General features: G+C 56.3%; 56 protein-coding genes and 1 tRNA gene (3 of these 57 only partly in view). 29 read left to right on the top strand and 28 right to left on the bottom strand.

Annotation, left to right across the window (positions count from 1 at the left end; translation table 11 throughout):
- A protein-coding gene (locus tag OSH04_RS01335; protein ID WP_035271826.1) for an AraC family transcriptional regulator crosses the window boundary here: on the top strand, positions 1 to 51 show its 3' end. The gene continues 777 nt to the left of window position 1, outside the view; 51 of the gene's 828 nt are visible here — the last part of the coding sequence; the start codon falls outside the window, past its left edge; the stop codon is at positions 49 to 51.
- Here OSH04_RS01335 and OSH04_RS01330 read toward each other — a convergent pair.
- Positions 1 to 752, bottom strand: partial view of a glutamine amidotransferase gene (locus OSH04_RS01330; protein WP_247966758.1) — the 5' portion only. 1 nt of this gene lie to the left of the window's left edge; 752 of the gene's 753 nt are visible here — the first part of the coding sequence; the start codon lies at positions 750 to 752; its stop codon straddles the left edge of the window (only 2 of its three bases are visible, at positions 1 to 2). The two genes, OSH04_RS01335 and OSH04_RS01330, sit on opposite strands and share 52 nt — an antisense overlap.
- Positions 749 to 1,135 (bottom strand): fluoride efflux transporter CrcB, encoded by a 387-nt coding sequence (crcB, locus tag OSH04_RS01325; protein WP_009462127.1) that lies wholly within the window; start codon positions 1,133 to 1,135, stop codon positions 749 to 751. The genes OSH04_RS01330 and crcB overlap by 4 nt, the downstream gene beginning before the upstream one ends.
- A 199-nt stretch (positions 1,136 to 1,334) precedes the next feature.
- Between crcB and OSH04_RS01320 the strand changes: the two genes are divergently transcribed.
- The 3 genes from OSH04_RS01320 (at position 1,335) to OSH04_RS01310 (ending at position 4,114) form a co-directional block, all read left to right on the top strand.
- Complete coding sequence (locus OSH04_RS01320) at positions 1,335 to 2,987, top strand: acyl-CoA synthetase (protein ID WP_009462125.1); 1,653 nt, start codon at positions 1,335 to 1,337, stop codon at positions 2,985 to 2,987.
- 74 nt (positions 2,988 to 3,061) lie between these two features.
- Positions 3,062 to 3,547, top strand: a complete 486-nt coding sequence (locus OSH04_RS01315) for a YajQ family cyclic di-GMP-binding protein (protein ID WP_026483353.1) — start codon at positions 3,062 to 3,064, stop codon at positions 3,545 to 3,547.
- Between the two features lie 48 nt (positions 3,548 to 3,595).
- Entirely contained in the window at positions 3,596 to 4,114 is a 519-nt protein-coding gene (locus OSH04_RS01310; RefSeq protein WP_371476764.1) for a GNAT family N-acetyltransferase, read from the top strand.
- 91 nt (positions 4,115 to 4,205) lie between these two features.
- Here the strand turns inward: OSH04_RS01310 and OSH04_RS01305 are convergent, their stop codons facing one another.
- Positions 4,206 to 4,967: an ABC transporter permease gene (locus OSH04_RS01305; protein WP_009462119.1), complete on the bottom strand. Its 762-nt coding sequence runs from the start codon at positions 4,965 to 4,967 to the stop codon at positions 4,206 to 4,208.
- Positions 4,964 to 5,908 carry an ABC transporter ATP-binding protein gene (locus OSH04_RS01300; RefSeq protein ID WP_009462116.1) on the bottom strand — a complete coding sequence of 315 codons (945 nt, stop codon included), beginning with the start codon at positions 5,906 to 5,908 and terminating at the stop codon, positions 4,964 to 4,966. Before OSH04_RS01300 ends, OSH04_RS01305 begins: the two co-directional genes overlap by 4 nt.
- 61 nt (positions 5,909 to 5,969) lie before the next feature.
- Here OSH04_RS01300 and tadA point away from each other — a divergent pair, with 61 nt between their 5' ends.
- The 6 genes from tadA to OSH04_RS01270 all read left to right on the top strand — a co-directional run bounded on the left by tadA (position 5,970) and on the right by OSH04_RS01270 (position 10,814).
- Positions 5,970 to 6,518, top strand: a complete 549-nt coding sequence (gene tadA / locus OSH04_RS01295; protein WP_051359103.1) for a tRNA adenosine(34) deaminase TadA — start codon at positions 5,970 to 5,972, stop codon at positions 6,516 to 6,518.
- Positions 6,519 to 6,557: 39 nt separating this feature from the next.
- Positions 6,558 to 7,520: an LD-carboxypeptidase gene (locus tag OSH04_RS01290; protein ID WP_266107798.1), complete on the top strand. Its 963-nt coding sequence runs from the start codon at positions 6,558 to 6,560 to the stop codon at positions 7,518 to 7,520.
- A 63-nt stretch (positions 7,521 to 7,583) separates the two neighbouring features.
- A complete protein-coding gene (locus OSH04_RS01285; RefSeq protein ID WP_203145785.1) occupies positions 7,584 to 9,182 on the top strand; it encodes an ABC-F family ATPase in 1,599 nt (532 codons plus the stop codon).
- Positions 9,183 to 9,190: 8 nt separating this feature from the next.
- Positions 9,191 to 9,787: an IMPACT family protein gene (locus OSH04_RS01280; protein WP_266107797.1), complete on the top strand. Its 597-nt coding sequence runs from the start codon at positions 9,191 to 9,193 to the stop codon at positions 9,785 to 9,787.
- Between the two features lie 208 nt (positions 9,788 to 9,995).
- The gene (locus OSH04_RS01275; protein WP_266107796.1) at positions 9,996 to 10,526 is read left to right on the top strand and encodes a peroxiredoxin family protein; all 531 of its coding nucleotides are present in this window, start codon (positions 9,996 to 9,998) and stop codon (positions 10,524 to 10,526) included.
- A gap of 24 nt (positions 10,527 to 10,550) precedes the next feature.
- Positions 10,551 to 10,814, top strand: coding sequence for a DUF2024 family protein (locus tag OSH04_RS01270; RefSeq protein WP_009462104.1), 264 nt, complete (start codon positions 10,551 to 10,553; stop codon positions 10,812 to 10,814).
- Positions 10,815 to 10,877: 63 nt separating this feature from the next.
- Here OSH04_RS01270 and trxA read toward each other — a convergent pair whose 3' ends face one another.
- Complete coding sequence (trxA, locus tag OSH04_RS01265; protein WP_009462103.1) at positions 10,878 to 11,258, bottom strand: thioredoxin; 381 nt, start codon at positions 11,256 to 11,258, stop codon at positions 10,878 to 10,880.
- Positions 11,259 to 11,378: 120 nt separating this feature from the next.
- Positions 11,379 to 12,671, bottom strand: a complete 1,293-nt coding sequence (locus tag OSH04_RS01260) for an NCS2 family permease (RefSeq protein ID WP_021446536.1) — start codon at positions 12,669 to 12,671, stop codon at positions 11,379 to 11,381.
- Between the two features lie 188 nt (positions 12,672 to 12,859).
- Between OSH04_RS01260 and tsaD the strand changes: the two genes are divergently transcribed.
- A complete protein-coding gene (gene tsaD / locus OSH04_RS01255; protein WP_266107795.1) occupies positions 12,860 to 13,918 on the top strand; it encodes a tRNA (adenosine(37)-N6)-threonylcarbamoyltransferase complex transferase subunit TsaD in 1,059 nt (352 codons plus the stop codon).
- Between the two features lie 3 nt (positions 13,919 to 13,921).
- Here tsaD and plsY read toward each other — a convergent pair whose 3' ends face one another.
- Positions 13,922 to 14,563: a glycerol-3-phosphate 1-O-acyltransferase PlsY gene (gene plsY / locus OSH04_RS01250; RefSeq protein ID WP_026483344.1), complete on the bottom strand. Its 642-nt coding sequence runs from the start codon at positions 14,561 to 14,563 to the stop codon at positions 13,922 to 13,924.
- 115 nt (positions 14,564 to 14,678) lie between these two features.
- On the opposite strand from plsY, the gene surE reads away from it, so the two are divergent.
- The 4 genes from surE to rlmD all read left to right on the top strand — a co-directional run bounded on the left by surE (position 14,679) and on the right by rlmD (position 18,696).
- A complete protein-coding gene (gene surE / locus OSH04_RS01245) occupies positions 14,679 to 15,419 on the top strand; it encodes a 5'/3'-nucleotidase SurE (protein WP_226349772.1) in 741 nt (246 codons plus the stop codon).
- Positions 15,416 to 16,240 (top strand): protein-L-isoaspartate(D-aspartate) O-methyltransferase, encoded by an 825-nt coding sequence (locus OSH04_RS01240; protein WP_088450134.1) that lies wholly within the window; start codon positions 15,416 to 15,418, stop codon positions 16,238 to 16,240. Before surE ends, OSH04_RS01240 begins: the two co-directional genes overlap by 4 nt.
- Before the next feature lie 23 nt (positions 16,241 to 16,263).
- The gene (locus OSH04_RS01235; RefSeq protein WP_009462088.1) at positions 16,264 to 17,088 is read left to right on the top strand and encodes a peptidoglycan DD-metalloendopeptidase family protein; all 825 of its coding nucleotides are present in this window, start codon (positions 16,264 to 16,266) and stop codon (positions 17,086 to 17,088) included.
- 297 nt (positions 17,089 to 17,385) lie between these two features.
- Positions 17,386 to 18,696, top strand: coding sequence for a 23S rRNA (uracil(1939)-C(5))-methyltransferase RlmD (gene rlmD, locus OSH04_RS01230; protein WP_230940538.1), 1,311 nt, complete (start codon positions 17,386 to 17,388; stop codon positions 18,694 to 18,696).
- 320 nt (positions 18,697 to 19,016) lie between these two features.
- On the opposite strand, the gene OSH04_RS01225 is transcribed toward rlmD, so the two are convergent.
- Positions 19,017 to 19,685, bottom strand: coding sequence for a TetR/AcrR family transcriptional regulator (locus tag OSH04_RS01225; protein ID WP_247966762.1), 669 nt, complete (start codon positions 19,683 to 19,685; stop codon positions 19,017 to 19,019).
- A gap of 218 nt (positions 19,686 to 19,903) precedes the next feature.
- Here OSH04_RS01225 and OSH04_RS01220 point away from each other — a divergent pair, with 218 nt between their 5' ends.
- Both OSH04_RS01220 and OSH04_RS01215 read left to right on the top strand, forming a co-directional pair.
- Positions 19,904 to 21,316: an NAD(P)/FAD-dependent oxidoreductase gene (locus tag OSH04_RS01220; RefSeq protein WP_247966763.1), complete on the top strand. Its 1,413-nt coding sequence runs from the start codon at positions 19,904 to 19,906 to the stop codon at positions 21,314 to 21,316.
- A gap of 154 nt (positions 21,317 to 21,470) precedes the next feature.
- Entirely contained in the window at positions 21,471 to 23,921 is a 2,451-nt protein-coding gene (locus OSH04_RS01215) for a penicillin G acylase (RefSeq protein WP_266107794.1), read from the top strand.
- Between the two features lie 543 nt (positions 23,922 to 24,464).
- Here OSH04_RS01215 and OSH04_RS01210 read toward each other — a convergent pair.
- The 4 genes from OSH04_RS01210 to argH all read right to left on the bottom strand — a co-directional run bounded on the left by OSH04_RS01210 (position 24,465) and on the right by argH (position 29,215).
- Positions 24,465 to 24,971 carry a GNAT family N-acetyltransferase gene (locus OSH04_RS01210; RefSeq protein ID WP_060185152.1) on the bottom strand — a complete coding sequence of 169 codons (507 nt, stop codon included), beginning with the start codon at positions 24,969 to 24,971 and terminating at the stop codon, positions 24,465 to 24,467.
- 133 nt (positions 24,972 to 25,104) lie between these two features.
- On the bottom strand, positions 25,105 to 25,965 hold the full coding sequence (locus tag OSH04_RS01205) for a class I SAM-dependent methyltransferase (protein ID WP_266107793.1): 861 nt from the start codon (positions 25,963 to 25,965) through the stop codon (positions 25,105 to 25,107).
- A 62-nt stretch (positions 25,966 to 26,027) separates the two neighbouring features.
- Positions 26,028 to 27,026, bottom strand: coding sequence for a MerR family transcriptional regulator (locus OSH04_RS01200; protein ID WP_266107792.1), 999 nt, complete (start codon positions 27,024 to 27,026; stop codon positions 26,028 to 26,030).
- Positions 27,027 to 27,793: 767 nt separating this feature from the next.
- A complete protein-coding gene (gene argH, locus OSH04_RS01195; RefSeq protein ID WP_026483337.1) occupies positions 27,794 to 29,215 on the bottom strand; it encodes an argininosuccinate lyase in 1,422 nt (473 codons plus the stop codon).
- A gap of 145 nt (positions 29,216 to 29,360) precedes the next feature.
- On the opposite strand from argH, the gene OSH04_RS01190 reads away from it, so the two are divergent.
- Genes OSH04_RS01190 through OSH04_RS01180 form a run of 3 tightly spaced genes read left to right on the top strand, consistent with a single transcriptional unit; the run spans position 29,361 to position 31,922 of the window.
- Positions 29,361 to 30,671 carry a mechanosensitive ion channel family protein gene (locus OSH04_RS01190; RefSeq protein ID WP_009462068.1) on the top strand — a complete coding sequence of 437 codons (1,311 nt, stop codon included), beginning with the start codon at positions 29,361 to 29,363 and terminating at the stop codon, positions 30,669 to 30,671.
- A gap of 19 nt (positions 30,672 to 30,690) precedes the next feature.
- Entirely contained in the window at positions 30,691 to 31,029 is a 339-nt protein-coding gene (locus tag OSH04_RS01185; protein ID WP_003799650.1) for a P-II family nitrogen regulator, read from the top strand.
- Positions 31,030 to 31,079: 50 nt separating this feature from the next.
- The gene (locus tag OSH04_RS01180) at positions 31,080 to 31,922 is read left to right on the top strand and encodes an aldo/keto reductase (RefSeq protein WP_266107791.1); all 843 of its coding nucleotides are present in this window, start codon (positions 31,080 to 31,082) and stop codon (positions 31,920 to 31,922) included.
- A gap of 89 nt (positions 31,923 to 32,011) precedes the next feature.
- Here the strand turns inward: OSH04_RS01180 and OSH04_RS01175 are convergent, their stop codons facing one another.
- On the bottom strand, positions 32,012 to 33,220 hold the full coding sequence (locus OSH04_RS01175) for an MFS transporter (RefSeq protein WP_266107790.1): 1,209 nt from the start codon (positions 33,218 to 33,220) through the stop codon (positions 32,012 to 32,014).
- Between the two features lie 50 nt (positions 33,221 to 33,270).
- On the bottom strand, positions 33,271 to 33,846 hold the full coding sequence (locus tag OSH04_RS01170) for a chorismate--pyruvate lyase family protein (protein ID WP_060185146.1): 576 nt from the start codon (positions 33,844 to 33,846) through the stop codon (positions 33,271 to 33,273).
- 36 nt (positions 33,847 to 33,882) lie between these two features.
- Here OSH04_RS01170 and OSH04_RS01165 point away from each other — a divergent pair, with 36 nt between their 5' ends.
- Positions 33,883 to 34,617 carry a pseudouridine synthase gene (locus tag OSH04_RS01165; RefSeq protein ID WP_009457119.1) on the top strand — a complete coding sequence of 245 codons (735 nt, stop codon included), beginning with the start codon at positions 33,883 to 33,885 and terminating at the stop codon, positions 34,615 to 34,617.
- 15 nt (positions 34,618 to 34,632) lie between these two features.
- Here OSH04_RS01165 and OSH04_RS01160 read toward each other — a convergent pair whose 3' ends face one another.
- Together OSH04_RS01160 and ugpQ are read right to left on the bottom strand one after the other, a co-directional pair.
- Positions 34,633 to 35,487 (bottom strand): 23S rRNA (adenine(2030)-N(6))-methyltransferase RlmJ, encoded by an 855-nt coding sequence (locus tag OSH04_RS01160; RefSeq protein WP_266107789.1) that lies wholly within the window; start codon positions 35,485 to 35,487, stop codon positions 34,633 to 34,635.
- Positions 35,488 to 35,512: 25 nt separating this feature from the next.
- Positions 35,513 to 36,259: a glycerophosphodiester phosphodiesterase gene (gene ugpQ, locus OSH04_RS01155; protein WP_266108047.1), complete on the bottom strand. Its 747-nt coding sequence runs from the start codon at positions 36,257 to 36,259 to the stop codon at positions 35,513 to 35,515.
- A 170-nt stretch (positions 36,260 to 36,429) separates the two neighbouring features.
- Between ugpQ and OSH04_RS01150 the strand changes: the two genes are divergently transcribed.
- The 4 genes from OSH04_RS01150 (at position 36,430) to OSH04_RS01135 (ending at position 40,390) form a co-directional block, all read left to right on the top strand.
- The gene (locus OSH04_RS01150) at positions 36,430 to 38,388 is read left to right on the top strand and encodes a SurA N-terminal domain-containing protein (protein ID WP_266107788.1); all 1,959 of its coding nucleotides are present in this window, start codon (positions 36,430 to 36,432) and stop codon (positions 38,386 to 38,388) included.
- A 70-nt stretch (positions 38,389 to 38,458) separates the two neighbouring features.
- A complete protein-coding gene (locus OSH04_RS01145; RefSeq protein WP_170978532.1) occupies positions 38,459 to 39,331 on the top strand; it encodes a M23 family metallopeptidase in 873 nt (290 codons plus the stop codon).
- 21 nt (positions 39,332 to 39,352) lie between these two features.
- Positions 39,353 to 40,036: an AzlC family ABC transporter permease gene (locus OSH04_RS01140; RefSeq protein WP_009457111.1), complete on the top strand. Its 684-nt coding sequence runs from the start codon at positions 39,353 to 39,355 to the stop codon at positions 40,034 to 40,036.
- Positions 40,037 to 40,045: 9 nt separating this feature from the next.
- Positions 40,046 to 40,390 (top strand): AzlD domain-containing protein, encoded by a 345-nt coding sequence (locus OSH04_RS01135; RefSeq protein ID WP_060185141.1) that lies wholly within the window; start codon positions 40,046 to 40,048, stop codon positions 40,388 to 40,390.
- A gap of 112 nt (positions 40,391 to 40,502) precedes the next feature.
- Here OSH04_RS01135 and OSH04_RS01130 read toward each other — a convergent pair whose 3' ends face one another.
- The 3 genes from OSH04_RS01130 to OSH04_RS01120 are packed head-to-tail and all read right to left on the bottom strand — an operon-like array spanning position 40,503 to position 42,789.
- A complete protein-coding gene (locus OSH04_RS01130; protein WP_060185140.1) occupies positions 40,503 to 41,483 on the bottom strand; it encodes a tripartite tricarboxylate transporter substrate-binding protein in 981 nt (326 codons plus the stop codon).
- A gap of 32 nt (positions 41,484 to 41,515) precedes the next feature.
- Positions 41,516 to 41,863, bottom strand: coding sequence for a RidA family protein (locus tag OSH04_RS01125; RefSeq protein ID WP_035271782.1), 348 nt, complete (start codon positions 41,861 to 41,863; stop codon positions 41,516 to 41,518).
- 29 nt (positions 41,864 to 41,892) lie between these two features.
- Positions 41,893 to 42,789: a fumarylacetoacetate hydrolase family protein gene (locus OSH04_RS01120; RefSeq protein ID WP_266107787.1), complete on the bottom strand. Its 897-nt coding sequence runs from the start codon at positions 42,787 to 42,789 to the stop codon at positions 41,893 to 41,895.
- Between the two features lie 39 nt (positions 42,790 to 42,828).
- Between OSH04_RS01120 and OSH04_RS01115 the strand changes: the two genes are divergently transcribed.
- Together OSH04_RS01115 and OSH04_RS01110 are read left to right on the top strand one after the other, a co-directional pair.
- Positions 42,829 to 43,836 (top strand): LysR family transcriptional regulator, encoded by a 1,008-nt coding sequence (locus tag OSH04_RS01115; RefSeq protein WP_266107786.1) that lies wholly within the window; start codon positions 42,829 to 42,831, stop codon positions 43,834 to 43,836.
- A 4-nt stretch (positions 43,837 to 43,840) separates the two neighbouring features.
- Positions 43,841 to 44,794, top strand: a complete 954-nt coding sequence (locus OSH04_RS01110) for a LysR substrate-binding domain-containing protein (RefSeq protein ID WP_251196946.1) — start codon at positions 43,841 to 43,843, stop codon at positions 44,792 to 44,794.
- 90 nt (positions 44,795 to 44,884) lie between these two features.
- Here the strand turns inward: OSH04_RS01110 and OSH04_RS01105 are convergent, their stop codons facing one another.
- The 6 genes from OSH04_RS01105 to OSH04_RS01080 all read right to left on the bottom strand — a co-directional run bounded on the left by OSH04_RS01105 (position 44,885) and on the right by OSH04_RS01080 (position 49,872).
- Complete coding sequence (locus tag OSH04_RS01105; protein ID WP_009457108.1) at positions 44,885 to 47,164, bottom strand: RelA/SpoT family protein; 2,280 nt, start codon at positions 47,162 to 47,164, stop codon at positions 44,885 to 44,887.
- Between the two features lie 21 nt (positions 47,165 to 47,185).
- Positions 47,186 to 47,389, bottom strand: coding sequence for a DNA-directed RNA polymerase subunit omega (gene rpoZ / locus OSH04_RS01100; RefSeq protein ID WP_003799665.1), 204 nt, complete (start codon positions 47,387 to 47,389; stop codon positions 47,186 to 47,188).
- Positions 47,390 to 47,424: 35 nt separating this feature from the next.
- Positions 47,425 to 48,069: a guanylate kinase gene (gmk, locus tag OSH04_RS01095; protein WP_021446541.1), complete on the bottom strand. Its 645-nt coding sequence runs from the start codon at positions 48,067 to 48,069 to the stop codon at positions 47,425 to 47,427.
- Positions 48,070 to 48,106: 37 nt separating this feature from the next.
- Positions 48,107 to 48,436, bottom strand: a complete 330-nt coding sequence (locus OSH04_RS01090) for a hotdog family protein (RefSeq protein ID WP_009457104.1) — start codon at positions 48,434 to 48,436, stop codon at positions 48,107 to 48,109.
- Between the two features lie 15 nt (positions 48,437 to 48,451).
- Positions 48,452 to 49,234: an exodeoxyribonuclease III gene (gene xth, locus OSH04_RS01085; RefSeq protein WP_083053460.1), complete on the bottom strand. Its 783-nt coding sequence runs from the start codon at positions 49,232 to 49,234 to the stop codon at positions 48,452 to 48,454.
- Positions 49,235 to 49,798: 564 nt separating this feature from the next.
- Positions 49,799 to 49,872 (bottom strand) — tRNA-Cys (locus OSH04_RS01080).
- A gap of 165 nt (positions 49,873 to 50,037) precedes the next feature.
- On the opposite strand from OSH04_RS01080, the gene OSH04_RS01075 reads away from it, so the two are divergent.
- A complete protein-coding gene (locus tag OSH04_RS01075; protein ID WP_266107785.1) occupies positions 50,038 to 52,305 on the top strand; it encodes an arginine/lysine/ornithine decarboxylase in 2,268 nt (755 codons plus the stop codon).
- A 192-nt stretch (positions 52,306 to 52,497) separates the two neighbouring features.
- Here OSH04_RS01075 and OSH04_RS01070 read toward each other — a convergent pair whose 3' ends face one another.
- The gene (locus OSH04_RS01070; RefSeq protein ID WP_266107784.1) at positions 52,498 to 53,391 is read right to left on the bottom strand and encodes a LysR family transcriptional regulator; all 894 of its coding nucleotides are present in this window, start codon (positions 53,389 to 53,391) and stop codon (positions 52,498 to 52,500) included.
- A gap of 286 nt (positions 53,392 to 53,677) precedes the next feature.
- Here OSH04_RS01070 and OSH04_RS01065 point away from each other — a divergent pair, with 286 nt between their 5' ends.
- On the top strand, positions 53,678 to 53,818 hold the full coding sequence (locus OSH04_RS01065) for a hypothetical protein (protein ID WP_021446543.1): 141 nt from the start codon (positions 53,678 to 53,680) through the stop codon (positions 53,816 to 53,818).
- Between the two features lie 69 nt (positions 53,819 to 53,887).
- Here the strand turns inward: OSH04_RS01065 and OSH04_RS01060 are convergent, their stop codons facing one another.
- Positions 53,888 to 54,673, bottom strand: a complete 786-nt coding sequence (locus tag OSH04_RS01060) for an isocitrate lyase/PEP mutase family protein (protein WP_266107783.1) — start codon at positions 54,671 to 54,673, stop codon at positions 53,888 to 53,890.
- 61 nt (positions 54,674 to 54,734) lie between these two features.
- On the bottom strand, positions 54,735 to 55,031 hold the 3' portion of the coding sequence (locus OSH04_RS01055; RefSeq protein WP_009457090.1) for a universal stress protein. The gene runs 165 nt beyond the window's last position; only the last 297 of its 462 coding nucleotides appear in the window; its start codon lies off the right edge, out of view; its stop codon occupies positions 54,735 to 54,737.

Raw genomic sequence — 55,031 nt, 5'->3', positions numbered from 1 at the left:
CAAACGCCCGGCGAGTTTTTCCGTCGGCCATTAGGGCCGCTGGACGAGTAAGCCTGTACAAAATTGCACAGCAGACGATGGGCGTCGGGCGTGTCCTGAATAGGGTCTGCCAGTGTTTGGGGATCTATGCCTTGGGCTCGCCAGGATTCGGCCTTGCGCAGCACGCAGTAACGTAGCAGGCCGGCAAAAAATTCAGGGTGAAACTGAATCGACCACTGCGCGGGGCCATAACGCAGTATTTGATGCGGATCATGCGCAGAGCTGCCCAGTATTTCCACATGCTCGGGCAAGCTCAATACGCTTTGTTGGTGCGTCAGCAGGGCAGGAAATTGCATGGGCAGATTGGCCAGCAGTTCATGCTCGTGGGCCTGCTCGGACAAGTGAATGGGCAGGTAGCCGACCTCGGCCCCTTTGGGGTGGTAATCCACGCACCCGCCCAAGGCGTGGGCCATTAACTGATGGCCATAGCAAATACCCAGCAAAGGCATGTGTGTCTGATAGCGTTCCCGAATCCAGGCGGCCAGGTTTTCGCTCCAGTCCAGCTTGTCGGTGACCATGCTCCAGGAACCGCTGATCACCACCGGGTCGGGGCAGTCCGGCGCAGGCAGGGCATCATCCTGATGGACTCGCCAGGTGTGGACATTGACATCCAGGGGCTGCAAAGCGCGTTTGAACCAGGCATTCTGGTTGCCAAAACGTTGCTCGACATCAGGAGGAGGGGAGCCGGCCTGAAGAAAATGGACGTCTATCATGCTTGCCCCCGAAACAGGCTCCACGTGGCCATGCCCAGACCCAGCATGAGCAGGGAACCGGCAACGTGGATGGCAATGCCGCCCATGGCCCACAGATAACGCTGCTGCATCATCAAGGTCATGATCTCGGCGGAAAAGGTGGAAAAAGTGGTCAGGCCACCCAGAAAGCCCGTCATGACGAACATGCGCCAGCCTTCGTGACCCAGGCCTAAGCCGCTGAAATAGGCCATTGCGATACCCATCAAATAGCCGCCAATCAAGTTAGCCAGCAAAGTACCGGGGGGCAGGGTGGGGAACAGGGCATTCAAAGCCTGACTCAAGAACCAACGCGCCAATGCGCCCAGGGCACCACCGGCGGCAATATACAGCATGGCTACGGGCATGAAGGGCCTTCAGGTAGGGGGCAAACTGTCAGCGAGCAGTCAGCCGGTCGCGATATATACCTAGGATAGCGTGTCATTATGCGCCTCTATGACTGAAAAGGCGACCTTGCCCAAAGGCGCGTAGCCAGCTAATGTAAGAGCGCAATTATCAGACGGACCGCCGTGAATTTCGGTTAGCCCGCCCTTTTTTGGAGACTTTGTGGTGAGTATTTACGATCAGGATTTGCCCCAGACAGACGCCAATTATCGTGTTTTGTCGCCGCTGGATTTCATCGAGCGCAGTGCTTTTGTCTACCCTGACTATCCGGCTCTGGTTTACGGGCCCGCCCAAAACGGCATCAAGATGAGCTGGTCTCAGCTGTATGCCCGTACTCGTCAGCTGGGCAGTGCGCTGTCCAAGGCTGGGGTTGGCAAAGGCGATACCGTGGCCGTGATGTTGCCCAATACTCCGCCCATGGTTCAGGCACACTTTGGTGTGCCCATGTGTGGTGCCGTACTGAATACCTTGAATACCCGTCTGGATGCCAGCACTATCGCTTATATGCTGGATCACGGCGAAGCGCGTGCGGTGCTGGTGGACAGCGAATTTGCCGCCGTCATGAAAGAAGCCTTGAGCCTGCGCGAAAGCAAAGAGCCCATTCTGGTCATCGACGTCGTGGACAATTATTTTGACACTGGCGCAGAGCGTATCGGCTCGCAAACTTACGAAGAGTTCGTGGACGGAGGCGACCCGGATTACGACTGGCAATTGCCCGCTAACGAGTGGGATGCGATTGCCCTGAACTACACCAGCGGTACCACCGGCAAGCCCAAAGGCGTGGTCTACCACCACCGTGGCGCGTATCTGGGGGCCTTGTCCAATGTCTTGGAATGGGACATGCCCAAGCACGCGGTCTATCTGTGGACCCTGCCCATGTTCCATTGCAATGGTTGGACTTTCCCCTGGGTGATTGCAGCCCGTGCTGGTGTGAACGTCTGTTTGCGCAAGGTGGAAGCCCAGGCTATGGTCGACAATATGGTCGATTACGGCGTCACCCACTATTGTGGTGCGCCGATTGTGCACTCCCTGCTGGTCAACTCCGACGAAGCGCTGAAGTCCCGCCTGCCCAAGGGCGTGTCGGCCATGGTGGCAGGCGCTGCACCTCCGGCCACCATGATTGAAGGGATGGAGCGCATGGGCTTTGCGCTGACCCACGTTTACGGCCTGACCGAAACTTATGGCCCCGCCTCGGTCTGTGCGCAGCATGCACCCTGGAGTGAACTGGATATCCAGGAGCGTGCGCAGCGCAATGCCCGTCAAGGTGTGCGTTATCACCTGCAAGGGGGCGTACAGGTTTTGAATCCGCAAACCATGGAGCCCGTTCCTGCCGATGGCGAGACTATGGGCGAGATCATGTTCCGCGGCAATATCACCATGAAGGGGTATTTGAAGAACGCGCAGGCCACCCAGGAATCCCTGGGCGGTGGCTGGTTCCATACCGGCGACCTGGCCGTGTGCGAGCCGGACGGCTACGTACGTATCAAGGACCGCAGCAAGGACATCATCATTTCCGGGGGCGAGAACATTTCTTCCATTGAGATTGAAGACGTCATGTATCGCCATCCAGCCGTGCAGGCGGCGGCCGTTGTAGCCCAGCCGGACGAGCGTTGGGGTGAAGCGCCTCACGTTTATGTGGAGCTGCGCCCCGGTGCGGAAGTGACGGTGGAAGAACTGCGCGCGCATTGCCGTCAGTACTTGGCTGGCTTTAAAATACCGCGACATTTCAGTTTTATGGAGTTGCCCAAAACGGCAACAGGTAAAATACAGAAATTCGCGCTGCGTCAGCAGGCCAAGCAAGCCGCTTCGGACTAAGACCAGCGTTTTCTAAAAAGCACACAGGTCGCTTCATGCGGCCTGTCTGCACTTAAGGAACAGGACGGTTAGGAATGCCATCTTTTGACGTTGTATCCGAGGTCAACACCCACGAACTGCGTAATGCAGTGGAACAAGCCAGCCGCGAACTGGCTACCCGTTTTGACTTCAAAGGTACGGATGCCAAATTTGAACTCGAAGACGAGAACACCATTTTGCAATCGGCTCCCAGCGTGTTTCAGCTCGAGCAAATGATGCAGATTCTGCGTGGCCGTATTGCTGCCCGCGGTATTGATGTGCGCTGCCTGGACACCGAGAAGGTTCTGGAAAACGTGGCCGGCGCGCGTCAGAAAGTGAAAGTGCGTCAAGGTCTGGACCAGCCTACGTCCAAGAAACTGATCGCTGCCATCAAGAACGCCAAGCTGAAAGTGGAGACGCAGATTCAAGGTGAAAAACTGCGTGTAACCGGCAAGAAACGGGACGACTTGCAAGCTGCCATCGCTCTGTTGAAACAGACCGATGTGGAATTGCCTTTGCAGTACGATAATTTCCGCGACTAAACCGAGTGAAACGGCACGGTGGTGACGTGACGCCGCCGTGTATCAGCTATGAATGTACGAATTGAATTAATGCGTGTGCACGATCTGAGCCAGGTGCTGGAAGTCCAGGCGGATGTGTACGACGCGGATATTCTGGAAGACCGCAGCTTCTATCAGAACCGTCTGGATCTGGCTCCGGATAGCTGCTGGGTGGCACGTGATACCGACAATCAACTGCAGGGTTATTTGGTGTCCTACCCTTGGGCGGGCCTTTTGCCGCCGTCCCTGGGCGACGCGTTGAATAGCCTGCCTTCGCCCGCAGACCAATGGTTTATTCACGACTGCGCCGTGATGCGTCGCGCGCAAGGCCGTGGGGTGGCCGGAGCTTTGTTGCAAGCCGGTCGCCGCTATGCCTGGCAGCGTGGCTTGCGTCGTTGCAGTCTGGTGTCTTTGGGACCGGCCGTGGGCTATTGGCAGCGTCTGGGCTACAAGCCGATTGAAGGGGTGCCTGCACCCGTGCTGGAAGCAAAGCTGCGTCAGTATGGAGAGCAAGCCAGTTTTATGGATTGCGCTGTGCATCCCGATTGAACTGTTCTGAGGAGACGTTCAGTATCTAGCGACTGCGTATCCTGTTCGAGTTGCCAAAAAAAGGCCGGGAAATATTCCCGGCCTTTTTTATTTACGGGCGCAATCGATAACCCGTTTTGAAAATCCAGCCCGCCACGGCAAGAAACACACTTAAAAACAGCAGTGTCATGCCCAGGCTCAGCCACACATTCACATCGGCCAGATCAAAGAAACTCCAGCGAAAGCCGCTGATCAGGTACAGCACCGGGTTCAGCAAGGTCAGTTTCTGCCAGAACTCGGGCAGCATGTCGATGGAATAGAAGGTGCCGCCCAAAAAGGTCAGTGGCGTCAGAATCAGCATGGGCACGAATTGCAGCTTTTCAAAGTTGTCGGCCCAGATACCGATAATGAAACCCAATAGACTGAAGGTCAGGGCGGTTAAGGCCAGAAAGCACAGCATCCAGATAGGGTGGGCAATCTCGTAAGGCACAAATAAGCGCGCCGTGATCAGGATGATGGCCGCCAGAAACAGTGACTTGGTGGCTGCTGCGCCAACAAAGGCCAAGGTCACCTCGAAGTGTGAAATGGGGGCAGAAAGAATCTCGTAGATATTGCGCGTAAAGCGCGGAAAGTAAATTCCGAAGGCGGCGTTGGAGACGCTATGGGTCAACACCGACAACATGGTCAGCCCAGGCACGATAAACGCGCCATAGGGCACGCCGCCGATTTCATTGATGCGATGGCCAATGGCAGCGCCAAACACCACAAAATACAAGGCGGTGGAAATCACGGGGGCTACGATGCTTTGCAGCAGGGTGCGTCGGGTGCGTGACATTTCGTAGCGATAAATGGCCAGGATGGCGTACCAGTTCATGACTGTGCCCCTACAAACTCAACGTAAATATCTTCCAGACTGCGCTCGCGGGTATGGATGTCGGTAATGGTCAGCCCCGCTTGCCCAACTGCCGCCAGCAAATTGCTCAGGTCATGACCTTGTTCGCGGTTGGTCAAGGGGTAAAGCAGGCTCATGCCGTCGGCAGTGCTTTGCAGTCCCAGCGTTTCCAGCGCAGCGGGCAGGGCGCTGATCGGCTCGGCCAGATTCAGGCTCAGGGTTTTACCGCCCAGGCGGCGCATCAGATTGTCTTTGGTTTCCACCAGCTGCAGTGAACCTTTATTGATGAAGCCGATGCGGTCGGCCATCTCCTGGGCTTCTTCGATGTAGTGGGTGGTCAGAATAATGGTGACCCCCTGGCTGCGCAGCCGTTTCACCAAGGCCCACATGCCTTGGCGCAAGGCCACGTCCACACCGGCGGTAGGTTCATCCAGAAACAGGATTTCCGGTTCATGGGAAAGCGCCTTGGCGATCAGGACGCGGCGTTTCATGCCGCCCGAGAGCGTGATCAAGGGGCTGTCTTTCTTGTCCCATAGCGACAAGTCCTTCAGAATCTGCTCGATCAGGGCCGGATTGGGTGCTTTGCCAAACAGGCCACGGCTGAAGCTGACGGTATTCCAGACTGTCTCGAAGGAATCGGCGCTTAGCTCTTGCGGCACCAGGCCAATTTTCTGGCGGGCGCGCTTGTAGTCGGCGACATTGTCTGCGCCATCTACTAGAACGGTGCCGCTGCTGCGATTGACCAGCCCGCAGATAATACTGATCAAGGTGGTTTTGCCTGCGCCGTTGGAGCCGAGCAGGGCAAAAATCTCGCCCCGCCAAATATCCAGGTCCAAAGCGTGCAGGGCTTGATGCCCGTTTGCGTATTGTTTGCTCAGGCCTCGAACACGCAAAATAGCGTGAGAATCAGGAGTGTTCTGCATAGACAGTAAAATGACCCTTTTGCTGTGCCGACAGGGTTTGAATAACGCAATGGATTTGACGATGCCAACTAGCTTACCACCGCCAACAGAGAGTGACGTTTTGAGTGATGCTCAGGCTATGGCTTTAGCCTTGGAGCAGGCTCAACTGGCGGCCAGCATCGGCGAGGTGCCCGTAGGTGCCGTACTATTGGATGCGGACGGCAGGCTGCTGTCTGTGGGCTCCAATCGCACGGTTTGTGATCACGATCCCACCCAGCATGCCGAGATCGTGGCCTTGCGCGCCGCGACGCGTAAAGTTGGCAATTACCGTTTGCCCGGAGCCAGTCTGTTTGTGACTCTTGAGCCTTGCATGATGTGCTTGGGGGCCTTGTTGCATGCGCGTCTGTCGCGGGTGGTGTGGGCCGCAGCCGATCCGAAGACCGGAGTGTGTGGCAGTGTGGAGTCCTTGCATTTGCATCCGACTCTGAATCACCACACCCGTGTCTCGGGTGGTTTGATGTCCGAAGAGGCGGCCCAGGCCTTGCGGGATTTTTTCCGCGAACGACGCGAACAAAAGAAGTTGCAAAAGCAGGCTCAAACAGTCCAATCGCCGCTGGATGGCGCCCAGTAGTCTCGCTAAAATGTCAGCACTTTATTTTCAAGGTTAATCATGAGCAGCCCCGAGCACGACCATCATCACCATCACCACGAACATGGCCAGTGCCATTGTGGGCAGCAGGACAGTTCGGGCATTTACCTGTTTTCGCCCTCTGGCCAGATCCTTGAACCCAAGCGCCTGGAGCTGGCAAGCCAGCGCCTGAACCAACTGGGCTTTGCCGTGGACATAGACGTGGATGCCCTGGCGGTGGATGAACGCTTTGCCGGCACGGACGCTCAGCGTCTGGCTGCGGTACAGCGTTCCTTGCAACAGCCTCAGCCCATTGTGATGGCGACACGCGGTGGCTACGGTTTAAGCCGCATTCTGGGCCAGATCGACTGGCGCGCGGTAGCCGACAGTGGCAAGCGTTTTGTCGGCATGTCGGATTTCACGGCCTTCAATCTGGCCTTGCTGGCGCAAACTGGTGCCATCAGCTACACCGGCCCCACCGCCATTGCGGACTTTGGTGGCGATGAAACCGATGAATTGACGACCGAACTGTTTGGCGAATTGATGCGTGGCGAGCTGGAGCTGTTCAGCTTTGAGTCCGAGGGTTCGGATGCCGTCGATGGTCACGGTGTTCTGTGGGGCGGCAATCTGGCCCTGGTTTGCTCCTTGCTGGGCACGCCGTACTTCCCCAATATCAACGGCGGTATCTTGTTCCTGGAAGACGTGGGTGAAGCACCGTACCGAGTCGAGCGCATGTTGACGCAGCTCTGGCATGCCGGCGTGCTCAATCGTCAGATGGCGGTGGTATTGGGCCGTTTTACGGCTTACAAGACAGGCGCTTCGGATAATGGCTTTGATATGGATTCGGTGGTGCGCTGGTTGCGTGAAACCGTCAAAGTCCCGGTCGTAACGGGCCTGCCTTATGGCCATGTGGACGTCAAGGTCAGCCTGCCTATTGGCAAGGAAGTGGGCCTGGCTACCGAGGACGGCATGGCTTATCTGGTTCTGGATGAGCACGAACACTAACGGATTTCGCGCCTGCTTGATACACTACTGGGTTGAACTCAACCTTTTTCAAAGTACGTTTACGTGATCTCCACCGCTAATTTAACGATCCAGTTTGGTGCCAAGCCTTTATTTGAAAACGTCAGTGTCAAACTGGGCGGAGGCAACCGTTATGGCCTGATTGGTGCCAACGGGTCGGGCAAGTCTACCTTCATGAAAATCATTGGCGGCGACCTGGAGCCAAGCGGGGGTAATGTATCGCTGGATCCGGGCGTGCGCCTGGGCAAGCTGCGTCAGGACCAGTTTGCCTACGAAGACAAACGTGTGCTGGACGTGGTGCTGATGGGCCACACAGAAATGTGGAGCACCATGCAAGAGCGTGATGCCATCTACGACAATCCAGAGGCCACCGAAGAAGACTATATGAAGGCCGCCGAACTGGAGGCCCGTTTTGCCGAGTACGACGGTTATACCGCCGAGAGCCGTGCCGGTGAATTGCTGATGGGTCTGGAAATTCCGGTCGAACAGCATCAGTTGCCCATGAGCGAAATTGCTCCGGGCTGGAAACTGCGTGTGCTGCTGGCACAGGCCCTGTTCTCCAACCCGGATGTTCTGCTGCTGGACGAGCCGACCAACAACCTGGATATCAACACGATTCGCTGGCTGGAAGATGTGCTCAACAGCTACCAGAGCACCATGATCATCATCAGTCACGATCGTCACTTCCTGAATCAGGTCTGCACTCACATGGCTGACCTGGATTACGGCGAGCTGCGTGTCTACCCCGGCAACTACGACGATTACATGCTGGCGTCGGTGCAGTCGCGCGAACGTGTGCTGGCGGCCAACTCCAAGGCCAAAGAGCGTATTGGCGAGCTGCAGGACTTTGTGCGCCGTTTTGCCGCCAACAAGTCCAAGTCCCGCCAGGCTACCTCGCGACTGAAACAGATTGGTCGCTTGAAGGCAGAGACCATCGAAGTGAAGCCTTCTTCGCGTCAGAACCCGTTTATTCGTTTTGAGCAGAAAAAAGTTCTGCATCGCCTGGCCGTGACGGTCGAGGGCTTGAGCAAGTCCTACGATCATCCCATCATCAAGAACTTCTCGGCCATGATTGAAGCGGGCGAGAAAATTGCGATTGTGGGTGCGAACGGTGTGGGTAAGACGACTTTGCTGCGTTTGCTGGCCGGTGATCTGACTCCCGACAGCGGCTCGGTGGTCTGGTCCGAGAACGCTGATATCGGCTATATGGCTCAGGACGTCTCGGACGAGTTCGATACCGAAGACAATGTGTTTGACTGGATCAGCCAGTTCCGTCAGGCCGGCGACGACGATCAGTCTTTGCGCTCGGTGCTGGGCCGCATGTTGTTCTCGGCCGATGACATCATCAAGCCCGTGAAAGTGCTGTCGGGTGGCGAGAAAAACCGCATGACTTTCTCGCGTCTGATGCTGGGTCGTCACAACGTCATGCTCCTGGACGAACCGACCAACCACCTGGATATGGAATCGATCGAGTCCTTGCAGATGGCCATGGAAAAGTTTGAAGGCACTCTGATCTTCGTGTCCCATGACCGCGAGTTCGTCTCCGGCGTGGCAACCCGCATTATCGAAGTGATGCCAGAAGGCCGTCTGGTGGATTACCGCGGTGGCTACGAAGACTATCTGGCCAGCCGCGAGCAGGACTGAGGCTAGGGGTGGCGGTCTTTACCCTGCGTGAGCCCACCAGCTTCGAGCAGGACATCAAAAAAAGCCGCTTTCTGGCACTGGCTGCGCCTGTAGACAGTGCCAGCCAGGCTTTGGCTTTTTTCCAGGCCAAGGGTGTGCCCGATGCCACGCATAATTGCTGGGCCTACAAAATCGGGTCGGAATACCGCTTTAACGATGATGGCGAACCCGGCGGCACGGCCGGGCGTCCCATTTTGCAAGCCATAGAAGGCCAGGATTGCGACCGTGTTGCGGTACTGGTGATACGTTGGTTTGGGGGCGTCAAGCTGGGTACGGGTGGCCTGGTGCGCGCCTATGGCGGCGTGGCCGCTCAATGTTTGCGTCTTGCTGACAAACAGGAACTGATTCCCATGGCGGCTTTGCGCTGCCGTTGCTCCTTTGCCGATCTGGCTTTGGTTCAATCCCGTTTCGACAGCTTTGGCGTTCAGGTTCAGGACGAGCAATTCGATGCTGAAGGCGTGCGGTGGCTGTTGAATCTGCCGCTCGAGCATAAAGCAGATTTTCAACAGTCCTTTATCAATATGACGCGTGGCCAGGGGGAATGTGAACTCCTGGAGCAAGCCTAAGTCACCGTCGGTTCTGCCCAAGGTCTGCAATGGACCTCTGGTCGCCATCTTCCTTGATGGAGTTTTCTGGACGAAAAGGTATCTTTTCCAGACGATTATCCCTCTGCACCGTCCAGGCAGTGGCCATACTAAATACTTCTGATTCCTTCTAAGTCTGTATCCAGCCTGCGGGTATGATCGGGTTTAGTCAGCATTGTGGGTGTAAGCCATGTCCTACGAGATCCATGCCAGCCAGTGGCTCAATACGACCGCTCCATTAAGCTTGGCGTCCTTGCGTGGCCGCGTGGTGGTGGTCACGGCCTTTCAGATGCTTTGCCCTGGTTGTGTCATCAACAGCCTGCCGCAAGCCAAGAAACTGGATACGCTGTTCTCGCGCGATGATCTGCGCATCATAGGCCTGCATAGCGTGTTCGAGCATCACGACGTGATGGGCCCTGCGGCTTTGCAGGCGTTTGCCCACGAGTACCGCTTGAATTTCCCCATTGCCATTGATCAGGCCTCAGACAGCGGCCCCTTGCCGCGCACCATGAAGGATTGGGGCCTGGGCGGGACACCATCTACCATTATTTTTGACCGTGATGGCAATCTGGCCTTGAAGGAATTGGGCCATCTGGACGATCTGCGTCTGGGTGCGTTTGTCGGCCAGCTGATTGCTCGCCGCCCGGCGCAAGCAGACAAGAAAGAGGGAGTGGCGGACAAGCAGGATTCTTCCTCTTGCGGGCCGACCTGTACCTACTAGGTTTTTTGCTGAAAAGGGTTTGTCATGAAGATTGCGGTGTTTGATACCTACGTTGTGCGTCCTGACGGGCGTCGTATGCACTTTGATATCTTGGTCAGTGACGATGCCAAGGATATGGACAAGGTCTTGAGTTATGGTCAGCGTTATCTGGCGGCCAAAGGGGTGAATGTTGAAAACTTCACCTCGCGCGAGTGCCGCTTCTGCCATACGGAAATGGCTTCTGCGCCGGTCGAAAATGAAATCAAACGCAGTGGCTTCGCGATTATCGAGCTGGAAAACTGCGACTAAATCGCATTCATGCAAAAAAAACGCCAGACAAATCGTCTGGCGTTTTTTCTGGGGCCGGGCAAATCAGGCCTGGTCAGGCTGCTGGTTTTGCTGGGCAGCAATTTCAGCATGGACTTTTTCCATGTCCACAGCCTGGACCTGTTCGATCAGATCGTCCAGCTGGGCAGCGGAGAGGGCACCGGCTTGCGAGAACAGCAAGACGTTCTCACGGAAGACCATCAGGGTAGGAATGGAGCGAATACGCAGGCCAGCGGCCAGTTCCTGCTCTTCTTCCGTGTTCACCTTGCCAAAGGTCACGCCGGGGTGCTTGGCCGCTGCTGCGTCAAAGACAGGGGCGAATTGGCGACATGGACCGCACCAAGGAGCCCAGAAGTCGATGATCAGGGGTTTGCCGTCTTCTACTGCAGCCTGGAATGTTTCTTCGTTCAGTTCGACGATGCTCATGGGGGAGCCTCCGCAATAAAAAAGCGGCTGATGGTGTTCAGCCGCTTCGTTAAACATGCAATCAGTGTACTCGTTTTCCAGGCAGCCCTAAAGCGCCAAACGAGTTTGCTAAAGGGTTTTTCATTCCGTAGCGATTGCGTACTTGATCACAAACAAGATGGCGACAATCAGTGTGGCCAGGTGGATACTGCGCCAGCGGCCGGTTGTCAGCTTCAGGATCACGTAGCTGATAAAACCAAAGGCCAGACCGTTGGCAATCGAGTAGGTGAAGGGCATGGTGAAGGCAGCCAGGGCAGCAGGCACGGCCTCGGTCATGTCGTCCCATTTCACTTCAGTGATTTCGCGCATCATCAAGCACGCCACATACAGCAAGGCGGGGGCGGTGGCGTAACCGGGAACGGTCGCGGCCAGTGGCGAGAAAAACAGGGCTAGCAGGAACAGGACACCAATGGTCAGCGCTGTCAGACCGGTACGGCCACCGGCTTGCACACCCGAGGCGCTTTCCACGTAGGCGGTGGTGCTGCTGGTACCCAGCATGGAACCGGCCACAATGGCGGTGCTGTCAGCCAGCAGGGCGCGGCCCAGGCGATTGGGCTTGCCTTCTTCAATCAGGCGGGCACGCTTGGCAACCCCGATCATGGTGCCGGTGGCATCAAACACTTCAACCAGCACCAGCACCAGAATCACGTGCACAAAGCCGGTGTGCAGGGCACCCATGATGTCCAGCTGCATGAAGGTGGGCATCAGCGAGGGTGGGGTGGAGACGACACCACCAAATTCGCTGTGACCGGTCAGCATGGACAGAATGGTCACGGCCAGAATGCCGATCAGGATTGCACCGCGCACCTTCAGCGCGTCCAGGGCGGCAATAATAAAGAAGCCCAGAATTGCGTACAGGGCTGCGGGCTGGGTCAGGTCACCCAGACCAATCTTGGTGGCAGGGTGGGCCACCACAATACCCGAGTTCATCAGGGCGATCAGGCCCAGGAACATGCCGATACCGGCGGCAATGGCGCTTTGCAGGGATTTGGGAATGCCCCGAATCAGCCAGGACCGGATGCCAGTCACCGTTAGAATCAGGAAGATCACGCCGGAAATAAAGACCGCGCCCAGTGCCTGTTGCCAGGTATAGCCCAGGGTGGCGACCACGGTGAAGGCAAAAAAGGCGTTCAGGCCCATGCCCGGTGCCATGCCGATAGGCCAGTTGGCCACAAAGGCCATGATGAACGTGCCCAGAGCAGCAGCCAGGCAGGTGGCTACAAAAATGGCATTGCGATCCATCCCTGTGGACGACAGGATGTCTGGATTCACAAAAATAATGTAGGACATGGTCAGGAAGGTAGTGATACCTGCCAGGACCTCGGTACGGACGTTGGTGCCATGCTCAGTGAGTTTGAAGAGACGTTCAAACATGGGCAGCCTCCTTGTGATTATTAGGCGATCGGAGCGTGAAATTATCGATGCGGGATTTTAACCACGAGTGTGCCACTGCGTCGCCCCCCTTTGTCGCGATGTATCGGCACAACCCAGACACTATCCGCTGATTGTCTTGAGGGGATAAATTCCTATTTTCCCCAATACAGCAGGCTAAAATAAGCGCCATGAATATTCTTGGATTTGAAAGTTCCTGCGATGAAACTGGCGTGGCGCTGGTCAGCACGGAACAGGGCCTGCTGGCCCATGCCTTGCACAGCCAGATCGCCATGCACCGTGAATATGGTGGGGTGGTGCCTGAACTGGCCTCTCGCGATCATATCCGTCGCGTCCTGCCTTTGACACGGCAGGTGTTGGCTTCTTGCCATATGCAGCTCGATCAGGTCGATGCCATTGCCTATACCGCCGGCCCCGGTCTGGCCGGTGCCTTGCTGGTGGGAGCCAGTGTGGCGCAGTCGATTGCCTGGTCGCTGAAAAAACCGACGATTGCTATCCATCACCTGGAAGGTCATTTGCTCTCGCCCTTATTGGCCGAGCCGCGTCCCGACTTTCCCTTTGTGGCCTTGCTGGTCTCGGGTGGCCACACTCAGCTGATGCGTGTAGATGGTGTGGGTCAGTATGAATTGCTGGGTGAAACGCTGGACGATGCAGCAGGCGAAGCCTTTGATAAAAGCGCCAAGCTGATGGGCCTGGGTTATCCCGGCGGCCCGGCCTTGTCGCGTCTGGCCGAACAGGGCGACCCCAGCGTGTACGAATTGCCGCGTCCCATGATGCACAGCAAGGATCTGGATTTCAGCTTCAGCGGTCTGAAAACCGCCGTGCTGACGCGTTTGCGCAAGCTGGAAGTGCAAGAGGGCGGCATTACGGAACAGCAACGCGCTGATCTGGCCGCCGCGACCGAGGCTGCCATTGTGGATGTGCTGGCTGCCAAAGCCGTCAAAGCCTTGAAGCAAACCGGCTTGAAACGTCTGGTAGTGGCCGGTGGTGTGGGTGCCAACCGTCACTTACGGGCTTATTTACAAAAAGCCGTCGCGCGTTTGAAGGGCGAGGTGTTTTTTCCGCCGCTGGAATTCTGTACCGATAATGGTGCCATGATTGCATTTGCGGCGGCCATGCGCGTCAAGCACGGTCTGGTGACTTTGGATGACAGCCAGCACGGCTTTGCCATTCGGCCCCGCTGGGATCTGGCCTGTGTGAATCAGGCTGTCTCCCAGCAAGAGCGCTAGCACTCATTTTTTCTTGGAACCGATCTTGCTTTCTTTGCCCGTCATCAGACGACGAATGTTTTCCTGGTGACGCCAGAGCAAGAAGGCACTGATCAGGACCAGGGCCGTGGCAATAGAGGCATTCATGGGCCAGACCACCTTGGCACCGAGCAGGTAAAACAAGGGGGCAAACACGGCACTGATGATGGCTGCCAGCGAGGAGTAACGGCTGACATAAGCGATAATCAGCCAGGTGGCCGCGGTAGCCAGAGCCAGCCAGGGCAGCAGGGCCAGGATGACACCCAGCGCGGTTGCCACGCCTTTACCGCCTTTAAAGCCCAGAAAGACCGGGTACAAGTGACCCAAAAAGGCAAAAAAGGCGCTGACACCCAGTAAAGTCGGTGCCCAGCCCCAGTTGCTGATGGCCTGTTGGGTCAGAAAGACAGCCAGCCAGCCTTTGAAGGCATCGCCCAACAAGGTCAGGACAGCTGCTTTTTTATTGCCGCTACGTAGTACATTAGTGGCTCCCGGATTTTTCGAACCAAAGGTGCGAGGGTCTTGCAAGCCCATGATCTTGCTGACGATTACGGCAAACGGCAAGGATCCCAGTAAATAGGACAAGAGGGCGACAAGCGGGGCGGCCACAGCAAAAGAAACGGCGTTCATGAGGATTGAGCTCCACAATTATTGTTGCGCGGATTCTACCGGCCTTGCAGCAAAATACCAAAGGCAGCGGGTACAATTTGCTGCCCCTGTTAGATTTTTAACGGAAAAGTAAAGCATGCGTATTCTGGTCTCCAACGATGATGGCTATACAGCAGCCGGTATCGAGGCTTTGTATGAAGCCTTGCAAGGACTGGGTGAGCTGACTGTCATTGCACCCGAGACCAATTGCAGCGGTGCCAGCAATTCCCTGACCTTGAATCGTCCCCTGTCGCTGCGCCAGGCCAGCAATGGTTTTTATTTTGTTAATGGTACACCGTCCGATTGTGTGCACGTGGCCCTGACAGGCTTGCTGGATTTCCGTCCCGATCTGATTGTGTCCGGCATTAATAACGGCGCCAATATGGGCGACGACACCTTGTATTCGGGCACGGTGGCGGCCGCGATGGAAGGTCATTTGTTTGGTATTCCCGCAATTGCGTTTTCCCTGATTGAACGCGGCTGGAAGAACCTGGACAGCGCAGCGCGCGTGGCACGAGATCTGGTACAGCGCTGTCAGAAGAAGCCGTTGGCGGCCAATACCTTGCTGAACGTGAATATTCCGTGTTTGCCTTACGAAGCCTTGAAGGGCACGCAAGTCACCCGCCTGGGCAAGCGTCATCCTTCGGAGCCGGTCGTAAAAAGCCAGACGCCTTATGGCGAACCCGTGTACTGGATTGGCCGTGTCGGTGGTGTGTCCGATAGCGAGAAGGGCACAGATTTCGGTGCCGTGGAACAAGGTGCAGTATCCATTACGCCCTTGCGCGCGGACCTGACTCACCACGAGCAACTGGCCGGATTGCGGGACTGGATGCAATGACAAGTAAACCAGGCAAGCGCTATCCTTTTGCAGACGGCACTCGGAACCGGTTCGGCAAGTCCAGCCTGGGCAGTGGCCTGTCTGCCAGCAATAGCAATACCCGTATTGTGCAACGGGGCCAGTTACAACCGACACCCTCGGCCATTTTGTCACCGCAAGTGTCAACAAGTGTCAACCTGGGTTTGAACTCGGAACGCTCGCGTGGCATGATGATCGAGCGCTTGCGCCGACAGGGAATTACCGACGAACGAGTGCTGGCGGCCATGCAGGCAGTACCGCGCCATCAGTTTGTTGATCAGGGTTTGGCCAGTCGGGCCTATGAAGATGATGCCTTGCCTATCGGCTTTGCGCAGACCATCTCCCAGCCTTGGGTTGTAGCCCATATGATCAGCCTGGTGTGTGACCAGAAAATACCGACCAAGGTGCTGGAAGTGGGGGCCGGATGTGGTTATCAGGCCGCTGTTTTGGCACAATTGGTCAAAGAAGTGTATGCGGTAGAACGTATCAAAGGCTTGTGCGATATGGCTCGCGATCACATGCGCCAATTAGGGCTGTCGCAACGGGCTCGAATAATGTTTGGTGACGGAATGCAAGGTTACCCTGCCGCGGCACCATATGATGCTATTGTTGTGGCGGCAGCCGGTCCGGTCATTCCCAGAAGCTTATTGGAACAATTAACATTGGGGGGGAGACTGATCGCCCCTGAAGGTACGACACAACAGCGCCTGGTTTTGGTGGAACGCACCGGACAGGCTACTTGGCGTCGTGAAGAACTTGATGCGGTTCGCTTCGTGCCGATGCGAGCCGGAACCCAGATTTAGTCAGATATTCTCAGGAGATTTATATGCAGCATGCAGTCAGGTTACCGTTAACCGCTGCTTCCACCGGTACACAGTGGTTCTTGACGCCCCGTCAGTGCCTGGTGGCGGCTGTGGTCACCAGTACCCTGCTGGCTGGTTGTGCAAGCCGTAATGAGCGCGCTCCAGTCACTGACCTGAGTTCCTCTTCGGCGGCAGGCAGCGTCAGCAGTGCCTCGGGTACCTATGTGGTACGCCCCGGCGATACGCTCTACAAGATTGCACAAGCGCACGGCATGGACGTGAATTCGCTGATCCAGTTGAACCAGATTACGGATCCTTCCATGTTGCGCGTGGGTCAAACCTTGCGTCTGGACGGCAATACCTCGATGGCGGCAGTGACGACTCGCCCAGCCGGTAGCGGTAGCACACAGACCTCGCCAGTCAGCCCGGCCACCCCGGTCAAGACTGAAACGCCCGTGTCTGCGCCTCGCGCCAGCGACGCGGCTCTGATCGCCTGGGGCTGGCCTGCCAGTGGCAAGATCATCCAGGGTTTCAATGCCTCGACCAAGGGTATTGATATCGAAGGTAAGGTGGGCGACCCCGTGGTTGCCGCAGCGGATGGCAAGATCATGTACGCCGGTAACGGTGTGCGCGGTTTAGGCTCCATGGTGCTGGTCGGTCACAGCAATGGCTTTATCACTGCTTACGCACATAACAGTGTCTTGCACGTTAAAACGGGTCAGCAGGTGAAGAAGGGGCAGCGTATTGCCGATCTGGGCCAGTCTGACACCACCTCGCCACGACTGCACTTTGAGATTCGTCGCTCCGGTACGCCGGTCAACCCGATCTCATACCTGCCTACGCGATAAGCTCGGTATCTGGACTGAAAAAAGCGGCTTCTGGCCGCTTTTTTTGTGCGCTCTGTTCGAGGGTGCTTAACGGAATGACTTTTTGAGTGCAGATTGCTCTTCCAACTTGAGGGCTATGCCTGTCGGACGGGCGGGGCATTCAGAATTTAGTAGCGTTGCGGAACCGCTAGTGCCGCGTTCTGCTTGTTTTTACCCGTTGTGCCGAATGCTCATTGTAAAATCAGCGATTCGCCATCGTTTGCAGCAATGCAACTGCGCCATTCTGCTTGGCAGGACGCTTATTTAGGTTTTTATCGAATGTCTGACGTATTGTTAATTGAATCGCTGGATCTGGAAGGACGCGGCGTCGCCCACAAAGAGGGCAAAGTGGTGTTTGTGGAAGGCGCCTTGCCCGGCGAGGAAGTACTGGCCGAGACGGTGCGCTCCAAGGACTCCTACGATAAAGCCCGCATGACGGCCTTGTTGAAAGCCTCGTCGCAGCGTGCCGAGCCTCCCTGTCCCAACTTCGGTGTCTGTGGCGGCTGTGCCATGCAGCACCTGGAGCCTTCGGCCCAGGTTGCCGTCAAGCAACGTGTGCTGGAAGATTCCCTGGGTCATATTGGCAAGGTAAAGCCAGGTCGCGTGCTGGCACCCTTGCACGGCCCTTATTGGGGGTACCGTTACCGCGCCCGTTTCTCCATGCGCTACGTGCCTAAAAAGGGTGGGGTGCTGGTCGGCTTTCGTGAAAAGAATGGTCGCTACGTGGTGGACATGACGGAATGTCGTGTCCTGCCCGCCAAAGTTTCTGCCTTGCTGGAGCCCTTGCGTTCCTGTTTGGCTGGTTTGTCCCGCCCGGATCGTTTGCCTCAGATCGAGCTGGCCATGGGCGACAAGATTACCACCTTGACCCTGCGTCACATGGAGCCGCTGACCAGCGAGGATATCCAGCGTTTGCAGAGCTTCGGTCAGGAGCACGACATCAGCTGGTGGCTGCAGCCCAAGGGTCCGGAAACGGCCCATCCTTTGCTGCGCGAAGATGCGGACAAGCTGGCCTACGCACTGCCCGAATTTGATTTGCGTATGCCGTATCGCCCGACGGACTTTACGCAGGTGAACCACGACATTAACCGCAGCCTGATCTCGCGTGCTTTGACCCTGCTGGACGTCAAGCCCGAGCATCGGGTGGCCGACTTGTTCTGTGGTCTGGGTAACTTCAGCCTGCCGCTGGCACGCCGTGCCGCCGAGGTGGTTGGCATTGAAGGCAGCAGCACCTTGACCGAACGTGCCGGTGAAGCAGCCTTGGCCCACAACTTGCAGGACAAGGCAACATTCACAACGCTGAATCTGTTTGAGGTGGACGTGCAATGGCTGCGTGACCTGGGTCATTTTGATCGCATGTTGATTGACCCGCCGCGTGATGGTGCTTTTGCGGTCGCCACTGCTTTGGCGCAGCTGGAAAAGCACGAACGCCCCGAGCGTCTGGTTTATGTGTCCTGTAGCCCAGGTACTCTGGCTCGTGACGCCGGTGTATTGGTTCACCAGGGTGGTTACACGCTGGAATCGGCCGGTGTGGTGAATATGTTCCCGCATACGGCACATGTGGAGTCGATTGCAGTCTTTACGCGCTAAGTACACCTAAGCAGGCTTGAACTAAAACGCCCTGCAAATTGGACAGAGTTCCAGTTTGCGGGGCATTTGTTTTTTCTTGGGGGCTTTGTCAGCTCGTTCGCCCAAGGTGCTGTTGCCGTCAATCCCGACCAGTTGGGTGGTATCGCGTTTTGAAGGCTGGCGGAAAGATCAGTCGCGTTCAGGTGCTTTTCTCGAGATGTGGGCATGAGCCAGCCCGTGTCCTTGCCAAGGTGGCCGGCAGCTATATATTTTTTATCACCACGTTTGAAGGCTAGGCTGGCTGATCGGTTTTGTGTGTTTGATTCGGTCCGTTGCTGGTTTTACTGCTTGGTGGCAGGTGTCGCCGCTTTACCAGCATGGGCAATCAAGCCATCGTGTATCAGCTCCATCATCATCTTGAATACCTGCTCGGATTGCAGATGCACAAAGCGCGGCAGAATCTGGCGCAGCATAGGCACATCCTCGGCGGGCCATTGTTCCAGTTCGTTTAGCTCTTCCTCAGTGACCGGGCGGATAAGTCCACCCAACTCGCCCTGAATCAATCCATATAAAGCGGCATACCAGCCCACACAGGCGGCGGGGATTTCGGCATCGCTCAAACCGCCATCGCGCAAGGCCCTGTATACCTGCTCAAGAACCAGATAGTCGGCCTTGCCGGTATTCAGAAAACGCTGCATTTGCTGAAAAGTCTGTGGGTGGCCCAAGGCCAGCTCACGGTACTGTCGGGCCAATTCATACAAACGCTCTGTCCACGACAGACCCGCATCCACAGCCTGAATGCGGCCTGTCAAATAATCTGCCATCGCACGCAGCAAGCCGTCCTTGGACTTGAAGTGATAGAGCACGGCCATTGGATCGCAACCGACTCGTTCCCCCAGTTTGCGTAAAGAAAAGCCGCTGTCGCCGGCTTCCTCCATCAAGGTGACGGCGGCGATGACCAGCTCGTCCTTATTCAGTTTGCGTGTGCGCGTGGCGGGTGCTTGGGCCAATAGAGTTCCTTTGATAGGGAAAGGGCAGATTTGCCAAGTTTAACTCTACAGAGTAGAATAAATTAATTCTACAGCGTAGAAGAAGATCGTTCCACCCTGTTTTTACAACGAGGTGTTGATAACGAGACAGAACGGAACGCCGCGTTGACGGGGCGTCACCGGAGCATTCCGCTCTGTGATCCAGGCGGCCAAAAGGCCGTAACAGACACAGGACATTTATGCTTATTTCCAAACCGACTCTTTTAAATGATGTTTCCAATGCAGAGAGCCTGCTGGTCAGTAATCCCCGATTGTGGAACTGGCGACAAGGCCATCTGAACGAAGCTGTCGCGCCCGCGACGTATTACGAAGCATCGCTAGCCCCCTGGACCCGCTTTGATCCTCTGCAAGCCGACACGCAATGTGATGTGCTGGTAGTGGGTGGTGGCTTGCTGGGGGCCTCTACCGCCTTGCACCTGGCCCGCTCCGGCCTGGACGTGGTGCTGGTAGAAAAAGACAGTATTGGCTCTGCCGCTTCAGGTCGAAACGGTGGTCAGCTGACTCCCGGTCTGGCCCGTTGGGAAGCCGCAGACATGATTGCCCATCTGCCTTTGGATGAGGCCCGTCGCTTGTGGCGCTTTGCCTCGCATGAAGCCATGGATCTGCTCGATCAGATTGCTCAGGATTACGAGCTGGATTTTGATCGTCGTCGTGGTCATTTAACGGCTGCCATTCACGCAGGCCATATGGGCGCATTGGTAGAGGGGGCGGATGCCCGACGCTATCTGGGCGATACCAGCGTGGAAGTTGTGGGTAGCTACGAACTGGAGCAGGAAATCCGCTCGCCCTTGTATCATGGTGCCGTGGTGGATACCTTGGGTGGTCAACTGCATCCCCTGGCGCTACTGCGCGGACTGGTTTACGGCCTGGTTCAACATGGCGGTCGAGTTTATGAAGGCAGTCCGGTCGAGGAAATCGAGCAGACGGAAAAGGGCGCTTTGGCTATCACCCCCGGTGGCACGATTCTGGCCCGTCAGGCCTTGGTGCTGGCCGTGCATGATACGACTTCGCAGTTCTTGCCGACGCAATCCAATACCACTGTCCCGTTCTATACCTATGTGGGTGTGACTGAACCTTTGGAGTGTCCAGTCAGCGAGTTGCTGCCAACAGACCGTGCGGTGTATGACACACAATTCCAGATCGACTATTACCGCGCCGTGCGTCAAAACCGCCTGTTGTTTGGCGGGCAGGGCACCGGCACCAGTTGGTCCCCCGAACGTATCAATGACTACCTGCTGGATCGTATTCAGACCGTTTTCCCGCAGCTGGAACAGGTACAGCTGGACTTTTCCTGGAGCGGGATCAGTGACTTTACTCTGAACGGGGCAACTGACTCGCGCAAGACCGAGGATGCGGTACCTGTGTACATGGTGCATGGCTGGAGTGGTCACGGCGTGGCGCAAACCGTGCGTATTGGTAAAGCCATTAGTGACGACGTCATGGGTCGCAACGAGGACTTTGCCATGCTGACGGATATTACCCATCGCAGCATTCCCCTGGGCCATCAGTTGTCCGGCCTGGCGATCCCAGTGGTCAAGGCCGCCATTGGCATGATGAGTGCGGTGAATCCCGGTCGTCTGGTGTCTTTCTAAATACGTTTTCAAGCCCTTGCTTAGCAGCGCTGACTAGGGCAAGCCCTTACTTGTTTTCGATCCTGATTGTTTTACATTGTGATTTCCTATTTGTATTGGCTTCAATATTTTAGGTTCATAAGAATTTTCAGTATCATAAAAACAAGGGACAGATATGCAGAAAGGGCTTGTTCGTACAGGGGTTGCGGCCGCTGGTTTGATCTTGGGTTTGGCGGGGGCACCGGCCCATGCGCAGGTGCAGTCGGTAGAGGTGATGCGTGACAGCTATGGTGTGCCGCACGTCTTTGCCGACAGCCACTATGGCTTGTATTACGGCTATGGTTATGCGGTCGCCCAAGACCGTCTGTTCCAGATGGATATGGCGCGCCGCTCCTTTGTAGGCACAACAGCCGCCGTTCTGGGCCCTGGCGAGCAGGATGTCTACGTCAAGTACGACATGCAGGTGCGACAGAACTTCACCCCTGCCTCTATTCAGCGGCAGATTGCAGCCTTGTCCAAAGATGAGCGCGATATTTTCCGTGGCTATGCCGATGGCTATAACGCTTATCTGGCGCAGGTGCGCCGTCGTCCAGAACTGCTGCCTAAAGAATATATAGACTTTGATTTCCAGCCCGAGCCACTGACGGACTTTGATGTGGTCATGATCTGGGTGGGCTCCATGGCCAATCGCTTTTCCGACACGAATCTGGAAGTGACGGCACTGGCCATGCGTCAGTCTCTGGAAAAACAGCACGGCCCGGAACGTGGCCGTGCCTTGTTTGATGAACTGCTGTGGATCAATGACACAACAGCCCCCACCACCGTTCCGGCACCCGCTGCCGAGCGCAAGCCACAGGCGCAAGCAGGGACGCAGAATCTGGCTCATGTTTCTTCACAAGTGCTGGCTGCCGAGCTGGAGCGTCAGGACCAGCGCTGGGGTGGCCGTGGTCCCGACTTCGCGCCCAAGGCCAGCAATCTGTGGAGCACTCGTCCCGAGCGCGTTCAGGATGGGTCTACGGTCTTGATCAATGGCCCGCAGTTTGGCTGGTACAACCCGGCCTACACCTACGGTATCGGCCTACATGGTGCAGGTTTTGATGTGGTGGGCAATACTCCCTTTGCGTATCCCATTGTGCTGTTCGGCACCAATAGCGAGATTGCCTGGGGGGCGACTGCTGGTCCCCAGGACGTGGTGGATATGTATCAGGAGAAACTCAACCCGGCGCGTGCCGATCAGTACTGGTTCAACAATGCCTGGCGCACGATGGAGCAGCGCAAGGAGCGTATCCAGGTACGCGGTCAGGCTGATCGTGAAATGACGATATGGCGCACCGTACACGGCCCCGTGATGCAGTTTGATTACGAACAGGGCACGGCTTACAGCAAGAAACGCAGCTGGGATGGTTATGAGGTGCAGTCCTTGCTGGCTTGGCTGAATGTAGCCAAGGCGCGCAACTGGACGGAGTTTCTGGATCAGGCCAGCAAGATGGCGATTTCCATTAACTGGTACTACGCCGACAAGCACGGCAATATCGGCTATGTCTCTCCTGCTTTCTTGCCCCAGCGTCCTGCCAATCAGGACATCCGCGTGCCAGCCAAAGGGGATGGCAGCATGGAGTGGCAGGGCATCAAGAGTTTTGACGCGATTCCCAAAGCCTACAATCCGCCCCAGGGCTATCTGGTCAACTGGAACAACAAGCCTGCGCCGAATAAGACCAATACGGATACTTACTACTGGACCTATGGCGACCGAATGAACGAGTTGACCAGCCAGTATCAGCAGAAAGATGTGTTCAGCGTGCAGGAGATCTGGGCGTTCAACAAGAAGGCGTCCTACAGCGATGTGAACTGGCGCTACTTCCGTCCGCATCTGGAAAAGCTGGCGCAAAGTCTGCCTGCCAATGATACTGGTCAGGCGGCGTTGACGACCTTGCTGGCCTGGGACGGCATGGAACACGATCAAGCTGGGCAAAATGCCGGACCGGCACGGGTGCTGTTCAAAACCTGGCTGGAAGAGATGTACCAGCAAGTCCTGATGCCGGTGGTGCCTGAATCGCATCGCGCCATGTATAGCCAGACGGGTTTTGCCACGCAGCAAGGTCCCAACCCTGGTTCGATCAACTTGAGCATGGGCACCAAGGTACTGTTGCGTGCTTTAGCGCTGGAAGCCCATCCTGATCCCAAGCGTGTGAATGTCTTTGGTGAGCGCTCTTCTCAGGAAACCATGCACACAGCTTTGCAAAATGCGCAGGCCCGCTTGAGCCAGGAGCAGGGTGCTCAGATGGAGCGCTGGACCATGCCGACCTCGGTGCATCGCTTCAGTGACAAGAACTTCACGGGAACGCCGCAAACGATGTTGGGCAACACCTTTGCTTTTACCGGCTATCAGAACCGTGGCACGGAAAACAACCGTGTGGTGTTTGATGCCCAGGGCGTGGAGTTTTGCGATGCCATGCCACCCGGGCAAAGCGGTTTCACCGACCGTAATGGTGTGCGCAGCCCGCATTACGAGGATCAGCTGAAGTTGTACGAGAACTTTGAGTGCAAGACCATGGATGTGACGCATACGGACATTCGTCGTAATGCGCAAACCAGCACGATGCTGTTGATTCAGCCGCAGCCTTAACGTCGAGTGCGGCACCTGCTCTTTGGGGCGGTGCCGTTTCTTTGATTGTTGCTGGGGGGGTTAGCAGGCCTGGAGATGCACCCCTCAGAGGGAATTCGCAAAGGTAGCTTGCCAGTATCAGCAGCGAAGCTGAGTACGAAGTCTAAGTTGCCAGTCCGGGCAGGCAGGATTGGAAGTAGGTCGAAGCGGTATAAATCTATTGACTCTGGTTGATCTAACAGAAGCTGGCAGATCTATCGGGCAGAAAACGACCCAAACCGGAAGTTCGTCTTGCACCAAAGCGGTCATTCAGCCCGTACCCGGCGCCCACAAAAAAGCACCAAGGACATGACTCCCTAGTGCTCTAAAAAGCCAGCGGCCATCAATTACCGCCAGCTATAGGCGCAGCTTTCGCTGCATTGCAATCGTCACGCCATCACTAGCGGCGCATGTACAGGCCGAGCGCTGCAAAGCCCAGCACCATCACCGACAACAGCAGCCGCTCCCACAGTTCGCCAAACAGCGGCACCGGTGTGGGAGTTGCAGGAACCTCCACAGCCGCTGTCACGTTAATGCTTTAAGTCTGTACCACTGTGGGCACTCATGGTGAACTAAGCCGCCTCCGGCATTCAGCGCATCTCGAAGATGCAGGACGGGGTTCATCACGGGTTTGAACCCGAATTTTGCATACGCCGGCGCACACCACGGAACATCTTTAAAAGTCGTCAGCGTCAGCGCAGCCAAGCCGGTCTCCACCGCATATTGGTAAGCGCTGCGAAGCAGTCCCGTGCCAACACCTTGTCGTTGCCAATCGCCATGAACAGAAAGCTCCCAAATGTGAAGCTCATGATTCAAAACTTCGGCATTCAAAAATCCGACCAGGTTGTCCTGCGATGTCTCAGCGACCCAAACGCTTCTCTTGAGAATGAGCCGCTCATGTTCAGCCCGCGCGATGACCTGGCCAGCTGCCAGCCAATCCAAATGGGGGATAGCTCGATAGAGCTCGCTGGCGGACTTTTCGATTCGCGGCAAATATGCCGCGTCCTCAAGGGTGGCAACACGAATGAACATGTGGGCGGAAATGACCGGTCAATTGGAAGGCTGCACCCGCGCCAGTGAACCAGGCACTTTAGTGAGGTGCAGTCCTCCACAACGATTGTGGGGTAGCATCTGCACGCAAACTGTACAGATGCTCTTGGTCAGTCTATAGCTTGACCGCACTCAGATAACGGAAGCCGCCGCCTGCAATCTGCAAGCCATCTCTGCGGCCCGCGAAATAGCGGGCGTTGAGTTCTGCCGGCCCCAAGTCTTCATCGACTTCAAAGCCCGCAAATGACAGCAGTTCACGCATGCGCTCCGGCGTGCAAGATGATTGCCACGGCTCGCCTCCCGCAGCCATCATGCTGGCCGTGAACTGCATCATGACTCGCTCCACAGGATGCAGTTGGGCCTCATCCAGGCGGTAGTCCAGCGTAACGGTGGAGCCTGGAGCAAGTTGCTGTAACGCAGCAATCTCGCGCTCAACCACATCGTTGCAAAGGTAGACGAGCACCCCCAGCACAGACAGGCTGACAGGCTTGGCAAGGTCTGCTCCACCTGCGAGAAGACCATCAACACTGGTCATCTCCCGCAAATCGGTGGCTACATAGCGCAGGCTTGCGGGCTGAGCCCATCCGTTGTCTGTATAAAGGTCTGTCTTCCATTTCTGCATTGAAGGCTGGTCCAGTTCAAACGTGGTGACGGCAGGAAGCGTGGACGCACTGCGCAGTGCCCATGTATCCAGACCTGCCCCGACTACGCCGTATTGCACAGTCCCGTTGGCAATGGCTTTCAGCAAATGGTCTTCCGCGAATCGTGAGCGGGCTACGATGCCCGCCCGCATGGAGCGTGACGGGACATCGTTTTGCACCATTGGTTCGCGCATCAGTGATGCAGCATTGGCGCTTCCCAAAGACGCTATGGCGAAGGGGTCCTTGAATACCAGGTCGCCTTCGAGAATCTGGTGCGCTGCTCGTGAAGTGGCGACACGCATGGCCGAGGGGCTTGGACAGCCAGTGAATTTCATTGGAATACTCCTGTTGTTAGTTCAACGAAAGGAGTACTTTCAGGCCTGACGTAACGTCAGGGTCAAGAGGCAGCAGCTTCGAGGTATGCCCTCAGCTGTGGACCAACAAAGTGACCGAGCGCCAATATGGGCTCCGAGGTATAGGCCTGCTTCAGCTTGACCGCAAGCGACATATCCTGCGCTACGGTTCTAAGCGAGAGTTCGCGATATCGCGCCACCAACTCGCGCGCAGCCTTTGTCTTTGGAGAGACTCCATTGGCGAGCAGCCTCTCTCCTTGAGCCGCAAATGTCTCCCACTCAGGCCCTGTAGAGCCATCCAGTCTGTTAAGTTCGTCTGGCGAGAGATGACGGCGCAATGCTTCCAGGCGCAACTCGATGGCTTGTTCAAGGTATTGCATGAGCTCTGGCTCAAGTCCAGCGTGCCGCGCCGTCTCAGGCGCTTCCCGATGCATTCGCGCCCAATCAAGGATGGCGCCCAGCCGTCCTCCGAAAACAGACATTGCGATGTTCATCCACCGTTGTGCGAGCAACTGCGTTTGCGCTGCATCGACCGGAACATCGCCGCTTCGGCATGCAAGCAATTTTCCGGCAACTGGCTGCCATCGGGCCTTGGCGCGACGCCAGCGCGCAAGCAGCCGCCGTACGTCCTCTGAGGGAAGGTACAACTGATGAGTCTCAAGGAGGCGAATGCCGTCGAGCAAATCACCGGCCGATGCGTTTTGGCGAGAGACAGCGTGCTCCAGAAACAGCAGCTTTTCTTTGAGCTCCTGGATTTCCACCAGCTTGCGCGTAGCATCTTCTACCTGGCGACGCAGTAACACTTGAGGTGTGACTTCACCTCCAGTCAATGTTGCCGCAATCGCTTCGAGGCTGAGTCCTAGTTGTTTGAGGGACTGAACGGCATGCAATCGCTCGATGTCGTTGGCACTGTAGAGGCGATACCCCGACTCGCTTCGAGCACTGGGGCATACCAATCCGATATGGTCGTAATGATGCAGAGTACGTACAGTGATACCCGCACGCTTGGCGACTGCTCCTATGGTGAGATGAATGGCGTCCACGGTTTACACGGTTTGTCAGATTTACCACGATTGTCTGGTAAAGGTCGAGCCTGTAGGGGGTAACCGCCCTAAAGCGGGCTTAGCGTTCTTTCAATTGCCGGCATGGCGGGTTAACCTAAGTCTGCGACACACGCTCAAGGCCATCCGAAGCTTCCGGCCCGTAGGTGCCAAACGACAACTTGATGCCGCGCTGCGCTGGTGTAAGCATGCTCTCGGGTGAAAGCTCCATGCCCTTGCTATTATTGTCCATGAACCATCCGCAGAACAGGTCAACACGAAACCGAGTCACGATGTCACCCTAAACCGCTAGGTCCGACGTGACTTGACCAAGCAACTCCGAGACCTGACCATCCAAGTCTTCTGGCTCGGTCTCCTTCGCCCTTAGACGCCACATGCCAGAGTTCTTCGTGCCAATGCGGCCCGATGGGCTCTAAGGAATCTGCGGCCCTTTCACATGAGCTGACGTCGGCATTGCACTGAGTAGCCTCGAAATTTCCTCAGGCACTAGTTCGTCACCCATGATGCGCAACGTTGCCACAGACCGTTCGAGATGAACCATTAGTGAAGCCTATTCAGATTGACGAAGGACCGCTGTTGGCTCCATTGTGCCCGTGGAGCGAATGTCGGGTCATGGCCGAAAGCAGCAGTTCCAGTCCTAACCCTAACGCAACTGACAAAACACGTCAGATCAAATCTGAGTCAATGCCTAAAAAAAAGCCGCTCCTAGAACAGGAGCGGCTTTTTCTGCTTTCAGCAGTCGCTGCTTATCAGCCTGGAATACGATCCAGAATACGCTGTGCTTCGATACGGACACGTTCGGGGGCGGTGCCACCGATGTGTTTGCGCGAAGCGACCGAGCCTTCCAGCGTCAGCACGCCAAAAATATCCGACTCGATACGGCTGTCGAATTTCTGCAGCTGTTCCAGGTTCAGATCAGCCAGATCGCAACCCAACTGTTCACACTCACGCACGGCCAAGGCCACGGTTTCGTGGGCATCACGGAAAGGCAGGCCTTTCTTGACCAGGTAGTCGGCCAGATCAGTAGCAGTCGCAAAACCTTGCAGCGCAGCAGCTCGCATGGCTTCTGGCTTGACCTTGATGCCGGAGATCAGGTCTACAAAAATGGTCAGGGTGTCGCGAATGGTATCAGCCGAATCGAACAGACCTTCCTTGTCTTCCTGGTTGTCCTTGTTGTAGGCCAGCGGTTGGCCTTTCATCAAAGTCAGCAGGGCAATCAGGTGGCCATTGACGCGACCGGTCTTGCCACGGGCCAGCTCGGGAACGTCAGGGTTTTTCTTTTGCGGCATGATGGAGCTGCCGGTGCAAAAGCGGTCAGCCAGATCAATAAAGCCAACGCGTGGGCTCATCCACAGCACCAGCTCCTCGGAGAAGCGGGAGATGTGCGTCATGATCAGGGCCGCAGCGGCGCAGAATTCGATGGCGAAGTCGCGGTCCGACACGGCGTCCAGCGAGTTGCGGCATACATCGTCAAAATCCAGCAGCTTGGCAACCATTTCACGGTCGATCGGGTAGCTGGTGCCGGCCAGTGCGGCCGCGCCCAATGGCAGGCGGTTCACGCGCTTGCGGCAGTCTTGCAGACGCTCGGCATCGCGCTGGAACATTTCAGCATAGGCCAGCAAATGGTGGCCAAAAGTAACGGGCTGTGCCACTTGCAGGTGGGTGAAACCGGGCAAAATAGTGTCTGCCTGAGCCAGTGCCAATTCAGCCAGCTTGCGCTGCATCTGGGCCAGCAGGTCCAGGGCAATGTCGATTTCATTGCGCAGCCACAGGCGGATATCGGTGGCGACCTGGTCATTGCGCGAGCGGCCAGTGTGCAGGCGCTTGCCCGCATCGCCAATCAGCTCGACCAGACGTTTTTCAATGTTCAGGTGCACGTCTTCCAGATCCAGCAACCACTGGAACTGGCCTTGGGCGATTTCGTCCAGAATCTGGCTCATGCCGCGTTCGATGTCGGCCTTGTCCTGCTCGGTGATCACACCGACGGCGGCCAGCATGCTGGCGTGGGCCAGGGAACCCTGAATATCAAAGCGAGCCATGCGCTTGTCAAAGTCCACCGACGCTGTGTAGCGTTTGACGAGGTCAGAGACGGGCTCGGAAAAACGAGCCGACCAGGCCATGGCCTTATTGGCGAACTGGTCTTGGGAAGAGGAGGGGGTGTTTGATGACATAGAGGGCAATTATAGTGGATCGGACGGGCTGACGCAGGTCATCCAGTCCCGCAGGAAACAGACGCTGTGCAGTATATTAGATAGTTTTCAGACTCTAGGAAACCATGCGGGCCCTTTTTGGGGCTGGCTGGACAAGGAAGAATACATGGAGCAAGAACGCACCTTTGCCGATTTGTTGGGATGGCAATGGATCGAAGCGTATTTACCGCAGGATCGCTGGGTACAGATTTTGGCCGGTTTGGCCATGCTGACGGTGCTGGTCTGGATTGTCAGTTGGTTGACCAGTTCCGTACTGTCGCGCCTGGTGCGGCGCTTGCTGAAAGTGGCGGGCAAGGACGATTGGGCGCGTGCCCTGGTCAAGAAGCGCTTTGTGCGCAATGTGGGCTATGCCGTGCCCTTGCTGGTGGTCAGTTCCAATCTGACCTTGCTGCCCCTGGCCAAGACCTTGCTGGAAATCATAGAGCGGGTGGCCTTGCTGGGCTTTCTGGTCTTTCTCATCATGGCGATTGTCAGCCTCCTGGGGGCCTGGCAAGAGGTCTACGCCAATTCCAGCAAAGGGCGCACCAAGTCCATCAAGGGCTATGTGGAAGTGGCCAAGATAGCGGTGTGGGCGATTGGCATTATTGTCATGATCTCCATCATTCTGGATCAATCGCCCGTTCTGTTGCTCTCCGGTTTGGGTGCACTGTCGGCGGTGCTCTTGCTGGTCTTTAAAGACACTTTGCTGTCGCTGGTGGCCAGCACGCAGATGAGCACCAATGACATGTTGCGCATCGGCGACTGGATCGAAATGAAGCAGGCCGGGGCGGATGGTTTTGTTATTGATATGGCGCTGCACACGGTCAAGGTCCAGAACTGGGACAAGACGGTCACCACCATTCCCACTTACAAGCTGTTCTCCGAGAGCTATCGCAACTGGCGTCAGATGTTTGAATCGGGCGGCCGCCGTATCAAGCGCACCCTGAGTATTGATGCCTCCAGCGTTCGTTTTTTGACTCCAACTGAAGTCGATAGCCTGTCGCGCTTTGCCTTGTTGCGCGATTACCTGAACGAGAAAAAAGAAGATCTGGAGCGCTCCAACCAGGAGCTGAGCCGTGCCGGTCTGGATGCGGTCAATTACCGTCGCCTGACCAACCTGGGCACCTTCCGCGCTTACTGCATGGCTTATATCAAGCGTCACCCTGAAATTCATCAGGACATGATTCAGATGGTGCGCATGATGGAGCCCACGGCGGACGGTATTCCTATCGAGGTGTATTGCTTTACCAATAAAACCGCCTGGGTGGACCACGAGCGCATCCAGGGCGATATTTTTGACCACATTCTGGCTGTGCTGCCTGAGCTTGGCTTGCGTCTGTTCCAGTCGCCTACCGGTCGCGACTTGAGCCTGGGCTTGAGTTTGGCAGCAGAAAGTCATCGTCCGTCCTTGCCGGGCGCTGCCAAAGATCCTCTTTAAATTTGACGTGCGAGTAACCATGAAACAAATTACGGCCATCATCAAACCCTTCAAGCTGGATGAAGTTCGCGAAGCCCTGGCAGAGCTGGATGTTAACGGCTTGACCGTGACTGAAGTGAAAGGCTTTGGTCGTCAAAAGGGCCACACCGAGCTGTATCGCGGTGCCGAGTATGTGGTGGATTTTCTGCCCAAGATTCGTGTTGACATCGTGGTGGCGGCTGATCGCTGTGACGCGATCATCGAAGCCATTATCAAAGCCGCCCACACGGGCAAGATTGGCGACGGCAAGATTTTTGTGACGCCGGTCGAGCAGGCTATCCGTATCCGTACTTCGGAGAGCGGTCGCGACGCCTTGTAAGGGGGTCGCAGTTGGGCTGGTTTGGACAGTAGTTATGGAAGGACAAGCTGATGCGATATGAAAAACTAGGGTCGGCACCGCGTGTTTCGCGGGTGGGCCAAGGCAGTTGGTATGTCGAGCAGGCTGATTGGTCGCAGAGCGTGGCTGCTTTTCAGGCCGGGCTGGACGCGGGCATGAACCATATCGACACCGCCGAGATGTATGGCGACGGGAAAGCAGAAACCTTGATCGGGCAGGCTTTGCAAGGTCGTCGCCACGAGGCGTTTCTGGTGTCCAAGGTCTTGCCCTTCAATGCCAGCCGTCAGGGTGTAATCCGCGCTTGCGAGGCCAGCCTGAAGCGTCTGGGTACGGACTACCTGGATCTGTATTTATTGCACTGGCCCGGTCAGGTTCCTTTGGAAGAAACCTGCGCAGCCTTTGACAGGCTAGTTCAGCAAGGCAAGATCAAGCAATGGGGCGTCAGCAATTTTGATGTGCCGGATCTGGAAGAGCTGTACGACATCGTGGGGCCGGGTGAAATTGCCTGCAATCAGGTCTTGTATCACCTGAACGAGCGCGCGATTGAACACGCGGTCATGCCCTGGTGTCAGGAGCATCAAGTCAGCGTGGTGGCTTACAGTCCCTTCGGTCACGATGATTTTCCCGAGCCGGACTCTCAAGGCGGGGCCTTGTTGGCCGAGATTGCCAGCCATTATCAGGCTACTGCGCGGCAAGTGGCTTTGGCTTTTTTGCTGCGTGACCCCAATGTGTTTGTGATTCCCAAGGCCTCGCGCGCGGTTCATGCCCAGCAAAATGCCGCTGCCGGGGATCTGGTGCTGCAGCCCGAGCATATTCAGGCATTGGACGCTCAGTTTCCACGCGGCCCCAAGCCTGCTTATTTACCGATGATTTGAACGCAAGAGGAACGGCCCCCAAGCCTGGATGAAATCCAAGGCTTGGGGGCCGTTTTTCATGAGCCGTTGCTTTGCGGCTGTCGCTTTGCTTAACTGGCGAAGTAGGGCTGACGCTTATTCTTGAAGTACAACCAGGCCAAAGCCAGCATGACTACGGCCGAGATCGGCAGCGTCCAGGTATTGACCCCATACCAGCCATACACGGCCAGCACGCGGCCCGAGGTGAAGGAGGACAAGGCCACACAGGTAAAGATGATGAAGTCATTCAAAGCCTGCACACGGCCCCGCTCTTCCGGGCGGTAGCAGTCCACCACCATATTGGTGGCACCAATAAACCCGAAGTTCCAGCCCAGACCCAGCAAAATCAGGCTGACCCAGAAATGCGGCACCGTCATGCCCAGCAGCGCCACAATGCTGGCCAGTCCCAGCAAGAGCACGCCCGCAAAGGTGACGGGGATCTTGCCAAAGCGCTTGATCAGATTGCCGGTAAAGAAGCTGGGGCCGAACATGGCCAGAATATGCCACTGAATCCCCAAGGTGGACTCTTTCAGGCTATGGCCGTGCATGACCATAGCCAAGGGCGAAGCCGTCATCAGAAAGTTCATCAGCACATAGGAAGCGACTCCAGCCAGGAGCGCAATGATGAAGTAGCTATTGGAGGCAATCTCGCGTAACGGGCGTCCGGTGTAGGGGATTTTCTCTTGCTGATTCCGTGTGCCCGGTGCCAGGCGCAGGCCAAAGGCGAAGGGCAGGACCAGGGCTGCCAAGGCTGCTTGTGCCAGGAAGGCGGCGGCAAAAGGGTGCTCCGGCCAAATGTCCTGGGTATGGATAATGGTCTGGGTGGCGATAATCGCGCCTAGCAGTCCCCCGGCCATGACCCAGGAAATGGCCTTGGGACGGAAGGTATCACTGGCGTCATCGGCCGCGGCAAAACGATAGCTTTGCACGTAAGAGGCATACAGCCCGGCCAGCAGAGTGCCCACACAGAACATGACAAAGGACAGGCTGTAGATCCCGGCGGCGGCCAGCAGGCCCGCCCCTATGCCCAGCAAGGCACCGATGATGTAGCCACCCTGGCGACCCAAGCGGCGCATCAGATAGGCGGCTGGCAGAATGCCCACAGCCAGACCCAGGTTGAAAATGCCTACCGGCAAGGTTGCCAGATCCGGGCTGCTGGCCATTTTTTGGCCCACCAGACTGCTGAGTGCGACCACCAAGGCCGGGTTTGCCCCGCCTAATGCTTGCATCCCGGAAAGAATAAAGGCGTTGCGTCGGCTTGGATCGGCTTGCGTGGACATGGTCAGGTTCTGTATATAACTTTGTTTTATTAGTTAATGCTGAATTTGAGCTAAACCAGTGTAGCACCGCGTGCCCAGAAGGCTGGCATAAAGGATTCGGCCACCAGGAGGGGTTGACCGTGCCGCCAGAAGACGGAGCAGCGCGACAGAATCTGCTGAGCCTGCGGAACCGGCTCGCCACAGGGATTCAGGGCGCGCTCAATGGTGCGGAAAAAACTCATGCCGCGATTCAAACGGCAGCTTAAAAAGGCGGAACGTTGTATCTGGGCATCGTTATAAAGCATGTCGGCCAGCGGACGGCTGCGCAGCCGCCGTATGCCTTGCCAGACGCTGTGTGAGGCGGGCAGGGGGGTGAAACTGCGGGCAATCACGCAGCGGATTCCGTCCACTGCCATGGATACCTCGCGTATCCAGGCCAGCGTGCCTGGCGGCTTTTGAATCAAAGCGGCTTCTTGCGGGTTCAAGCGGCAAGCGTATTCGCTGACCACTTCCAGATCGACCTTGCCCAAGCGGCGCAGACCGCCAGTCAGGGCGCCGGGACGGTGTAGCCAGTACTTTTGAGCGGGGGTGGCAGAGGGGTGAACGTGCTCATGCCAGGGTTTTTTTGTGCTGGAGGGAAATTTCATGTCCTGTATTATCGCCAAAGCCATAAAATAGCGCTCATGGAAAAAGAACGTATCTCAAAATTAATGGCCCAGCGCGGCATGTGTTCACGCCGTGAGGCGGATGCTTTCATCGAGCGCGGCTGGGTTCGTGTGGACGGTCAAATCGTCTCTGAACTGGGGAGCAAAGCCTACCCCAATCAGAAAATCACACTGGAAAAACAAGCGCGTCAGCGTCAGACCCAACGTGCCACTATCTTGCTGCACAAGCCCGTGGGCTATGTGTCGGGGCAAGCCGAAGCTGGTTATCGCAATGCGGTTTCCCTGATCGGCGCTTCCACGCAGTACAAGGGTGGTCGCGGCAGCCAGCGCTTTGATCCGGCGCATTTGCGTGGTCTGGCGCCGGCTGGTCGTCTGGATATCGACTCCACCGGATTGCTGATTCTGACTCAGGATGGTCGTATTGCGCGGCAGATTATTGGTGAAGACTCGGTCATCGACAAGGAATATCTGGTGCGTGTAACCGGCAAGCTGAGCGAGCGTGGCCTGGAACTGCTGAACTTTGGTTTGAGCCTGGATGGCAAGCCCTTGCTGCCCGCCCAGGTGTCCTGGCAGAACGATGACCAGCTGCGTTTCATTTTGCGCGAAGGCAAGAAACGCCAGATTCGCCGCATGTGTGAACTGGTCGGTCTGAAGGTTGTGGGTCTGAAGCGCGTGCGTATTGGCGATCTGGTGCTGGGCGACCTGCCTATGGGCCAGTGGCGCTACATGAAAGAATCCGAGAGCCTGGCCTAAAGGCAAAGGGGCGGCTTACAGCCCCGAGTGACGAAGTTGAAAGCTGGCCTTGTCATCCTGGGCCAGCGTTTTTGTTAACCACGGCATGCTTTGTTCCAGAGCTTTGAGCAGCGTCCAGGGAGGATTGCTGATGAACAGGCCACTGCCATGCAAACCCAAACCATTTTTGGCCGGAGCACGAACCGACAGGCTGACATGCAGCCAGGGCGTATCCAGTTGCTCCAGCTTGCGTTGCAAGGCCTGTACTTCGGGCCGCTGCACAATGGGATACCACACGACAATACAGGCTTGAGCAAAACGCTTGAGCGCGTTTTTGACACTGTTCAAGACCTGCTGGTAGTCGGATTTGGCCTCGTACGAGGGGTCCATTACCACGATGGCACGTCGCGAGGGCGGCGGTAGCAGGCGTCCCAACTGTTCAAACCCATTTTCCTGATACAGGCGCACCCGACGGTTTCCCTGGGGGAATAGTTGCGCCACGTTGTCGCTCAAGACTTCGAATTCAGATGGGTGCAGTTCAAAGCCGTGAAAGCTGTCCTGTATGCGCAAGCGCTCCAGCGCCAGCCAGGGCGAACCGGGATAGTAGCGCGCGGTTCCGTCCGGGTTCAGGTCGGCAATGGCATCAATATAGTGTTCCACCAGCTCCGGGTAGTCGTCCTGCTGCAAGACCCGGTCCAGGCCGTCGTAGAACTCGCCCTTGGTTTGCGCCCAGTCGTGCTCCAGATCATAGATACCGGCACCACAGTGGGTATCGATGATGCTGAAGGCGCTGTCTTTTTGAGCGTAGTAATTAAAGATATGCAGCAAGGTGGCGTGCTTGAGCACGTCTGCATGATTGCCAGCATGAAAGGCGTGACGGTAACTGAACAAGAGAAATCCTGGTGTTGCGGTTTAATTAAAGAGTGTCGGGGCGAATGGTGGTGACTTTATCAGTGAAAATGCCATTGCACCCCCAATCGAGCAGTTCGCGTACCCGCTCGGCATCGTTCACGGTCCAGACAGCCACGGTGTAGCCTTTTTGTCGAATTGCCTGAACCAAAGCCTGAGTGACAAAGCGGTCATTCAAATTCAGACCCATGCAGCCCAGACGCTCCAGGCGTTCGGGCCAGTCGGCCGGCACCTCCTCTTCAATCAGCAGGGCACGGGGCAGGGTGGGGGCGGCTTGTTGAGCTGCTTCCAGAGCCTCTTCAGAAAAGGACGACAGCAGCGGCGGCAAGCTGGCCTGCGCCCACAAGGCTTGGGCGGCCAGGGCGACCAGTCGGCCCGTTTCGGCTTCGTCCCCGGTAGTCGGCTTGATTTCAATATTGCTGTGAACCTGATTGGCCAGGGTGAAGGCGGCTATCGAACTTAATGTGGGCATGGGCTCCCCGGCGTAGGCCGAGGAATGCCAGGCACCGAAGTCCAGGGCGGACAGCTCGGCCAAGGTCAGCCTGGAGGCAATACCCTGACCATTGGAAGTACGGTCCAGCTCGTCATCGTGTAGCAGCACGGGAACCGCATCACGGCTTAGTTTGACGTCGTACTCCATCATGCGAAAACCGTTCTGGGCACCGATCCGAATGGCGGCCAGGGTGTTCTCCGGGGCAATCTTGCCGGCGCCACGGTGGGCGATCAAAGCGGGGTAGGGCCAGTGATGATTCATTGAAGACATGGCGGACTCGCAAGAGGCGTGATAAAAAGCCAATGTACTATTTTAACCGGGGCTGTACACTGTACGGTTTTCATATACGGTATATTTTCAGGCCGAGCCGGCTCACCGGCCTGATGCGCCACCCGCAGCGCCCTGCTGCAAGCGAAAGTAGGTGATGATTAATGTTCGAGATTATCCGTAAGAACCAACGCGTTATGCAGCTGGTCCTGTTAGTGCTGATTCTGCCGTCTTTTGTACTGATCGGCGTCAGCGGCTACTCCAGCTACGTTTCGGGCGATAGCGATATTGTCAAAGTTGGCGATAGCGCCATTACGTCCCAGGAATTTGATCGTGCGCGCCGCATGCAGCTGGACGATATGCAGCGCAATAATCCTTCCGGTTTTGATCTGGCCCAGGCTGACAGCCTGGAAAGCCGTCGTGCATTGCTGGAATCCTTGATTGATCAGCGTGTACAAATTGAAGTGGCTACTGCCGCTCGCTTCAACGTCTCCGACATTGCCCTGCGCGACTACATCGCCACTATGCCGGAATTTCAGGAAAACGGTTCTTTCTCGCCCGCCCTTTACAGCCAGGTTCTGGCTTCGGCAGGCATCAATACCCGTGATTTCGAGCAAAGCCAGCGCGGCCAGATGGCCCTGCAACGCGTGCTCGGTCCCGTGGCTGCCAGCTCCTCCATGCTGCCCAGCGTGATGAACAAGCTGGAAATCGCCCTGACCGAAGAGCGTGGTGTACGCACACGCAGCTTCCTGACCCGTGATTTCGAATCCAAGGTTCAGATCAGCGATGCTGATCTGCAAGCCTGGTATGACGCCAACAAGCAATCGCTGGAACTGCCCCAGCAAGTCAAAGTGGAATACCTGCTGCTGAATGAAGCAGCGGCCTCCAAAGATCTGGCGACGCCTACCGACGATCAGCTCAAGCAATACTATGAGCAAAACAAGGCTCGTTACGTGCAAGCTGGCCGTGTGAACATCAGTCACATTCTGGTGACATTGCCTGCCGGTGCCTCCGATACCGAACGTGAAGCGGCCCAGACCAAGGCTCGCGAACTGGCTGAAAAAGCCCAGGCCAATAAAGAAGGCTTTGCCGACCTGGCCCGTGCCAACTCCCAGGACGAGGGTAGCGCCCGTGAAGGTGGCGAACTGGGCTGGATCAGCAAAGGCTCCTGGCCGTCCGTGCTGGAAAACGCTGTATTTGCCTTGAAAAAAGGTGATGTGTCGGGCGTGATTGAAGGCCCCAACGGTTTCCACATTTTCAAGAGTAACGAAGTTCAGCCCGAACAAGGCGAGTCCTTCGAGCAAGCTCGCAGCAAGGTGCAGGACGAAGTGCGCAAGCAACTGGCTTCCGAGCGCTTTGCCGATATGGCCAGCAAGCTGACTAATCTGGTTTACGACAACGAAGACAATCTGGAAGCCGCCGCCAATGCCTTGGGCCTGACTCTGAAGCAGGCTGAAGGCATCAGCCGCCAAGGTTTGATTCCTGCTTCGCAAGTTGAAGGTGAGCTGGCTGCCGCCAAGAGTCCCGATGCAGCCGTGCTGGATGACAGCCGTGTTCGCCAAGCCTTGTTCAATGCCGAAACTCTGGCTTCGCGCAAGAATGCAGGCGTTGTAGAAGTGTCGCCTGACACCTTGATTGCCTTGCGCGTAACCGACGTTACCGAGGCTCATGTGCCTGCACTGGATAAAGTACGCACTATTGCTGAGGAAAACCTGCGCCGTGAAAAAGCGGCTGCCTTGGCGGTTCAGGCCGGTGAGGACTACCTGAAGCAGTTGCAAGCGGGTACCGAACCTGAGAACTTCTCGGCCCAGTTTGCCGTGAGCCGTGCGGAATTCCCCGAGATGGACGAAGCCTTGCTGAACAAGGTTCTGGCCAACCCCGTGGACAAGCTGCCTGCCTATGTGGGTGATCGCCAGCCCCAGGGCTACACCGTGGTGCAGATTCTGAGCCATGAGCCCGGCAAGTCCGGCAACCCTGGGCTGGACATGCTGACAGCACAGTTGACCCAAGCCATGGCCCGCACGGAGACTCAAGCCGTTCTGCAAGCCATGCGTGTGGAAGAGAAGGTTCAGATTCTGCCAGAAGCAGAAAAAGAGTTGACCTCCACAGGTGAAAATGAATAAAACGGCTTGAATCAGAGCCTGTAACCCTGGAGCCTGCTGGCTCCAGGGGTGTTTTTCAAAGAGCATTCTGATGAATCACACTGATATTTCCCTGGTACGGCGGCGCCTTTTAGGCGCCGCAACTGTTTGGGGCCTGACGGCACCGTACTTGGCCTATGCTGCGCCTGGGCAGGGCACCTTTATCGAGCGCACCTTGCATCGCCCTGTGCCAGGCGGGGTGGCAGTGCTGGACCTGGGAGCGGGTGGCTCAGCGCCGGTGGTGCACTTCAATGGCAACCGTGTGCTGGTGATTCAGGATGCTGATCAGCGTTGGAAAGCGATAGTCGGACTGGACTTGAAAACCCAACCAGGCCAGCACAGCATATCCATGCAAGGACAGTCGGGCGTGGCGTTTCAGGTTGGCAGCAAGCGTTACCGCGAGCAGCGCATCACCCTGAAAAACAAGTCGCATGTGAATCCGGACCCGCAACAGCAAGCCCGTTTTGAGCGCGAATACGAGGAGCAGATGCAGGCATATGCCAGCTTCCGCACAGAAGGCCCCAGCAATGTGGTCTTTGAAAAGCCGGTACCGGGTCGCCTGACCAGTCCGTTTGGTCTACGCCGTTTTTTCAATGGTGAAGAGCGTAACCCGCATTCGGGTCTGGATTTCGCCGCACCTACCGGCACGGCGGTCAAAGTGCCTGCTGACGGGATTGTCACCATCGTGGCGGATTACTTCTTTAACGGTAAAACCGTATTTGTGGATCATGGTCAGGGCCTGATCACCATGTTCTGTCACTTGTCGGCTTTTGATGTGCGCGTGGGTGATCGTGTCAGCAGGGGCGATGTGGTGGCGCGTTCCGGCGCAACGGGCCGTGCGACTGGCCCTCATTTGCACTGGAATGTCAGTCTGAATAACGCACGGGTGGACCCCGCCATCTTTATTGGTGCATTCCAGGCCTAGGCAAGGCCTGCAAGGTTTTTCATGATCATCGGTTCGGCATATCGACGGGGCTTGCGAGACAGCGCCTCTATCGCCCTGGGCTATGTCCCCGTCGCGATTTCTTTTGGTTTGACCGCTGTGCACGCGGGCTTGTCACCCTGGCTGGCAGTGATGGTGTCCCTGATCGTGTACGCGGGGGCCAGTCAGTTCATTTTGATCAGTCTGCTGGTGGCAGGTGCCGCCTATCCCAGCATTTTGGGTATTGTGCTGCTCATGAACCTGCGCCATGTGTTCTATGGCCCAACCTTGATGGGCTTTTTTACCGGCCCAAGAACTGTCTCCAGTCTGTTCATGGCTCCTGGCCTGACCGATGAGGTCTTTGCCGCTTCTGCAGCCGGAGTAGCCCGCCAACCGGCCCAGGAGCAGGAGTCCTGGTACTGCGGCTTGCAACTGGGCTCTTACCTGTCCTGGGTGCTGGGCACCGCCGTGGGGGCCTTCTTCGCCAGCGATTTGCTGGGTCAATCTCCCGTGCTGGAAAAGACGCTGGGTTTTGTCTTGCCCGCCTTGTTCTTTGCCCTGTTGCTGGAAATCCGCCGATCTGCACCTTTGCCGGTGTTGGTGGCTGCCGCTGTAGGGGCTGTTCTGGCCATGGCTTTCTTGCCATCATATCTGGCGATTATTGTCGGCATGCTGGCCGGTGGTTTGATGGCCCTGCGCCGCGCTTAAGGAGTGGAGATGGATTGGAGTTTTCTGCTCATGATTGTGCTGGCGGGCCTGGGCACATTTTTGATTCGTTACTTGCCCTTGCGTCTGGGTGGACGACAAGGCAAGGCGGACCCCAGCCGCGTTTCGATCTGGCCACGCCTGTTTGGAGCCATTGGCCCGGCAGGTGTGGTGTCCTTGCTGGTTGTGTCCCTGATCTCCTTGCTGCGCCCTGAACATATGTCCCTGGACTTGCCGCCTTTGCTGGCAGGTCTGGCAGGGGTACTGCTGGGCCGTCGCTGGCCAGGTGGCATTGCGGGTTCAACACTGACTGGCGTGCTGGCCTACGGCCTGTGCGTGGCTTACGTTGGCGTTTAGCTAGGCCTTATTTTGCCCTTGAAGCAGGTTGCAGGCTGAAGGCAGGTCGGAAGTGGATTGCTGAGCTTGCCGCTGCCTGCCTGGGCCTTTTCAAGGGCGGTTTGATTCCTGTTTAAAACTTGCTGAAGTTTGGCAGGCTTTGGATGACTGTCTGCCAATGCTCGAACTCTTTCTTGCCTTTGGCGTCCAGCTCCTCGGGGGTGCTGCTGGCACTTTGCATGCCCGCCAAACGCAACTTTTCTTTTACCGCGGCATTGTTCAAGGTCGTGGCAATGGACGCTTGTGCTGCTTGTACAAGCTCAGGCTGGGTGCCTGCAGGCGCATAGAAGGCCAGCCAGCCATTGATCTCCAATTGCGGATAACCCAGCTCGGCAATGGAAGGGGTGTCCGGCAACAAGGGGTCCCGCTTGCTGTCAAATAGCGCCAGTACCTTGATCTTGCCTGCTTCGGATTGCTGGATCAGCTCTCCAATATTCAGTACCGCTGCCGGGACTTGTGCGCCAACCAGAGCCACGATGGCTTCGCTGGCTCCTTTGTAGCCTACATGTTCCAGTGCTACGCCCAGAGTCTGTCCCAAGTACAGTCCGGCCAGATGCTGACCGCTGCCGGTAGAGGAACTGGCAAAAAAGGTTTGATTCGGGTCGGCTTTGATGCTTTGCACATAGTCCGCAAAGTTCTTGATGCCCGAACTGCTGGGCACAGCCAGCCCCAGGTTCCAGTTCACCGCATTGCTGACAGGAGCCAGATCCTTGAAGGGCTCGTAGCGTAGCTCGGTGAAGGTATGCGGATAGAGGGTGAGCGCTACTCCGGGAGTCAAAATAAAGGTTGAGCCATCAGGTGCCGAGGTGGTGGCCAAATTGATTGCCAGTCGCCCGGAGGCTCCCGGTCGGTTGTCCACGATCACCGGTCGTCCCAATGCTTTGGATAGATCAGGGGCAATCAGTCTTGCGACCAGATCCACATTTCCCCCGGCTGGAAAGCCAACCAGAATTCTGGCGCTTGCCGCCGAGTCAGCCTGAGCCGTCCCCACGCCCCCAGCGCAAAGAAAGGAAGTAATGATTGCTGCGCCCACATTTATTTTGATTTTTTTCATAATGTCTCCCGATGTCGCGCTCTGCCTTGAAATCAGAGTGCGGCGGTTATTTCAACTTCGACTTGGTATTGTGGAAAGGCGAGCTTGGATTCAACGCAGGAGCGGGCTGGTTTTTTGTCAGCGGGAATCCAGGCATTCCAGATCTCGTTCAATAAGGGCCATTTCTTGTAGTCGTCGATCCAGATCATGGCACGCAGAATGTGACTGCGGTCTATGCCGATTTCCTGAAATTGCTCGTCAATCTGACTCAGAATCTGGTGCAGCTGTTCTTCAAACGAGCCGGATGGGTCCATGGCGACTTGCCCCGACATATACACAATTTTGTCGTGAATGACGTACTTGCTCATGTTCTTGTTTTGGTGAAAGCGTTCAATGCTCATGTTGATCTCCTGATGATTAAAAGAAAGGATTAGGCAATCGTGGTGTTCAGGGTGCCCAGACCGCTGATGTGAGCGTGCAGTCGGTCGCCGGGGGCCAGGAACTCGCCTCGTGCTGCACCGACACCCGCTGGGGTTCCTGTCAGGACGATGTCGCCAGGTTCCAGCGTCATGATTTCTGTCAGGCGCACCAGTTGCTCGCGCAGGTCAAAAATCATGCCGGAGGTGTTGGCTTCCTGTTTGATCTGGCCGTTCAGTTCCAGCTTCAGATCCAGATCTTGCGGGTCGCTGACAAAGCAGGCGGGTATCAGGGCAGGGCCGATGGGGCAACTGGCGTCATTGGCTTTGGCGGCTACCCAGTCAAATTTGTAGAACTGCTCGGGGGCGCGGGCAAAGTCCCGGGCCGAGAGGTCAATGGCAATGGTGTAGCCCGCCACGTGCTCCATCGCATTTTCCAGTGTCAGGTCCTTGGCGGTTTTGCCGATCACCATGGCCAGTTCAATTTCCCAATCGTATTTTTGGCAGTTCTTGGGGATGGCGGCGCACTGGCCGTCGCCAATGGCAGCCTGGCGTGCGGGCTTGAAAAAGAAGAACAGGCGCTGGTCTTTTTTCTCTGCGGGCACACCCATTTCTTGCAGATGGTCGTAGTAGTTGGCACCGGCACATAGAATCTTGCCGGGATACAGCACGGGCGGCAGGGTGGCGTTTGCTTCGCTCAGAATCAGATCCGTATGAGCTGTCGCTTGCTCAGCCAAGCTCTTTAGTTTGGGCAGATTCGTCTCCCACTGTGCCAGCAGATCAAGCACGCTGTCAGGCAAGGCCGGGGAGTTCACACGCTGGCACAAGGCGGTAATGGAGTAGTCCTTTCCGTCTATCGATAAACAGGCCACAGGGGCTTGGTCGATCAGCAGGGTTTTAAGGGAAAACATAGATAAATCCGGGTAACTGTTGAACATGAAGTTCATGGTATGCTCGGCCATCCATTCCCAGTTAATGAAAAATTCACGTCTTGTTATAACTATGGTGAATACCAGAAACGAATTTTTCTTTGTGTTTTTCTGTGCCTGATGAAGCGGCTTGAACCGCGTCAGCTCTTGGTTTTGGCCGCCTTAGGGCGGAATTCCAGTATCCATAGTGCTGCGCGCGATTTGTCCTTGACCCAATCTGCAGTCAGTAAGGCCTTGGCCGAGATCGAGGCGCAGATGGCTGCGACTTTGTTTACACGCAGCCGGCAAGGCATCGAGCCAACAGCACTAGGCAAATTGGTTTTACGACGTCTGGGGCATTTGCTGGATGTACTTGATCGGGGTGCTGGGCATCACGAGAAACAAGCCCCTGTTCTCAAGATTGGCTATATATCGGATTTACACGGCATGGCGCTTGGCAATGCCTTTGTGCGCTGGCGTCAGTCCCAATCCTTGAAGCTGCGTTTGCTGGATCTGGAGTTTGAACAGGTGTTGCCGCTTTTGCTTCAGGCGGACCTCGATGCTGTTTTGCTGGACGAGCCTATGAATGATGAATGGACTGGACAGTTACGGATCAGCAGTCGCGTGGTGCCTGTTTTAAGAACGCATCATCCCTTGTTGAAGGCGGGTAAGTCTTTGAGTCCCAAGGATGTACAGGCTTTGGATTGGATTTTGCCAACGTTAGCGGTTTCTTGGCACCGGGCGTTCCAGGACTGGACGGCCAAGGTCGGCATGGAAGCGCCTGCGCGCATTTGGAAGATCCCCGCCGGGCACGGTCTGAGTACAGTAGTGGCCCAATCAGATGCCGTGGCCTGCTTGCCAGCGGCTCAGGCGTCTTTTATGCAGCAGGCTGGAGTGGTGAGGCCGATTGAACTAGCAGGTGACTCAGGCATTGATGTCCCTGCATTCTTGCTCCCGGGCCCCCATGTTCGGGGTGACCCGGCGCTGCACCAAACCTTGGTTCAATTTGCTCAGTTTCTGGGGAGCAGAGAAGCTGATTACGGAGAGTAAAGATATGGTGGATACAGGTATTTCCCCCCAACTTCCTCCCTTGTCGCGTCGTATTCGTTTGCGACATCTGGAGTTGCTGGCAGCATTGGGTGAGCATGGCAGCCTGAAGCATGCGGCAGAAATGATGGGCATGAGCCAGCCGGCGGCCAGCAAACTTTTGCTGGAGGCCGAGTCCTTGGTCGGTGCCACTTTGTATGAACGCAGTAATCGTGGGGTACTACCCACTGCAGCCGGTGCGGCCTTGGTGCTGCGTGCTCAGCGCTTTCTGGGGCTAGTTGATGGTTTGGGCGAAGAGGTTCAGGTCGCCCAGCAAGGTGCAAAGGGACGGGTTCGTGTGGGGGTGTCGCCAGCCTGCGGGGCGGTGATTCCGGGAGCTTTGGCCGCCATGCGGGCGGCTGCTCAGGATGTGGTTTTGCGTATCGAGGAGGGTAGCAGCGCCAGTTTATTGGAGCGTTTGCGGGATGGGCGCCTGGATTGTGTCTTGGGTCGGGTGCTGGATAGCCAGGACCTGGAAGACTTTGACACCCTGCATTTGTATAACGAATCTATTGTGATGGTGGCCGAGCCGCAGCACCCTATTTTTTCCAAATCAACGGTGGATTGGGAAGATGCCCTGAGCTATGAATGGGTCCTGCCCCCTCAAGGTGCTCCTTTGCGTCGTACTTTGGCTTTCTGGTTGGCCCGTCAGGGCTTTCAGGAGCCTCGCTGTCTGCTGGAGTCGACCTTGACCTTGGCGAACCTGGCGGTGCTACGCGAGAACCAGGCATTGGTTTTGCTGGGTTCTATTTCAGCCCGACAATTCAGCGAACAGGGCGTCGTGCGAGTAGTCCCCTTGCCTTTCGACGGAATTGCATTGCCGTCCGTTTCCTTATTCTTGCCGCAGGACGACTATGCGCATGAGCCAGTGGATATTTTTATTCGGGCCTTGGAACAACATGTGCGCGAGACCTTGGCCTAGTAGTCGACTTTGATCGTATTTGAACCATAAAAAACGCCTGCTATTGAGCAGGCGTTTTTTGTACGGCTGAAAGCTGGTTTGCAAGCGGGTTTAGCCCTTCACACGCACAATCTTCTGAACCTGCGGTACGTGACGGATGGCGCGAATCACGCGTGCCAAGTGAGTACGGCTATCAACCTGAACGGTCAGGTGCAGTACCGAGGTCGCAGCCGATTCGTCCGGCATGGAAATATGCAGGATGTTGGAGTCAGCATCGGTAATTTCAGCAGCCAGACGGCCAAGAACACCACGCTCGTTGATCGCAGTGACATCCAGACGGGTGGACAGGTGGCGGGCGGTATTGCTGTCCCACATGACAGGAACCCAACGCTCAGGCTCTTTGGCCTGGGCGCGTTGTGCCACCGCACACTCAGCCATATGAACAACCAAACCGTGACCCAGACGGATGCCGCCAATAATGGCGTCACCGGGCAGGGGGCCACAGCACGGTGCCAGCTGTACAGCCTGACCTTCGTTACCGTGAATCAGAATCGGTGCAGAAGTGTTGGCGTTAATTTCGTCAAACTCGGCCGCAGTGGTTTCCAGCAAGGGGTTTTCCGGAGCAAAGCGGCGCGCCACGACGGCGGCCAAACGTTTGCCCAAGCCAATATCGGCCAGAATTTCTTCACGGGATGCAGCGCCCGAACCCTTGGCCAGTTTGTCCCAGTTGGGATCGTCGTCGGTGGCATGTGGCAGGCTTAGCTGGTCAAAGGCTTGATCCAGCAGACGGCGGCCAAAAGCCACGGATTCTTCGTATTTAACCGTGCGCAGGTAATGGCGGATTTCCGAACGGGCGCGGCCCGAACGGACGTAGTTCAGCCACTGAGCGCTTGGGCGAGCGGCGGGGGAGGTAATGATCTCTACCGAGTCACCGCTTTTCAGCTCGGTGCGCAGCGGGGCAAACTCGCCATTGATTTTGGAAGCAACAGCGTGATTGCCGATATCGGTGTGGATGCTGTAGGCAAAGTCCACCGGAGTCGCACCACGAGGCAGGGAAATAATCTTGCCTTTGGGCGTATGGACGTAAACGGCATCGGGGAACAGGTCAACTTTGACGTGTTCCAGGAATTCTGTGGAGTCGCCTGTCTGGCTTTGGATATCCAGCAAGGATTGCAGCCAGCGGTGTGTGCGCTTTTGCAGATCGTTCAGGGTGACGTCGTCTTCTTTGTACAGCCAATGAGAGGCCACGCCTTCTTCTGCCACGTGGTCCATTTCGCGGGTGCGGAACTGGAACTCGACAGGGGTGCCGTAGGGGCCAATCAAGGTAGTGTGCAGGGACTGGTAGCCATTCACTTTGGGGATGGCAATGTAGTCCTTGAATTTGCCCGGTACGGGGCGATACAGCTGGTGCAGCGTACCCAAGGACAAATAGCACTCGGGTAGGGTATGCACAATGACGCGAAAGCCGTAAATATCCAGCACGTCCGAAAAGGACTTTTTCTGCTCGACCATCTTGCAGAAAATACTGTAGAGCGACTTCTCACGGCCGGAAATTTCGGCATCAATTCCGGCAGCAGGCAGGGCGATCTTGACGGCTTCGGTGATCTTGCCCAGCACTTCACGGCGATTGCCACGCGCTGCCAGCAAGGCCTTGTGCAGCACCTTGTAGCGATTGGGGTAGATCGCCTTGAAGCAGCGATCCTGCAGCTCGCGGAACAGGGCGTTCAGGCCCAGGCGATGCGCGATCGGAGCGTAAATATCCAGCGTTTCCTGGGCGACGCGGCGGCGTTTTTCCGGCTTGACCGCATCCAGGGTGCGCATATTGTGCAAGCGGTCGGCCAGCTTGATCAGAATCACGCGCACGTCACGCGACATGGCCAGCAGCATCTTGCGGAAGCTGTCGGCCTGTTGCTGTGTCTTGGTAGCAAATTCCAGGCGTTCCAGCTTGGACAGGCCGTCCACAATCTCGGCCACATCGGTCCCGAACTTCTCAGCCAGTTCCTGCTTGGTGACGTCCTGATCTTCGATCACGTCATGCAGCAGGGCCGACATCAAGGCATCGGTATCCAGCTTCCAGCCCGCACAGATTTCCGTGACGGCAATGGGGTGCGAGATATAGGGCTCGCCACTGGCGCGAAACTGTCCCAGATGGGCCTGATCGGAGAAACGATAGGCCTCCCGTACCCGTTCTACATCTTTCGGGTCCAGGTACTGCGAGATGATCTTGTGTAGCGGAGCCAGTGAGGCAATAGGAGGACTGGCACTTTCCTGGGCAGCTTGTGCCAGTGCCGGGGTGTTCTTGTCTTTAGGCTTGCGACGACCTAGCCGTGAACCTTTTTTAAGGACGGCCAACAGCCCAGACGATGCGCCCCGTAAACCAGAAAATGCCATACCGTGCTCCGCCTGTGCCTATCAGGTAGGAACTTTGCGCAGCATTTCCAGACCGGTCGCGCCGGAGGCGATTTCTCGCAGGGCGGTAACCGTAGGCTTGTTCTTGCTTTCCAGGCGTGGTTCGTGGCCTTGAGCCAGTTCGCGCGCACGGTAGGCGGCTGCCAAGGTGAGCTTAAAGCGATTGGGGACTTGCTCCAGGCAGTCCTCGATAGTGATGCGAGCCATAGTAGACCTGTTATCAAAAAGTAATAAGAAGGAGATCAGCCCTGATTCAGCAGGGCATCTGCGCCTAATTGTTGAAAGAGTTGGCGATGCCGTACTGACTGAGTGGCAGTGCGCAAACGACTGGCCTGCACAATACTCAATAGCTGCTGTAATGCCGTATCAAAATCCTCATTGATAATAGCATATTGACAGTCATGAACATGGGCGATTTCGTGCTCGGCCGCCTCGAGGCGGCGGGCGATGATCTCTTCGCTATCTTGTCCACGTTTGCGCAAACGGGCCTGCAAGGTGGGCAAGGAGGGCGGCAGAATGAAAATGCCGACGGCTTCGGGGAAATGTTCACGCGCCAGGCGGGCGCCTTGCCAGTCAATCTCCAGCAACACATCGCGGCCTGCATTCAGGGCTTTCTGAATGGGTTCGCGGGGCGTGCCGTAGTAGTTGTCATGCACCTTGGCCCATTCCAGCATGGCGTTTTCTGCGACCATGTTTTCAAAACGCGCTTTGTCCACAAAGAAGTAGTGCTGGCCGTCGCTCTCGCCGGGGCGGGGGGCGCGTGTGGTGGCCGAGATGGACAGCATGATGTTGGAATCGTTGGCCAGAAGGGCGTTGACCAGACTGGATTTACCCGCCCCGCTGGGGGCGACAACCATAAAGACGGTGCCAGGATAGCTCGTGGACATGGAGAGCAGACTCTAGAAGTAGATTTTTATAAAAGAATTAATTGCTGCTTGGGTCGGTTTGCCCAAACTCATTCAAAACGGCCAGGATGCTGGCCTGGTCCGCGCACAGAAAGACCACCGTGTCATTGGGGTTCATGGAGAACAAAACGTCTTCCACTTCCTGCGGGGCATCTTCGGGCTGGGCAATGGCCATCACGTGCACATCGCCACCGGCTTCGAATTGCTCGGGCGGGACAATATGGGCGACCGCATCCAGATCAGGCTCGCTGATGGCCAGATAGGCCCAGACCTTGTGCTCCTCTTCCAAGGTGATCTCAAGCACATAGGCCGAGTCAGTCTGCTCGATGATTTGGCTTTGAATTTGCATAATGAAATGAGTGTGTCAGCTAAAAGACAAGGTAGCGGTAACGGGTGCGTGATCCGAGGGCTGTTCATTGGCGCGCGGTTCGCGGTCAATATCGCAGGCTGCGCAACGGGCCTTGAGCGCGTCGGACAGCAGGGCGTGGTCAATACGCAGCCCGGCATCGCGGCGGAAGGCAAAACGACGATAGTCCCACCAGGTAAAGGGACTACCGCTTTGCTCAAACAGACGGTAGGCATCGTGCAGGCCCAGTGCCAGCAAACGCTCGAACGCGGCGCGCTCGGGCGGGGATACCAGAACATCGACTCCCCATTTGACCGGGTCGTAAACGTCCTGGTCGGCTGGGGCAATATTATAGTCGCCCAGAATGGCTAGACGGGGATACTGCTGCAATTCTTTTTCCAGCCAGTCGTGCAAGGCGGCAAACCATTCCAGCTTGTAGGTGTACTTTTCGCTTTCCAGCGATTGCCCGTTGGGGCAGTAGGCACAGATCACACGCACCGGGCCGTCAGGCGAGGGGTACGTGGCGGCCAGCAAACGCTGTTGTGGGTCTTCGTAGTTGGGTAGATTGCGTTGCACATCCGTGCCAGGCTCACGCGAAATCAGGGCCACGCCGTTGTAGGTTTTCTGACCCGCCCAGTGAGCGTGATAACCCATTTCCTGAAAAGCCTCCAAGGGAAAACGCTCGTCGGGCAGTTTGAGCTCTTGCAGACACAGCACGTCTACGGGGTTGGCCTTGAGCCAGTCCAGAACTTGGGGAAGACGGACGTTCAGGGAGTTCACGTTCCAGGTGGTGAGTTTCATGGTGTCAGACAATCTCGGTAAATCAGAGAAAGCCGCTTGTACAGGGCTTTGTCGATAAAGGTAGTGCAGAGGCGGCCATCAGCGTGTTGGAAACGGGCAGGATGGCGCTTAGCGTGCGCGAATGCCGCCATCATATCAGCGCTAGCCAGGGACTGGTTTTAAAGCCAGCGCCACCGACAGGATGGAAATGGCCGATGAGCCTGGGCTTTGTTCTAGGTCGTAGTGAAAAACAGACATTTTCAGACAATAAATTTGTCCTCAAACTATCTGCATGTAACAGCCATAAAGTCAGGCGGCAAGACCCAAAGCGCGCTTGGGGCAGATTGATGTTTTTAGGGCACGAAAAAGAGGGTTTTTTGCGCAGATCACGCGCCTGCTTGTGTTAAATTGCAGGCCAAGTTGGAACGGTGGGCCAAAACCGATGGAAGGGCTTGGCCGCAGCGCGTAGTACAAGGATTTGCTGTACAGGAAAAGGGAATAAAAAAATCGCCGTAATGGCGACTTTTTCTGTGTGATCAAAACCGGAAAGAAGGCCAGTTTTGTCTGTCTTGAATGCAAGCAAGATGGAGGCGTGTGCTGGAATCGAACCAACCTGAACGGATTTGCAGTCCGTCACATAGCCAATCTGTCACCACGCCTTTTGTTTTGTCCTGGGACATGTAGAATTATGCCCAAGGACGTAGGGAAAAGCAAGTGTCACATGACGGGACGTGAAACACGGTACGATCTGCTGCGCAAAAGCGACTGACGTCCCTCCCTTTTTTTGCCGCCCCTGCGGCACTCCCTTGTATTAAGGACATGGCATGCAATATCAATTCCCCATTGTGATCATCGATGAGGATTTTCGTTCTGAAAATGCGTCTGGTCTGAGCATTCGTGTATTAGCAGATGCGATCGAGGCCGAAGGCTTCGAGGTGTTGGGAACCACCAGTTATGGCGATCTGAGTCAATTTGCCCAGCAGCAAAGTCGTGCCAGCGCGTTTATTTTGTCCATCGATGATGAGGAGTTCACGCAAGATGGAGACAGCGCCCCGGCGCTGGTGAATCTGCGTGCCTTTATTCGGGCTGTGCGTCGTCGCAATACCGATGTGCCTATTTATGTGTATGGCGAGACCAAAACGGCTCGTCATATGCCAAACGATATCTTGCGCGAGCTGCAAGGCGTCATTCACATGTTCGAGGATACGCCCGAGTTCGTGGCGCGTCATATCGTGCGTGAAGCGCGCAGTTATGTGGAAGGCGTCAAGCCTCCATTTCTGAAAGCCTTGCTCGATTACGCCGAGGATGGCTCGTATTCATGGCATTGCCCCGGTCATTCCGGCGGCGTAGCCTTTCTGAAAAGCCCGGTCGGGCAGATTTTTCACCAGTTTTTTGGCGAGAACATGCTGCGTGCCGACGTCTGCAATGCCGTTGAAGAACTGGGCCAACTGCTGGATCACAACGGGGCCATTGGTGCCAGCGAACGCAATGCCGCGCGTATTTTCAACGCTGATCACTGCTTTTTCGTGACCAACGGCACCAGCACCAGCAACAAGATTGTCTGGCACCATGCCGTGGCTCCGGGCGATGTGGTGGTCGTGGACCGTAACTGCCACAAATCCATCCTGCACAGCATTGTGATGACGGGAGCTATCCCCGTGTTTCTGCGTCCTACGCGTAACCACTTCGGGATTATTGGCCCGATTGCGCGCAGCGAATTTGATATCGAGACCATTCGCGAGAAGATCCGCAAGCACCCCTTGCTCTCGCATCTGGATGCCGATACGGTCAAACCCCGTGTGCTGACGCTGACCCAGTCCACCTACGACGGCATTATTTACGACACCCAGGTGATCAAGAATGCCGTGGATGGTTACGTGGAAGTGCTGCATTTTGATGAAGCCTGGATTCCGCACGCGGCTTTCCATCCCTTCTATGGTCAGTTTCACTCCATGGGCAAGAACCGTCCGCGTCCGCAAGAAACCATGGTGTTCTCCACCCAGTCCACGCACAAGCTGCTAGCCGGTTTGAGCCAGGCCAGCCACGTGCTGGCACAGGACTCGGTCACTCGTAGCCTGGATCGTCATTTGTTCAATGAAGCCTATCTGATGCACACCAGCACCAGCCCGCAGTACGCGATTATTGCGTCTTGCGACGTGGCCGCTGCCATGATGGAGCCACCCGGTGGTCGTGTGCTGGTTGAGGAAAGCATTATTGAAGCGCTGGATTTCCGCCGTGCCATGCGCAAGGTCGAATCGCAGTTTGACGAAGACGATTGGTGGTTCAAGGTCTGGGGCCCGCCAACACTGGCAGAAGACGGTGTGGGCAAGCCTGAGGACTGGATCATTACGGACGATGCGGAGCATAGCGAGTGGCACGGTTTCGGCCCGCTGGCTGATGGCTTCAATATGCTGGATCCGATCAAGGCCACGATTGTTACCCCCGGTCTGGATCTGACAGGCACATTTGGTGAAACCGGCATTCCGGCTTCTATCGTGACCAAGTTTCTGGCGCAACGTGGCGTGATTGTGGAGAAGATTGGCCTGTACAGCTTCTTCATCATGTTCACCATCGGCATTACCAAAGGCCGCTGGAACTCTCTGGTCACAGCGCTACAGCAGTTCAAGGACGATTACGACCGCAACTTGCCTGTCTGGCGTGTTCTGCCGCAGTTTGCGCGCCAGTATCCTTGTTACGAGGAAATGGGCTTGCGCGATTTGTGCCAGCATGTGCACCAGTTGTACGCCAAGCACGACATTGCCCGTTTGATGACCGATATGTACCTGTCGGATGTGGTGCCTGTCATGCGTCCGGCTGATGCTTTTGCCTGCATTGCGCAGCGTCGTACGGAACGGGTCGAGATTGATCAGTTGGAAGGTCGCGTGACTACCAACCTGATCACACCTTATCCCCCCGGTATCCCGCTCCTGATTCCTGGTGAAGCCTTTAACAAGACGATTGTGGATTTCCTGAAGTTCTCGCGTGAACTGCATCGCCAGTGTCCGGGCTTTGGTACGGATATCCACGGTTTTGTGGAAGAGGTGGATGCCTCCGGCCAGAAGCGTTACTACGTGGACTGCGTGGCACAGTAAAGCAGTTTGCTATCCAGGGCCGGGGCAGGGCATCGGCCTTTGGGTAGAGCAGTGAAGCAAGCGGGCCTGATGAGGGATGTTCAGGGTTCTGGAAGACTTCCAGACTTGAAGTGTCTGTCATCAGGCCCGTTTTTTTTATGGGCTGTCTATCTGCCACGAATCCTTGCGACAGGTTCGTGTTGCAGAGGCTTGTTACAGACTTTGCGCTGTGCGCAAGGCACATTCCAGCAGCCGTGAAGTCAGTGCTTGGGGATCACGGTCTGCCCGCAAGATCGCCACAACCCGGCGTTGCAGGGCAGGTTGCTCAATCGGGTATTTATGCAGATTGTGCTCGTGCAGCAGATTGTCAGGAATGCGGCTCGGCAAGATACAGTCCCCCAATCCTGACGCTACCAGTCGCAACATGGCATCTATGGTTTCGACCTCCGCCACAAATTCGGGGTGCAGGCCGCTGCTGTGAATCATGCGGCGCAGGGCGTAATGGGGCGGAAAACCGATCAGGCGCAAGGCCTGGTGGCTTAAATCTGCACTCGGAAAAGGCTCCAGCTTGGCAGAGATGCGGCACATTTGGTCGTCAAACAGGGTGTGCGAGATCAAGCCGCCACAGTCCACCGCCGAGTCGTATACAAAACCCACATCGGCTTTGCCGCTTTCCACCAAAGTCACTACCTCGGGCGAGCTGCGTCCCAATAAGGACAAATTCACGCCAGGGTGGGCACTCATGAACGCGGCAGCGACATCGGACATGAAGTAGTAGCTCAGGGTATGGACGGTGGCCAGCCGCACAGTACCTGAATTGACGCCGTGCTCCTGACGCACGGCATGGATAGCGCTGTCAATACGGCTATAGGCCGGTTCGATTGCTTGGCGCAGCAGCTCGCCCGCATCATTCAGGCTGACTCCGCGCCCGGTACGGGTAAACAGGGTTTGGCCCAGGCTTTGTTCCAGCGAGCTTAATTGTTTGCTCAGGCTGGATTGGCTTTGTCCCAAATCATCAGCCGCTTTGCTGACCGAGCCTAATTGTGCAATGCGTAAAAAACAGCGCAAGGAGCGATCCAGATGATCGGTGGGGCGGGAATCGTGCATGCCATTGTCTCTTTATTGTTGTACTCAAATGGGTGAAAAATGAGTTTTCAAGGGTGCCTGGGGTCTAGGCGAGCCGTAAGATATTCAGGGCAGTTATTTTGGCTTGAATTGTCTATGAAAAAGTCTTGTTTTGAATTGCCTTTATTTTGTTCTAACATCGCCTAATTTGCATCCATAATGCGCCCATATTATGGCCAAAATTGATTTGTGGTCTAATCATTGATATAATAAAGAAATCGGGGCGCTAAGGGCAGCGCCCCCTGTCGATATTGAGCAGGAGTTATTCGTGAGCAAATCGAAACCAGTACGTCGTAAACAGGCCTTTGAGGTTGAGCCCCTGAATTGGGTGGCTCCCAAGAAAGCAGTCGTAGAAACCGATCAGGAAGCCAAAGTGGACGCGTCCAGCGACCAGGCTCAGGACAGCTAAGTTCTGACTGAAGGGTTAAAAAGCGCAAGCCTTGCAGCTTGCGCTTTTTTTATGCCTGCCTGTCTTGTATCAGGACCAGCGGCGATGGGCTTGGGTGGCCGGCAGATGCCCTTGCTCCAGCAGTTGCAGGCTGGCCTCTTCAAAGCGGTTCCAGGTGGCCAGAGCCAGTTGTGACCCTGTGCTGACACGGCGTACACCGATGGCGGCCAAATCGGGCACGTTCAGTCCCGGATGAATCAGCAGCACATTGAGGGGCGTAGGTGCCAGTGCCTGGACCACTTGGGCAATATCGTCCAGCTCGCGTAATCCAGGGGCGTAGACCACATCGGCGCCTGCCTGGGCAAAGGCTTTTAGCCGGGTTATGGTTTGTCCCAGATCCAGCGCGTCAATCAGCAGGCCTTCGCTGCGTCCTATTAACAGAACGTCCTCGCCACTGTTGAGAATCGCTTGCTTGGCAGCCCGTATGCGGGCCACAGCCAACTCAAGGTCATACAGTTCGTCGCCATGGCGATCTTCAATGGATAAGCCTGCAATGCCGGTTTCAATGGCCAGGCGGACGTTTTCGGCGACCTGTTCGGGCTCATCGGCAAAGCCATTTTCAAAGTCGGCGTTCAGTGGCAGATTCGTGCTGGCCGCCAGTTCTCGCAAATGCGCCAGCAGGGCATCCCGGCCCACCTCAAAGTCTTCCAATCCCTTTGACCAGGCAAACGCAGCGCTGCTGCTGGCAATCGCCTTTGCGCCCAGTCGTTCCAGACGCTTGGCTCCGCCTATGTCCCAGGGGTTGGGCAAAATCAGTAAGCCACTTTCATGCAAGGCTCGAAAACGGCGTCGTTTTTCCTGTGTGCTGACGTTCATGCGGGACTCCTGAGAATAAAAAACGCAAACCGGAGTTTGCGTTTTGATGCCTGGCCGCGTTTTATTTTTTCTTGGCTTTCTTGCGGATCACCAGAACGGGGATTTCCGAGTAGGTCAGAACGTGCTGGGTTTCGCTGCCCAAGAGCAGGCGCTTGTAGCCCTTGCGGCCATGCGAGGACATGACGATCAGGTCAGCTTTCTGCTTTTCAGCAGTAGAAATAATGGCATCGGCCACCAGTTCGGACTTCACCACCAGGCCCTTGACCGAGACACCAATGTCTTTACCGGCCTGCTTGACGGCGGCCAGCTCGGATTGGGCGTGCTCTACCCAGGAGGCTTCGATACGGCTATCGAGCTT

The sequence above is a fragment of the Alcaligenes nematophilus genome (assembly GCF_026344155.1).
GTDB classification, from domain to species: domain Bacteria; phylum Pseudomonadota; class Gammaproteobacteria; order Burkholderiales; family Burkholderiaceae_B; genus Alcaligenes; species Alcaligenes phenolicus.
The sequence above is the reverse complement of the archived record's forward strand: the minus strand, read 5'-3'. Positions and strand labels throughout refer to the sequence as shown.

What these genes read in the sequence shown, in the direction of transcription:
- OSH04_RS01275 (WP_266107796.1), top strand. Translation starts at nt 9,996, where the DNA reads ATGTCCTACGAGATCCATGCCAGCCAGTGGCTCAATACGACCGCTCCA.
- rpoZ (WP_003799665.1), bottom strand. Translation starts at nt 47,389, where the DNA reads ATGGCTCGCATCACTATCGAGGACTGCCTGGAGCAAGTCCCCAATCGC.
- OSH04_RS01120 (WP_266107787.1), bottom strand. Translation starts at nt 42,789, where the DNA reads ATGTTTTCCCTTAAAACCCTGCTGATCGACCAAGCCCCTGTGGCCTGT.
- OSH04_RS01260 (WP_021446536.1), bottom strand. Translation starts at nt 12,671, where the DNA reads ATGTTTGAACGTCTCTTCAAACTCACTGAGCATGGCACCAACGTCCGT.
- OSH04_RS01215 (WP_266107794.1), top strand. Translation starts at nt 21,471, where the DNA reads ATGCAGAAAGGGCTTGTTCGTACAGGGGTTGCGGCCGCTGGTTTGATC.
- OSH04_RS01185 (WP_003799650.1), top strand. Translation starts at nt 30,691, where the DNA reads ATGAAACAAATTACGGCCATCATCAAACCCTTCAAGCTGGATGAAGTT.
- OSH04_RS01170 (WP_060185146.1), bottom strand. Translation starts at nt 33,846, where the DNA reads ATGAAATTTCCCTCCAGCACAAAAAAACCCTGGCATGAGCACGTTCAC.
- OSH04_RS01125 (WP_035271782.1), bottom strand. Translation starts at nt 41,863, where the DNA reads ATGAGCATTGAACGCTTTCACCAAAACAAGAACATGAGCAAGTACGTC.
- OSH04_RS01210 (WP_060185152.1), bottom strand. Translation starts at nt 24,971, where the DNA reads ATGTTCATTCGTGTTGCCACCCTTGAGGACGCGGCATATTTGCCGCGA.
- OSH04_RS01165 (WP_009457119.1), top strand. Translation starts at nt 33,883, where the DNA reads ATGGAAAAAGAACGTATCTCAAAATTAATGGCCCAGCGCGGCATGTGT.
- xth (WP_083053460.1), bottom strand. Translation starts at nt 49,234, where the DNA reads ATGAAACTCACCACCTGGAACGTGAACTCCCTGAACGTCCGTCTTCCC.
- OSH04_RS01105 (WP_009457108.1), bottom strand. Translation starts at nt 47,164, where the DNA reads ATGGCATTTTCTGGTTTACGGGGCGCATCGTCTGGGCTGTTGGCCGTC.
- OSH04_RS01145 (WP_170978532.1), top strand. Translation starts at nt 38,459, where the DNA reads ATGAATCACACTGATATTTCCCTGGTACGGCGGCGCCTTTTAGGCGCC.
- gmk (WP_021446541.1), bottom strand. Translation starts at nt 48,069, where the DNA reads ATGTCCACGAGCTATCCTGGCACCGTCTTTATGGTTGTCGCCCCCAGC.
- OSH04_RS01310 (WP_371476764.1), top strand. Translation starts at nt 3,596, where the DNA reads ATGAATGTACGAATTGAATTAATGCGTGTGCACGATCTGAGCCAGGTG.
- OSH04_RS01135 (WP_060185141.1), top strand. Translation starts at nt 40,046, where the DNA reads ATGGATTGGAGTTTTCTGCTCATGATTGTGCTGGCGGGCCTGGGCACA.
- OSH04_RS01060 (WP_266107783.1), bottom strand. Translation starts at nt 54,673, where the DNA reads ATGAACGTCAGCACACAGGAAAAACGACGCCGTTTTCGAGCCTTGCAT.
- OSH04_RS01075 (WP_266107785.1), top strand. Translation starts at nt 50,038, where the DNA reads ATGCAATATCAATTCCCCATTGTGATCATCGATGAGGATTTTCGTTCT.
- ugpQ (WP_266108047.1), bottom strand. Translation starts at nt 36,259, where the DNA reads ATGAATCATCACTGGCCCTACCCCGCTTTGATCGCCCACCGTGGCGCC.
- rlmD (WP_230940538.1), top strand. Translation starts at nt 17,386, where the DNA reads ATGTCTGACGTATTGTTAATTGAATCGCTGGATCTGGAAGGACGCGGC.
- OSH04_RS01090 (WP_009457104.1), bottom strand. Translation starts at nt 48,436, where the DNA reads ATGCAAATTCAAAGCCAAATCATCGAGCAGACTGACTCGGCCTATGTG.
- crcB (WP_009462127.1), bottom strand. Translation starts at nt 1,135, where the DNA reads ATGCCCGTAGCCATGCTGTATATTGCCGCCGGTGGTGCCCTGGGCGCA.
- tadA (WP_051359103.1), top strand. Translation starts at nt 5,970, where the DNA reads ATGCCAACTAGCTTACCACCGCCAACAGAGAGTGACGTTTTGAGTGAT.
- OSH04_RS01150 (WP_266107788.1), top strand. Translation starts at nt 36,430, where the DNA reads ATGTTCGAGATTATCCGTAAGAACCAACGCGTTATGCAGCTGGTCCTG.
- OSH04_RS01070 (WP_266107784.1), bottom strand. Translation starts at nt 53,391, where the DNA reads ATGCACGATTCCCGCCCCACCGATCATCTGGATCGCTCCTTGCGCTGT.
- OSH04_RS01240 (WP_088450134.1), top strand. Translation starts at nt 15,416, where the DNA reads ATGACAAGTAAACCAGGCAAGCGCTATCCTTTTGCAGACGGCACTCGG.
- OSH04_RS01290 (WP_266107798.1), top strand. Translation starts at nt 6,558, where the DNA reads ATGAGCAGCCCCGAGCACGACCATCATCACCATCACCACGAACATGGC.
- OSH04_RS01130 (WP_060185140.1), bottom strand. Translation starts at nt 41,483, where the DNA reads ATGAAAAAAATCAAAATAAATGTGGGCGCAGCAATCATTACTTCCTTT.
- trxA (WP_009462103.1), bottom strand. Translation starts at nt 11,258, where the DNA reads ATGAGCATCGTCGAACTGAACGAAGAAACATTCCAGGCTGCAGTAGAA.
- OSH04_RS01140 (WP_009457111.1), top strand. Translation starts at nt 39,353, where the DNA reads ATGATCATCGGTTCGGCATATCGACGGGGCTTGCGAGACAGCGCCTCT.
- OSH04_RS01300 (WP_009462116.1), bottom strand. Translation starts at nt 5,908, where the DNA reads ATGCAGAACACTCCTGATTCTCACGCTATTTTGCGTGTTCGAGGCCTG.
- OSH04_RS01115 (WP_266107786.1), top strand. Translation starts at nt 42,829, where the DNA reads ATGCTCGGCCATCCATTCCCAGTTAATGAAAAATTCACGTCTTGTTAT.
- OSH04_RS01175 (WP_266107790.1), bottom strand. Translation starts at nt 33,220, where the DNA reads ATGTCCACGCAAGCCGATCCAAGCCGACGCAACGCCTTTATTCTTTCC.
- OSH04_RS01110 (WP_251196946.1), top strand. Translation starts at nt 43,841, where the DNA reads ATGGTGGATACAGGTATTTCCCCCCAACTTCCTCCCTTGTCGCGTCGT.
- tsaD (WP_266107795.1), top strand. Translation starts at nt 12,860, where the DNA reads ATGAATATTCTTGGATTTGAAAGTTCCTGCGATGAAACTGGCGTGGCG.
- argH (WP_026483337.1), bottom strand. Translation starts at nt 29,215, where the DNA reads ATGTCATCAAACACCCCCTCCTCTTCCCAAGACCAGTTCGCCAATAAG.
- OSH04_RS01235 (WP_009462088.1), top strand. Translation starts at nt 16,264, where the DNA reads ATGCAGCATGCAGTCAGGTTACCGTTAACCGCTGCTTCCACCGGTACA.
- surE (WP_226349772.1), top strand. Translation starts at nt 14,679, where the DNA reads ATGCGTATTCTGGTCTCCAACGATGATGGCTATACAGCAGCCGGTATC.
- OSH04_RS01305 (WP_009462119.1), bottom strand. Translation starts at nt 4,967, where the DNA reads ATGAACTGGTACGCCATCCTGGCCATTTATCGCTACGAAATGTCACGC.
- OSH04_RS01205 (WP_266107793.1), bottom strand. Translation starts at nt 25,965, where the DNA reads ATGAAATTCACTGGCTGTCCAAGCCCCTCGGCCATGCGTGTCGCCACT.
- OSH04_RS01270 (WP_009462104.1), top strand. Translation starts at nt 10,551, where the DNA reads ATGAAGATTGCGGTGTTTGATACCTACGTTGTGCGTCCTGACGGGCGT.
- plsY (WP_026483344.1), bottom strand. Translation starts at nt 14,563, where the DNA reads ATGAACGCCGTTTCTTTTGCTGTGGCCGCCCCGCTTGTCGCCCTCTTG.
- OSH04_RS01190 (WP_009462068.1), top strand. Translation starts at nt 29,361, where the DNA reads ATGGAGCAAGAACGCACCTTTGCCGATTTGTTGGGATGGCAATGGATC.
- OSH04_RS01315 (WP_026483353.1), top strand. Translation starts at nt 3,062, where the DNA reads ATGCCATCTTTTGACGTTGTATCCGAGGTCAACACCCACGAACTGCGT.
- OSH04_RS01180 (WP_266107791.1), top strand. Translation starts at nt 31,080, where the DNA reads ATGCGATATGAAAAACTAGGGTCGGCACCGCGTGTTTCGCGGGTGGGC.
- OSH04_RS01220 (WP_247966763.1), top strand. Translation starts at nt 19,904, where the DNA reads ATGCTTATTTCCAAACCGACTCTTTTAAATGATGTTTCCAATGCAGAG.